Source organism: Bacteroides sp. D1, assembly GCF_000157095.2.
In the GTDB taxonomy this organism is placed as follows: domain Bacteria; phylum Bacteroidota; class Bacteroidia; order Bacteroidales; family Bacteroidaceae; genus Bacteroides; species Bacteroides xylanisolvens.
Genome location: NZ_JH114331.1, coordinates 1 through 42575, shown reverse-complemented (window position 1 = coordinate 42575; position 42575 = coordinate 1). Strand labels below are relative to the sequence as shown.

Here is a 42575-nt window from a genome sequence, read left to right as displayed (position 1 = left end):
CTCTGATAAGATTTTATTTGTAAAGTGGTCGTATTCATCAATGAACAGATAAATCTGTTGATTGGTCTTGACACATTCTTTATATAGATAATCCAGTTGCTCTACGGCTCCCTTTTTCTTATTCATTTCTTCCTTTATCCCTTCGGGAAGATATTGCGCATAGACATCACAGAAAAAGTTGAATTCTGTGTTGCAATGTGCGTCCAATGATTGCCGGTAACTATTTAATTCGGCATTAACTACGGCAAAGTTTAGATAAATGATGAGATATGAATTTCGTTCGGGAGTGGGATGCTTTCCTATGTACAGGTCGCCATACCATTTCTCAAACTTGTCCGCCTCTAATATGTTATAATAATGTCGGAGCATGGAGATCGTTAAGCTCTTTCCGAACCTTCGCGGGCGAATGTAAAAGAAATACTTGTTCGCGTTCTCTATGAGAGGGATATAATGTGTCTTGTCCACGTAATAACAATCGTCTTCGCGGACATCGATAAAGTTCATCATTCCATACGGAATACGTTTGCGCTTTACTGGTTGGTTCATAGCTCTTTCATTTTCTCACAAAAGTAACAATAAAAAATGAATATTGATGGATGGCAGTTATATAAATGATAGAATATCTTTAGTAGTCTCAATGCCATTATTGCTTATAGTGGGAAAGCGGATTTGCTCTTCTTTAGTGTGGAAACCCGTAATATTGAAAAGTGGATAGCTGAAGAAAAATAGATAATACAAAAAAGCGGCTCGTTGCAATGAGTCGCCTTTTATTATAATACATGAAAATATATACGAACTTTAAACTTCTTCGCACACCACCATTTTCATCCCTTGATAAACAACTATAATTTTGTGCAGCGTCGTTGTTCCGATTGCTTTTTGCACCGTTTCACTAGCGGCATAGCGGTTGGCTTGTGTGATAGCCTCTTGCCGGAGTTGCTCTACCTTTTCGTCACTATCCTTTCCTTTGGCATACTTCAGTTCGATAATGTAGGAATGGAGCATATCTTTATAAATATCCAGTAAGGGAAACATGAAAATGTCGGCATATCCTTCCTGATTCTCCTGTTCGGAGATGGGGCGATAGAAACGGTTCTGTGCGGTCATAGCCAACGTAAATCCATGTACGTATGCTTCGCCTTTTTGCTTGTCGCGCTGGGAAGAATATCGGTGCAGACATTCGGCGATATAATCGAAGTAGGCTTTCCAGTCGCCACGATAAGCCATAGCGGATGCCAGTTTCCCTTTTTCCCAGTTGTCAAAGCGGAGGTCCGCTTCGTTGTAGGTATCTAATAAGTAACTGTACAATTGTTCACGCACTACTTGATTGGGAATAGTCAACTTCGTTTCTCCTTCTAAAGTACCGCTGATAGTCAACATTCCGAAATAGAATAATAAGCTGGTAAAGTTATCCGGTTCTGCAACTGTTTCGGCTGGAAAACCTGTTTTCAATTCGCCGGTGACATATCCCTGTTGCACCAACGTCTGAATGGTCGAGGCATCATGAGCAAATTCTTTGTCTTTGCGGATCAACATTCGTAGTTTGTTGTAATCCACGCGGATGTTTTCTTCTACCATATTACGTGGCATATAGCCTCCATTCCGGATGTAATTATCCACAAAGTAGAGTACCATATTGGAGTTGTACATTGTAGTACTGCCATAACTTTGTTCTGCAAAACAGTAGTTGTCATACCAAGGTTTCATAGCTTCTATCAGCTCGTCGGTAGAGTGGTGAAACTGGCAGGTAGTGGCATAATAATCCAGCATTGCGCGTACCTCTTCTTCGTTGAATCCGGTCATTTCATTAAATTCCGGAGAGAGCGAATAATTGGTGCCGATATTGAATCCGCTGGTGAGATCGTCCATCGTGACGGGGCTGACACCAGTCACGAAGCAACGTTTGATAGTGGAGTCCGTGCCTGCTTTCACCGTATCGAAGAAGCTGCGCAGATAACCGGTTCCGTGTGTCTCGCTCTTGTAATCTTCCAGACAGGCAGGTTCTGATAAGATTTTGTTTGTAAAGTGGTCGTATTCATCAATGAACAGATAAATCTGTTGATTGGTCTTCACACATTCTTTATATAGATAATCCAGTTGCTCTACGGCTCCCTTTTTCTTATTCATTTCTTCCTTTATCCCTTCGGGAAGATATTGCGCGTAGACATCGCAGAAAAAGTTGAATTCTGTGTTGCAATGTGCGTCCAATGATTGCCGGTAACTATTTAATTCGGCATTAACTACGGCAAAGTTTAGATAAATGATGAGATATGAATTTCGTTCGGGAGTGGGATGCTTTCCTATGTACAGGTCGCCATACCATTTCTCAAACTTGTCCGCTTCTAATATGTTATAATAATGTCGGAGCATGGAGATCGTTAAGCTCTTTCCGAACCTTCGCGGGCGAATGTAAAAGAAATACTTGTTCGCGTTTTCTATAAGCGGGATATAATGTGTCTTGTCCACGTAATAACAGTCGTCTTCGCGGACATCGATAAAGTTCATCATTCCGTACGGAATACGTTTGCGCTTTACTGGTTGGTTCATAACTCTTTCATTTTCTCACAAAAGTAACAATAAAAAATGAATATTGATGGATGGCAGTTATATAAATGATAGAATATCTTTGGAACTATCCGGGTGGTAATAGCGAGAATACTTGTATCTTTATTGTCGAATAAATTAATAAATTGAGAAATGTTGAAAGTAGTAACATTTATGAAGCAGGTAGCCATGGGGCTACAGGTGGAGGGAAACTTCGGTACTGCGCATGTTTATCGTAGCAGTCTGAATGCCATCATTGCTTATTGTGGGGAAGAAGATTTGCTTTTTAGTGAAGTAACTTCGGAGTGGCTGAAGGGATTCGAAGTTTACCTTCGTAGTCGTGGTTGTAGCTGGAACACCGTTTCCACTTATCTGCGTACGTTTCGTGCGGTTTACAATCGTGCCGTCGATCTTGGGAAAGCTCCTTATGTACCTCATCTGTTCCGTTCTGTTTATACCGGTACTCGTGCCGATCATAAACGTGCGTTGTGTGATGACGATATGAAGAAGGTGTTTGCCAAATTGTCTCGTACATCCGGTGTGCCATTTGCTGTATGTCAGGCGCAAGAGTTGTTCATTCTGATGTTTTCGCTTCGTGGTATGCCGTTTGTCGATCTCGCTTATTTGCGTAAGAGTGATTTGCGTGATAACGTAATAACGTATCGCAGACGTAAGACAGGACGACCATTGTCGGTGACGTTGACTCCCGAAGCGATGATCCTGGTGAAGAAGTATATGAATCGCGATCTCTCTTCTCCTTATTTATTTCCATTGTTGAAAAGCCGTGAAGAAACTAAAGAGGCGTATCGCGAATATCAGTTGGCATTGCGCAGTTTTAACCAGCAGTTGATGTTGTTAGGTGAATTATTGGGATTATCCGATAAATTGAGCTCGTACACCGCCCGCCATACCTGGGCTACGACAGCTTATTATTGTGAAATTCATCCGGGCATTATTTCCGAAGCGATGGGACATTCGTCTATCACTGTGACGGAGACTTATTTGAAACCTTTCCGGAGTAAGAAAATTGATGAAGCAAATAAACAAGTTCTTGACTTCGTGAAACGCTCTGTTGTGGACGTAAATACTTGAAAATTACTCTGTTACTTTGTAGGTAACGGGAATGAATATCGGTGCAAATATGAGCATATTTCTTAAAATAACCAAACGAAATCATACATTTTTTCTAATAAACTACTCAAAATAGGAATTAACCAAATAAAACACGCGGATTCTTTGTATTAGGGCTTTGTTAACTTCTAAATTTTTGCAAAAGATCTCCTTCCCTCTACTGCCTTTCAGAAGCAGGGGTAAAAAAGTTTCATTGCTTATCGTATCATTTTTCAGTATTGACTACTCCCGAAGAGCAGGCACAAAGGTTTCTCCGTTACCTACAAAGTAACGGGTGGCTATTATTGAAACTTAGTGTTTAATAATATATTATTAATGTAATTTTTAAGTAGTTATGAAGAAAAATTTTGTTAGGGTAATGCTTTTCGGGGCATTGGCGCTTACAGTAAGTACAACCGTTACAAGTTGTAAGGACTATGACGATGACATCAAAAATCTGCAAGAGCAGATTGATAAAGTAACGTCCACTAATCCGGTGAGCACAGAGGACATGAAAACGGCCATATCTAGTGCCATTCAAACTTTGCAGACGCAGTTGCAGACAGCTATTGATGGTAAAGCAGATGCTAAAGCAGTACAGGATTTGCTGAAAACAGTAGAAGCATTGCAGACTGCATTGGAAAACAAAGCAGACGCAAGTACTATTAAAACATTGGGCGACCAGATCACCGCTCTTTCAGAACAAGTGAACTCTATCGAGGGAACTTTGAACAAAACGAAGGAAGACCTGGAAGCTAAAGTTGCCGACCTGACAGAGAAGCTGGCTGGTGCTGCATCTAGCGAAGACCTGGAAAAATTAGCTGATGAACTGGCAGAAGCTAAGAATGAATTGAAGGCTGTGAAAGAAATGGCTGATAATAATGCGGCTGCTATCGTTAGTATACAAGCTAATATTTTAGAACTGCAGAAATTGGATGGCAGAATCAGTGCATTGGAAACATTTAATCAAAACGCTGCATCGAAGGATGATTTAGCTGATTACGTAGCCCATTCTGAACTTGCAGGATTGGTTGATGACGAAGTTCTGGAGTTGCTGAAAGATAATGGCTCTATTGCTAAATACGTAAACGATGCTATCGAATCACAGGTATTGGCGGAAGCCTCTGCTATCAACCTTGCTATCAAAGGTGTAGACGGTAGATTAGCAACGTTGAGCACTAACTTTGAAACATATAAACAAGAACAGGCAACTGCTTACCAAACTGTGACTGGTAATATCACTACGCTTACCACATTCAAAACGACTATCGAGACAGCTTTAACTGATGGTGGTTATGAAAATTTTGCGGCAGTATTGACTGAAATTACCACGATTAAAACCAGTTATGGTTATTGTGCTACTAAAGAAGTTTTCGATGGTAAAGTAGAAGCTTATCTTGCTGATTATAAAAAAACGGTAAATGATAAATTCGCTGCATTGGAAAAACGTCTCACGGCACTTGAAAACCAAATTCAGAGCATTGTTTATATTCCTGAATATGAAGATGGACAGGTGAAATTTATGTCTTATTTCTACGATAATAAATTGGTAGCTGAAACAGAACCGATCCGGATGAAATTCCGTATTTCTCCTGCAACGGCCGCTGCCAACTTCGCAGAGAATTATACTCCTTCGTTTGATGGACAGGAAATAAAGACTCGCGCAGCCGAAATTTATCACATCGAAAAGACTGAAGTAGACGAAGCTACAGGTATCGTCACTTTTACTGTTTCTACTTCAACGGACAAGAGTTTCGCTGTTAGTCTGAATCTTATCGCTAAAGATCAAAGCAAGAATCTTACTAACATTAGTTCTAACTATTTCCCGGTAATTTCGGACTATAGAGCAGTTACTGGTGTAGCAGTGAAATCACCAAACGAAGCAGCAAGTTCAATTCTTTATGATAAACCTCTGTCAGTTATAGACTATGCAACAGGAGCTGTTCTTCAGATCACAGGTACCGACAGAGCTGGTAAGAATATTGATAATGAGCCAATGGCAAGTAGTGTGAATACAGAGAAGTTTGTAGTAACCTACAGCGTAGGTGGAACTGATCCGGAGTCCTATACCATTGAAAATGGCGTGTTGAAGTTGACGACATATAATGATGCTTCTTTTAATGGTAAAAAAGTAACTCCCGAGGCTAAAGTGGAAATCATTGGTACTAATTTCAGTAAAGTTACTACTTTTACTGAAGTTACAGCTAAAGCAGCATCGGCAGATCCAGAGGTGCCTTCAACTATTGCAGCAATTGAGTTTGACGGAACAAAAGAACAGGTAGCTGATGTAACAGTTACTTATGGTACTATTGGTGGTAGCACTGATATTGGTATTCTACAGGCTGCTTATGAAAAATTGCCACAAGAAAACTTTACTTTCAAACCATCTGCTACAGGCGGAGTGACTTTGAGATTTAAAGCTAATACCACAAAGAATGAATTGGAAATCGTAGTTCCGAAAGGTACAGAAGCTGGTACTTATGTACCGGAAGTGAAAGTGAAAGTTTCTGATGTGCAGAACTTTACATTGAAACCGTCAATCGAAGTTAAAGTAACAGCCGCTACCTATACATTGGTATATGATGGCAATCTTACTAGTGGAACTATGGCGTTGAAGCCTAATCTTATTCCAATAGCTAAGCCGACATCTTTGAATTTCGCAATGAGTATTCCTACTCTCTTTACTAACTATGAGACCATTGTGGAAAAAGCAGAGGCAGTAGGTGCTACCGTTCAATTCTCTTTGACAGAGGAGATTACCGGAGTTTCAATTGTAAACAATGTATTGACTATTGATAAGACCTATTCTAATCCTGATCCTGCGAAAGATATAGTTGTTGCCGCTAAAGTAATAGCTAAAAACACTGCTGGTGAAGATGTAGAATTAGTTGTTGCTAAGGAAACTACCTTTACTCTTACTGATGTCAGTGGCACATGGGCAGCTCCTGGTAGTACTGAAATAAAAATTGGTAGTGACAATTTGAATAATAGCTTCCCACTTGCGAAAGATTTTAAATGGACAGCTTCTAATAGTAAGGTAATGTGGAAAGATGGTGCAGAAGTAACCGCTGGTACTGACTGGGGAGTAGCTCCATTAGGTATATTCGGATTTGTAGCTCCTACATTTGAATTAGCTGATGCTGACAATGCTAAATATGTAATTCTGAATAAGAATACAGGTGCTTTCTCTCTTTCCGAAGCAGGAAAGGTGTTAAGCGTAAGTAAGGATATTGTTGTTAACATTGTTGCTGAATCACGTTGGGGAACTATCACTGGTTATGATGCTGCTAAGACAGTTACAGTGAAAATCGACTTAAGTAAAGAAGCTGCGAGCATATAATAAACCCTTGTTCACCTACGCGTGAAAAACATTTTACCCCAGAACAAAGCGAAGGACACAGCTTGTGAAAGTCCATCCTTCCTCTTTGTTCTTATTTAGAAAAGGGATGCCTCCCACATTTCCCACAGGTATCCCTTTTTATTTTTACTCTCGGAGCGTCTTTTTGTTGTACTAGAATCAAAGTGCTAGTCCCCCATTTCCCTATAGGTAAAAGAGGCGTTCCCAAGATGCAGAAAACCCGGGCTTGCGAAAGTCCGGGTTTTCTTGATTAATAACCAATAACAATTAACCAATAACAACTAACAATAGAATATGTAAATGAAAAAAGAAACCTATTCTTTATCCCACTCCTTGCTCGCTTCGAAACAGGGACAAGCCTTGATCCACTCTTCCGGTTCAATCTCACCGTCTCCGTCAAGATCAGGACTAAGATCACGATGCCCGCAGACACGGCATCCCGGAAAATCCTTTAATAAAGTCAGGATAAGAACCCGTAGCGAGTGTTTCTGCCAACAAGTGCGCGTGTCTTTCGGCTGTCCCATGCAGTCCAGTCCGCCTTCGTAGCAGATACCGATACTTTCCCGGTTGAAACCACGGCTATGCGCACCGATCCGTTCTAACGGGCGGGTAGACTTAATATCCCCGTTCTTACGAATATAAAAATGATAACCCACACCATTGAAGCCGCGGCGACGATGGCAAACATCCAAATCATGTTCGGTGAAAGATTTATCCTCGCGGGTAGCGGAGCAATGAACGACAATCAGATTAATAGTTCTCATGCGTTAGGCAGGTATTAAAGAAGTGGATGATGATGCGGATTCGGAACCATTGTTGCGCTGAATACACTCTTTATTGACACACTGTAAAGTGACAGCTTCCGAAAGTTTGCCTTTTAATGAAAAAATCTCCGAGTGCATTTCCTTCACACGGTCGCTCAAATCGAAATAATCCTTTAGCACCTTTTCGAGCTGCTTCATAAGGAAGCCATACTGCTCTTTCACTAGTTCGCTGAACTCTTTGACGTCCTGCATCATTTGCTGACGTTTTTTGCGACCTCCGAAAAAAGGGAGGATGGCTGTAATGATATCAATGATTTTGTCTAACATCTTTCTTGAATTAAAGATTAAAAATTAAAGATTGAGAATTAAAAAATAAGAGAAACTAAAAATAGGAAAACTAAAAAACACGAGAATGAAAAAATGGAGAAATAAAGAAAATGAGAAAATGCGGGAAAGAGAAAAACAGAAAAACAGCAACCACATGGCAAGGAACCATACATGGATCAGTTCCTGAAACCATGTGATACTGTTTTTTCTAAGGATGAAGTTTCATTCTGCCAAAGAAGATAGAGCGGGCAGCCTATTTACGCTGCCGGGTCCGGTGCTTCTCCACCGCCCGGTTTATTGCCCCCCGAACCGCTGCCGGAATCATCGTCCGAACCACCGTTTCCGGAATCGCTTCCATCGCCCTTTCCGCCCAGGACGAAGTCCACGTTGTTTTCGCTTCGTGTACTCGTATGGCTCGAATTCATCAGCTTCAACGCTTTGTCGGCAACAAAGCGGACATTGACACGGCGGATGCTGCGCACCGTACAATCTTTCATACTCTCCGTACCGTCACTAGTCAGCGTGATGTGGAACGTACCCAATCCGTCAATTTTCACCTTATCGCCCTGGGTGAGCGACAGACGCAACTGTTCTACAAATGCCTCAATGGTGTGTTTCACATCTCCGGCAGTCAGTGACGATTTACTTTCGATGGCGGTAGCCATCGTATCAACGTCCATCACTCTTACATTGCCCGATTTCTGACGTATGTAATACAGTAACGGAGCATCCTCCTGATTTACATACTTTCTGCGCTGATAGCGTTCTACTAATACATCCATAAATTTGAAAAGTTAAGGTTTAAGTGAATAATTATATGTTTTCTTTTTGATACTACAAATATACAAAATCAGAGAGGAGAAGTCAAGTAAATATGGTTTTATTTTCTCTGATAATATAAAAAGTTTTGCACCGGATATGTATCAATACTATTTTGATAAATTGTCTTGATTATTTGTACAATAGATTGTTTTATTTAGCATGTTTTTCCAAATATTCCAATGGCGGAACATAGTCATATATTTTTGTCATCGACGGATTATGTCCGAAATATACATTCCCAGTCTCTCCATTACGCTGCTTGGCAACGATAACCACCCCCAGTCCTTCTGTCGGGTAACCGCTTTCCCGGTCGGTGACGATGCGTTGCATCGCTGGTCGGTAAAGCAACATCACGACGTCTGCATCCTGTTCGATAGCTCCGCTCTCGCGCAGGTGTGCCAGTTCCGGACGTCCTCCGGGGCGATTCTCCGACTCGCGGTTCAGCTGACTAAGCAGTATGACGGGAATATGCAGCTCCTTGGCCAGCAACTTGGCTTTCCGGGTGGCTTGTGCCACTTCCTGTTCGCGGTTGCGGTTGGCCTGCTTGGTAGCCATGTCGCAGAGTTGCAGGTAGTCGATAATAATTGCGTCACACTGATTGCGGCTCTTCAGTAGCCGGGCACTTGAGCGAATGTGGTCCATGCTGACAGAAGTGCTGTCGTCCACGTAGATGGGGAGTCCCGATAGTTCTGAAGCTGCGGTGTGGGCATTTTCCATCTCTTGCAGGGTAGGTATTCCGTTCCTCCACCGGTAAGGATTAATGTTGCTTGCTGCTGCCAGCCATCGGTCGGCAAGGCGTTCCCCTTGCATCTCAAGGCTGTAGACGGCCACCGCATTGCCCGCCATTGCCGCGCTGCGTGCCAGGTGTAGGGCAAAAGCCGTTTTACCTACAGAAGGCCGGGCGGCAATCACTATTAGATCACTATCCTGCAAACCGCCCGTTTTCTGGTCGAGTTCGGTCAGTCCGGTGGGGATGCCGGTGACGCCGTTCACGCTTTTGGCAATACGCAATTCAGCTTCTTTCAGCGTGTCGGTCATTAGGGTGTCCATGCAGCGTATGTGGTCGTGGTGTCCGGATTCGCCTTCGAGACGGTCGAGCAGGTTGTGCGCGTCGATGAGGGTGTCGTCGATGTCGATTGTTTCATCCATGGCGCAGGTGAGGAGTTTGTTGAAGCCGACTACGGCTTCGCGTGCCAGATATTTCTGGTGGACGATTTGCGCGTGATACTCGATGTGGGCGGAGGAAGCTACCCGGCTGCTTAGTTGTACGATGGTATACGGCCCGCCTATCTTTTCGAGCACTCCGCGACGGGTGAGCTCTTCTTTGACGGTGAGAATATCTATCTTTTTGTTTGCCTGATACATGGCTATCAAGGCGGCGAAGAGCAGCTGATGATGATCGTCGTAGAACATTTCGGGACGTAGCTTGTCGGCTACGAGTGGCAGGGCCTCCTGTTCTATCAGGCAGGCTCCAATGATGGCTTCTTCGAGTTCGCTGGCGTGTGGTTGCATTTCTTTTCGATGTTTTTTTAGTCTATATATTCGTTTAAGAAAGCCTTGTCTTTCAGGTAGGTGGCGGCAAGGGGGATGAAACGTGTGTCGTTGGTGTGGTAGTAGACTTCCTCGATGTGGTCGATGGCTGTCTGTTGTTCCTCTTTGGTGAGCTTGTCCCATTCGCGGCGGGCACGGGCGACGTACTGTTTGGGTTTTTGCATCGTTTCATGATATTTATCCCAGAAAACGTCGAACACTTCGGATTTTTCTTTCTTTTTTTCTTCGCGGGCTTCCGGAGAGATGCAGCCGGTCCAGAAATCATAGTTGTTGATATGAATGTGGAAGATTCCTTTCTGGTGCGGGATGATCTTGATAATGCCCTCTTCCTGGATTTTTTGAAAGAAGCGGAGGGTTTTGGATCGGCTCCATTGGAAGAGTCGGCTCCAGTGTTGCTGGCTGATGACGGATTCTCCGCGTTGGCATACGATGTCGATCTGCTGAATCTTGTACGTGGTTTCCGAGTAGTTGGCGTGTATCAGGACTTGGAGGAGCGCTTCCAGTTCTCCCGGCGCTTTGTCGTTTATCTGACGTTTTAACAGTGCTTTGGGAATCAGGATGTAGCCTTCGTGCAGGAGGTTGTTTGGAAGTTGTTTCATTGAGGCGTATTTTTATTTACTTGTTGTTGATTGCGGGTTATCCCCATTGTGCATACATTGTCGGATGCGGCTGCGAAGGTAGTGCATGAATGGCTGTTCGTGCAAATCTTTTTTGGCTGGAATGGGGGTGTTTTGAACGGTATGGTGGTATTTGGGCTGTATTGGGGGCTGTAGGACGGAAATAATGTTGTTCTGTGTGACACCGCGCGGGTGTAAAAGATGAGATTGGGGGGGATGAATAGAAAAACAGAGGTTCTGTTGGGATGAAACAGAGCCTCTGTTTATTAGAAATAGAACCTCTGTTTGCCGTAAATAGAGGCTCTATTCGGGGATATGCGGTTTTCTTTTTAGTATTTTTTTTGACAAAAAATCGAACAGCCAAACGAACACCCCCTGAAGGTGGCTCAACTGCTTGTCTGTCATGCGTTTGCAACGCTCGAAAAAAAGTAGGCGAACCACCAACCGAACATATATAAATACTAAAATATAATAATCTATATAATATAGTTCGTTCAACACGTTTTTTCTGTGTTTTCGGAGGTGTCAGGATGCAGTAAATCTTTACTTATGGGTGATGCGCTAACGTAGGATTATTTTTTCCGGTCCCCAGGTCATGAAAAGGATCTGCTGTTGCTTCGGACTTAGACGCGTTGTTTCGTGTACGTAATGTGCGGCTTTTAATTCGTCGAAGAGCTGTTTGTCGAGTTCTATTTCGTTTCTCATTCTTTTGCTGGCTGTGTCAGCGTTAGAATATTCGGGAAAATACTCCTGCGCTACGGCAGAGAAGGTTTTAAAACCATTGATAACCCATTCTCGTTCTTCCATTTCTTCTTCGTTTTCCTTTGAAGTCTTCATTTGTGTAAAATTAAATTTTTTATTAATGCAACACTTCTTGTGTTGACTTTGCAAAGTTAATGAAAATATATTTGTTGTGATAAAATAATCGATTTATTTTATTATCTTATTTGATCTATGTAATAAAATATTGTATCTGGTAAACTCCTTTTTTAAGCGTAGCTTTTTGTATCATAAAATTTGACTTGTTTTGTATTGATATATTTGCTAAACTTTTTTTCTTCTATACGCATCTCAAATTAAATCGTATATTTGCGAAAAGAATCAAGATTGGGAATTATGAACGAAAACGTCTTAGCTAAACTGAAGATACTTGCGGAATCTGCCAAGTACGATGTTTCTTGTTCTTCCAGTGGTACGGTGCGCTCCAATAAGCCGGGCACGCTGGGAAACACTGTCGGAGGATGGGGGATTTGCCACAGCTTTGCCGAGGACGGGCGGTGTATCTCGCTATTGAAAATCATGCTTACCAATTATTGTATCTACGACTGTGCCTACTGTATCAACCGGCGTAGCAACGATCTTCCCCGCGCCACATTTTCCGTTTCGGAATTGGTGGAACTGACGATGGAATTCTATCGTCGTAACTACATTGAAGGGTTGTTTCTTAGTTCCGGAGTGGTCCGCAATCCGGACTATACGATGGAGAGACTGGTGCGTGTAGCCAAAGATTTGCGGCAAGTGTACCGGTTTAACGGTTATATTCATCTCAAGAGTATTCCCGGTGCCAGTCGTGAATTGGTGAATGAGGCCGGGCTGTATGCCGACCGTTTGAGTGTCAACGTCGAAATTCCCAAAGAAGAAAACCTGAAACTCCTTGCACCGGAGAAAGATCATAAAAGTGTATTTGCTCCGATGAAATACATTCAGCAAGGTGTGTTGGAGAGTAAGGAAGAGCGGCAGAAGTTCCGCCATGCACCCCGTTTCGCGCCTGCGGGACAAAGTACCCAGGTGATTGTAGGCGCTACCTCCGAGTCGGATAAAGATATTCTTTTCCTTTCGTCGGCTCTTTACGGACGGCCGACCATGAAGCGTGTCTACTATTCGGGCTACGTTTCTGTGAATACATACGATAAACGTCTTCCGGCATTGAAGCAACCACCCTTGGTACGTGAAAACCGGCTCTATCAAGCTGACTGGTTATTGCGCTTTTACCAATTCAAGGTGGACGAAATTGTGGATGATGCCTATCCGGATCTCGACCTCGAGATAGACCCGAAACTCTCGTGGGCTTTGCGCCATCCCGAACAGTTTCCTGTCGACATCAACAAAGCGGACTACGAAATGTTGCTCCGTGTGCCGGGAGTGGGAGTGAAGTCGGCGAAGTTGATTGTCGCCTCCCGCCGTTTTTCGCGACTGGGTTTTTATGAACTGAAGAAGATAGGAGTGGTGATGAAGAAGGCGCAATATTTCATCACCTGCAAAGAACTGCCTCTCCAAATGCTGACTGTGAACGAACTTTCGCCGCAACGGGTACGTAGCTTATTGCTCCCGAAACCAAAAAAGAAAGTGGATGAACGACAATTACGATTTGATTTCTGATTTATGAATTCTGATTAAACGAATTACTAAGTATGTTAATTAGCTTATATAATAATTTAGGTACGGATTACACGGATTACACGGTTTTTAGTGTTGTCATTGCTGCAAAGAATCCGCATTAATCCCTGTAATCCGTGCCTAAAAATAAATCATAACCCGGAAATCATAAATCATAAATCAGAAATCTTGAAAGTTTTCGTTTACGATAAAAGCTTTGATGGTCTGCTGACTGCTGTGTTCGACGCCTATTTTCGCAAGACCTTTCCCGATGATTTGTTGTCGGAAGGAGATGCTTTGCCCTTATTTTATGATGAGTTGCATACTGTAGTCACTGATGAAGAAAAGGCAGGGCGTGTGTGGCGGGGATTGCAGAAGAAAGTCTCTGTATCTGCTTTGGGCTGCCTCACACAAAGTTGGCTGTCGGAGCTTCCGGAGGTAGGGATGCTCATTTTTCGTTATATCCGTAAAGCGATCGACGCACCCCGTTCCATCGAAACCAATTTTGGCGATCCGGACATTTTGCGATTGGCGCAAATATGGAAGAAAGTGGATGGCGAACGTGTGCATCTGATGCAGTTTGTCCGTTTTCAGAAAGCTGCGGATGGTACATTCTTTGCGGCTTTCGAACCGCAGTATAATGCGCTTCCTCTTACCGTTCACCATTTCAAAGACCGTTTTGCCGATCAGAAGTGGATTATCTACGACATGAAACGCCGTTATGGTTTTTATTATGACTTGCAGGAGGTGACAACCATCTCGTTTGATGATGACAGCCGTGAATCCCATCTGATTACGGGGATGCTGGATGAAAGTCTGATGGACAAGGATGAGAAACTTTTCCAACAACTCTGGAAAACTTATTTCAAGGCCATTTGTATCAAAGAACGTATGAACCCGAGAAAGCACAGGCAGGATATGCCTGTACGTTATTGGAAGTATCTGACGGAAAAGCAGAAATAGCAGAGTCTACCATAAGGCAACTTTCCCCAGGTTACCGATTTCTAATTTGGCGCTTATTCCCATTGCCTTAAAAACTTTTGACAGGGTAGAGAGAGTGAGATTTTTCCCGTTCTCTATCCGTGATATTTGTGCTCTTTGTACTCCTATTAAATTTCCTAACTCTTCTTGAGTGAGATTCTTGGATTGTCTGGCTTTTCTGATAGCTTCGCCAATAAGAAAAGACTGCAAATCTCCTTCAAACTTATCACGTGCAAGGGTTCCTTTTTTCCCTATATGCTTATCTGTTATTTCCTCTTCCGTATAGAATTTCATTTTTTCCATATCTTTATTTTTTTAGAATTAAAATATATCTTTCTTATCTCTTCTGCCTTTGTTATCTCTTTGGGAGGTGTTTTTTGGGTTTTCTTTATAAAACCATGAGTAGCTATTACTAAGATATCTACTTCATCTACTTTGTCCCAAAAAGCTAATAGTCTGTATTGGGTTTTATCCTACAAAGATAATAAAAATAGTTCCATATATGGAAACAACTATGCTTTTTATACATTATTTCTTCAATTATTCAATCCGCTGCACTGTTACCTCCGGAAACTCCTGTATCAATGAAAGCAAATGTCCTTCATCGTTATTTCGTTTCGACTTGATGACCATGCTCACCTGATAAAACTCTGCTTCGCCCTTATGCAACGTTTCCATCTCATAAGAGACTATCAGGTAGTCTTTAGAGTTGAATCTGTCCGCTATCTGTTTCAGAGTGTCTTTGTTGGAAGTAGAGAAAGAAACCATCGAGCTTTTCATTCCGATGCTTTTAAACAGGTAACTAAGTAATTCCAGTCCGATGAGGGTCAATACCATGGCAGCGATTCCGATGGTGTACATTCCTGCGCCTACTGCCAGTCCGATACCGGCAGTTGCCCAGATTCCTGCGGCGGTAGTCAGTCCGCGTACAATCTGCTTTTGGAAGATGATGGTTCCCGCACCGATAAATCCGATGCCACTGACGACTTGTGCCGCCACACGACTGGGGTCGAGCGTGACACTGCTTTCTTTTATAATCTCCTGAAATCCGTATTGGGAAACAATCATAATCAGGGCACTGCCTAGCGATACGAGGAAATGAGTACGGTATCCGGCTTCTTTGGCACGGTATTCACGATCTAGTCCGATGATCGCCCCCAGTATGCCGGCGACCAATAAACGAATGACGAAATCTATGTTCAACATCATGTGTTCAATCTCCTTTCTGTTTTTTTATTGTTTGTGGAAAAATACTTGGAACTATAAATATACAATTATTTCTCTTTTATGGATCAATCATTTAGTAATATTTGAACGTATTCGATCTATTTTATCGTATATTCGCAGACTCAAATGAATGTTTAATCCTGTGATTGAGTGAATAATGAAGAAAAGATTTTTTTATATAATCAGCTTTCTGCTGATCTTTTGCATCGAGGTATTGATAGCTTTATATGTGCGTGACAATTTCATACGTCCTTATGTCGGAGATATGCTGGTGGTAGTGCTGGTGTATAGTTTTGTGAGGATATTTCTCCCGACAGGAATTCCGCGGATGCCGTTTTATGTCTTTCTTTTTGCCTGTTTTGTGGAAGTGCTACAATACTTCCAGTTGGTGGAAACATTGGGGATCACGAACCGTGTAGCCAGAATCATTCTGGGCTCTACGTTCGATTGGGCGGACATAGCTTGTTATGCGGTGGGCTGTGTGTTTATTGTTTTATTCGAGCGTTTCTTTCAGCATAAGTCGTAAAATTTATTTCTTTTCCAAGTCTGTTTCGGACGGATTCAGATGATGTCCGCAATATTTGCAAAATTCGGCATTGTCTTCGTGTCCGGAGCGATGGCAGTTGGGACATTCTTTGTCTCTTCTGCGTTTGTAGTCTTTCATCATGGAGGCAGATACGATCCCTGTCGGTACGGCAATAATTGTGTAACCGATTAGCATGACACAGGCGGAAAGGAACTTCCCGAAACCGGTGACGGGGGTGATGTCTCCATAGCCTACGGTAGTCATGGTGACGATAGCCCAGTAAATGCTGTTCGGGATGTTGTTGAACTGGGAGTTGGGTTGTGTTCCTTCAATCATATACATCAGCGTACCGATGGAAGTCACCAGGATAACGACAAATAAGAAGAATACCGCAATCTTCTTGCTGCTTTCGCGTAAGGCGGTGAGCAGTCGTTCGCCCTCATTCAGAAAGTTGAAGAGCTTGAAGACACGGAATACCCGTATCAGGCGGAAAGCACGGATGATGAGCAGATAGCGTGCACCGGGGAAGAGCAGGCCGATGTAGAGCGGAAGGGTGGCTAGCAAGTCTACGATTCCGAAGAAGCTGAATATGTATTTCCGGGGACGGGGCGAGCAGTAGATTCTCGTCAGGTACTCGAAAGTGAAGAAAGCGGTGAAAAGGTACTCCATAATGACGAACGGAGTCGTCAGAAAGCTGGGAAGTCCTTTCAGACTTTCGATGATGACAAGCAGTACGCTGACTAGAATACAGCCGATCAGAATCACGTCGAACAGTTTCCCGGCGGGAGTGTCCGATTCGAAGATGATGACGTACAACTTTCGTTTCAGTTTTTCGTCATGTAAAAAACGATGGATTCTTTCTTTCAGTTTCATACTAACAGTTCATACTAAATGCTATTTGGACGTTCCTCCGGCATCTTCTTGTAGAAAGAGGTTGTTTGGCTGTGAATGGGCAGTGCAAACTCCGTTTTCCGCTATGAGAAGAGGTTGGGGGGAGAGGATTTTCAGTCAATGACCCATTGTTTATTATAAGCCTCTGTTTTTTTCGGATCGTAATACATACCTTCTTGTGTGGGAATATAGAGGGTGTATGTCTTTCCGGTCTTGTTCCTTAATGAGGTGTCGCGCAGCCAGGGGTTGGTATCACGGAGTTGTGCGTATGTGATACCTTGTGATTTGGCATAATCATTCAAATCATTGATGCTAGTGGAGACGGTCACCTTTTTGTAGGGAATGGGCGGATACAGATGTTCCCGCTTCAACAGAAACCCGTAACGTTGCGGGTTGTTGAATATCTCTTTGGCTGCCAATATGCGGAACATATAGCGGGAAGTTTCTTCTACCAGCCATAAGTCCATGGCATGACTTGCCAGTTGTTTGTCGAGTTGGGAGGAGATACGTCCCTGCCCGGCATTGTAGGCGGCGGAGACAGCCATCCAGTCTCCATATTTGGCATACGCTTGTTTGAAATATTTGCAGGCGGCTACGGTTGCTTTTTCAATGTGGTAGCGTTCGTCTACGTTGTCGTTCACTTCCAGTCCGAATTCCCGTCCGGTGGCGGGCATAAACTGCCACAGCCCTGCTGCTCCTGCCGGAGAGCGGGCGATGTTGTTCAGGTTACTTTCGATTACCATCAGGTATTTGAAGTCGTCGGGGATGCCGTTGGCTTTCAGTATCGGTTCTATGATGGGGAAGTATCGGTTGGCACGTTTTATCAGTAGCATGGTGGTGGAATGCATATAGGTGAAAGCCATCATCTCACGATCCATCCGTTCGCGGCGGTCATAGCGGCGGAGGTCAATGGTTTCTCCGTCAAAAGTAACCTGGGCGGGAACGGTGGGCGAGGTGACGCAATAAGGAACTTCCGATTTGGCAGAATGTTGTTCGGTCACCTGGCTGCTGCCTGTCAATACAGGAATGGATGCGCCGATGCAAAATACTAATATGAGCGTAAGAATATAGTTGATTTTAGTTTGTTTCTTCATTTATTTATTTCATTATTTCAGTTAATACCATTCAGTTTCTTGTTCAGACTTTGTCGGACTGTTCACATACTTGCCATTCTCTCCAAACAGATCGCTTTCTGTATTCCGTCCGCCCTGTTTGTAGATGCCGTTCATCGTCTCCTTTATTTGATAGAACAAATTTTCTCTCTCTTTGTCAGTCTGTTCAGAGATTTTTTTCTTTCAGTATTAAAGTCTGCCTTGCAAAGATAGCCCCATTTTGTTTTTTTCAAAGAACTTTTCTTGCATTTTATACGTTTTTCTAATAGAGTTAAAATAAATAATGAATCAAGATGAATATAGCAATGACCGGAGCTACCGGATATATAGGTAAACATCTTTCCAATTATCTCACAGAAAAGGGCGGACACCGGATTATTCCCTTGGGAAGATCGATGTTCCGCGAAGGTATGTCCGGACATTTGATTCAGACATTGACGCATTGCGACGTAATCATCAACCTGGCTGGCGCACCCATCAATAAGCGTTGGACACCGGAGTACAAACAGGAATTGTTCAACAGCCGCATTGTGGTGACGCACCGTATTATCCGTGCGTTAAATGCCGTCAAGACAAAACCGAAACTGATGATTTCAGCTTCCGCCGTGGGCTATTATCCTCCGGAAGTGGAAGCGGACGAATATACCCGTACCCGCGGCGACGGTTTTCTTTCCGATCTCTGCTATGCATGGGAGAAAGAAGCCAAACACTGTCCCCAACCTACCCGGCTCGTCATTACACGCTTTGGCGTAGTGCTTTCTCCGGATGGGGGAGCGATGCAGCAGATGCTTCGTCCTTTGCAAGCCACGAAGGTAGCTACCGCCATCGGTCCCGGCACCCAGTCTTTCCCGTGGATAGCCATGCACGACCTTTGCCGTGCCATGGAGTTTTTTATCGCCCACGAAGAAACGCGGGGTGTGTATAATCTGGTGGCTCCGCAACAGATTTCGCAATATTCTTTTACCCGTGAGATGGGGAGGGCTTATCAGGCATGGACAACGATTATTGCTCCGCAGCGGGCTTTCCGTATATTTTACGGTGAAGCGGCCTCTTTCCTTACAGCCGGTCAGAAAGTCCGCCCGACACGTCTGACGGAAGCCGGGTTCCGTTTTTCCATCCCTACTGTCGAACGTCTTTTTAAAGGTACGGATCACACTACGGTCTCCTCTCTCGACCTGAACCGATATATGGGACTTTGGTACGAAATAGCCCGCTACGAGAACCGTTTTGAACACGGACTGGTAGATGTCACGGCCACTTACACGCTTCGTCCCGACGGTACGATTCGTGTGGAGAACCGGGGGTGCAAGCGCAATTCTCCTTATGATATCTGCAAGACTGCCAACGGACACGCCAAGATACCCGATCCCGCGCAACCGGGTAAACTGAAAGTCTCTTTCTTCCTTAATTTCTACTCTGATTATTACATATTGGAGCTGGATGAAGAGAATTACAACTATGCCCTTGTAGGCAGCAGCACCGATAAATATCTCTGGATACTAAGCCGCGCGCCGCAACTGCCCGAGGAAATCAAAAAGAAACTCGTCACCGCTGCCGAACGCCGCGGTTACGATACCAACCGGTTGCAATGGATAGAACAATTTTGATTATAAATATGCTTTCATAATTAGTTTATATAATAAATCTAGGCACGAATTACGCTGATGAACACTGTTGCTTTATCCATGCGTCATTTTGAAAAAAACGTAAAATCCGTGCCTGATAATAGATAATTATTAGGCAAGAGTACTTAAAATAATAATGAACTTTAGAACAATATAGATTATGGATTACGAAATTATTCATCAGCCCGAACAGCATTTGTTTAAGACAGAAGTAGACGGTCGTACCGCCTTTGTACAATATCGCCTCTTAGGTGATTCTCTCGACATCATTCATACCATCGTGCCCCGCCCGATAGAAGGTCGCGGAATAGCCGCTGCATTGGTGAAAGCTGCGTACGACTATGCAATAGCCAACGGAATGAAACCGAAAGCCACCTGTTCTTATGCGGTAAAATGGCTGGAACGCCATCCGGAACTGAATGGCAATAGTGATTGATTTCAGTGAAAAAGCTTTAGAATGTAAAAATGTGTCGAGATATGGTTTTAGGTTATTTTCGACACATTTCTATATTCATGATTGATTATTTCCATCTCTTCAACTGTGGGAAGAACTCTTTCATCGTTTTACGTGCTTCTTCCACCGTGTATTTCACTTCCGAGTCTTTATTAAACTCATCGAGGTAATTCAGGTTGAGTTCGATCATTTCGTCCATCGTACACTCTTTCGTGAAATGTCCGTCCGCATAGCAATAGTGGCAATAATCCTGATTCTTGCTACCGTCTGCTTCTTTTCCAAAAGTTGAGTCGTCTATCGGCATACCGCAACTCTGACAAATTTTTTGTTCCATCTTTTTTTGTTAGATTATAAGTTTATGTTACAGGACAAATATAGGTAGAATTATTGGAATAGGAGTTATCTGATCTTGCTAATTACCTGTTCATTTCCCGGCTTGTTCACTTTTGGGGTTAATTTGTTTTCACCGGCAGACGTTTCCACATCCAGCGGGGAGTCATTTTCCAGAAAAACACCAGAATCCGGTAACGCCAGTCGATTACTGCTACCCGTTGTTTGCGCTTCAGCGACCAAGAGATATGACGGCCCACTTCGGCGGCATCCATCAGCAGTGGATAATGCTTTCCGTCATTCAGTAAATCGGTGGCTACAAATCCGGGACGAATATCGGTAAAACGGATATGTAGCTTTTGCAGGTATGACAGTTGTTCAAGCGCATCTATATAAGTGTTTTGAAAACGTTTGGTGGCGGAATAGGCAGGAGCAACTCCGAGCCCTTTCGTTCCGGCAATGGAACTGATAACGGCCAGATGTCCGCCTCCGTTTTTCTTGAAGTACGTGAAAGCGGTATCTACCATTCGGATAAAGCCTGCTACATTGGTGTGTGCTGTGTTCAATTCTACTTCCATGTTCAGGTCCATATTCTGGAAACCGATGCCGGAACTAAGAAGAAACAAATCCATGCCGCCTAGTTTGTCGATGAGCAGATTCAGCTTTTCGCTTGCATCCTCTTGGGTTACGTCTAATGCTTGGATTTGAATTTGATCCGGTGCTGCCCGTTGCAGGTTTTCGAGAGAAGATTACCGTCTGCCGGCTACTCCTATTTTCCAGCCTTCCAGTAACAGGCATTTTGCAACTTCTTGTCCGATACCGGAGGTGGCCCCTATGATAATGGCTTTTTTCATTACTGATTTTTTTTAGTAAGTTATAGGTTCAATAAATGTCGTATGGTTTGCCAGGGTGCATAGAACAACATTCTCGGTCCGGAAAAACGCATTACCTGTCGCATTCGTTCGCGCAGGACAGGCTTGTAACAATGTACTGTGCACTCTTTGCATGCACCCTTTTTCTCTCCAAACGGACAACGGTCGAGACGGGCATGCGCATAGCGAAGCAGCTCTTTACAGTCGGTACAAAGAATCTTGTTTTTTTCTTTTTTCCGACAATAGAGGCGGATCATTAACTCTACTGTTTTCTTTTCGTGTGCGATGCGTGATACCTTCATCTCTTTCTTCTTTACACTTTGGATTGACAAAGATAGCGAAGATTATGCAGAATCACAGGCGTATTTTGTTAAAATGTATCTTTCTGGTGGGTATTTTCTTTTCTGATGGTAAATCATGAACAGGCTTTTTGAAACATCTTCTGAAGAGCTTGTGGATGACGGAAACAATCTGTATCTTTGCGGCATGAAAAAGTTATTATGTCCGCAATGCAAGATTGCAGCCATGTATGTGAAGAACGAGCAGGGTGAAAGGCTACTGGTTTATGTGCTCGAAAATGGTGAAGTCGTTCCCAAATATCCGGAAGATTCGATGGAAGGGTTCGACTTGACAGAGGTTTTCTGCCTGGGTTGTTCGTGGCATGGTTCGCCTAAACGACTTGTTAAGTGATTAACTGTTTAGTGTTTAATCACAATTTTTTGATTTATGTCAACTAAAAGAGGGACGGGAAACAAGGATTAATTCGTTGAATATTCCGTATCTTTGCGCCCAATTTTAGAACATAGACGTATGGCAACTTCTAAAGAAATGACGGCAGGGCCGGCATTACCTCTCATTTTAAAGTTTACACTGCCGCTTTTACTCGGCAATCTGTTGCAACAAACGTATTCGCTTGTTGATGCTGCAATTGTAGGAAAGTTCTTGGGAATAAACGCGTTAGCTTCTGTTGGAGCCAGCACGTCAGTGGTATTTCTCATTCTCGGGTTCTGCAATGGATGTTGCGGAGGGTTCGGAATACCCGTTGCGCAGAAGTTTGGGGCGCGGGATTACAGTACGATGCGCAGTTATGTGGCTGTCAGTCTGAAACTGGCTGCGGGAATGTCGGTGGTAATTGCACTTCTCACCTGTATTTTATGTGAGGATATTCTTCGGATCATGCGTACACCGGAGAATATTTTTGAAGGGGCTTATGCTTATCTGCTTGTCACTTTCATCGGTGTGCCGTGTACGTTTTTCTATAATCTTCTTTCGAGCATTATCCGTGCGTTGGGAGACAGTAAGACGCCTTTCTGGTTTCTGCTGTTTGCTGCTGTTCTGAATATCATTCTCGACTTGTTCTGTATTCTGGTACTTGACTGGGGAGTGGCGGGAGCTGCTATTGCTACTGTCTTTTCGCAAGGATTGTCGGCTGTTCTCTGCTACATTTATATGTACCGGAAGTTTGAAATATTGCAAGGTACTCCGAAAGAACGCCGGTTCCAGTCGAAACTGGCTAAGACGCTGCTCTACATCGGTGTGCCTATGGGATTGCAGTTTTCTATCACGGCTATCGGCAGCATCATGCTTCAGAGTGCGAATAATGCCTTGGGAACGGCGTGTGTGGCAGCCTTTACGTCTGCTATGCGCATCAAGATGTTCTTTATCTGTACGTTCGAGAGTTTGGGCATTGCGATGGCTACATATAGCGGACAGAATTACGGAGCGGGTAAACCGGAACGTATTTGGTTGGGAATCAAGGCTAGTGCTCTGATGATGATTATTTATGCGGCTTTCACGTTCCTTCTTCTGATGGTAGGGGCTAAATATTTCGCGTTGATCTTCGTAGACCCGTCGGAAACGGAAATTCTGCTGGATACGGAGTTGTTCCTGCATGTCTCCTGTATGTTCTTCCCGATGCTTGGTTTGTTGTGCATCTTGCGTTATACCATTCAGGGAGTGGGCTTTACCAATCTTGCCATGTTCTCCGGAGTGGCGGAGATGATTGCTCGTATTCTTGTCAGTCTCTATGCCGTACCGGTATTCGGTTTTATTGCTGTCTGCTACGGTGATCCGATGGCTTGGATAGCGGCAGACTTATTCCTCGTGCCGGCCTTTATCTACGTTTATCGCAGGTTGAAGAAGCAGGTATTTACGAATAGTCAGGTTACGCAAACGGTGGCATGATTGCCGGTTGGTGGTTTGCGTAACCCGACTTGCTGTTTGCATAACCCGGTTGGTGGCTTGCGTAACCTGGTTTGCTTTGATTTTATTTCGGATATTTTAATCTTGTACAGGGTATAGCGGGTTTCCGCTTTCGTCTACCTCTGTCCATTCTTTCACACTGACATTGGCGAATGAGATGGAGTTTTCATTGATAACTGCCCGGAAAAGGTATGAATTTCCGGCTGACAGGAGGTTGTTGGGTGGAGTGAGCGGAGCGGTGTAGGTGCGTGAAAAGCTTTCTCCGTTTACCATCAGCTCCAGTGTCAAAGTCATGGGAGAGGAGCTCTTTACGGGTAACATGATATATTGTACGGTGAAGTCGTTGATTCCCATATCGGCTGCTTTGTCATAGCTGACTTCCGAAGTGATGATACCTGTTGACAAATCCATGATTGCGCCCGGTTTCGGTGGGGTGATGGTAGCGGAAAGTATCTTGTTTAAAGTGATATTTTCTCCTCCGGCGATCGCTACAACTACTTGCGTGGCTGCGTGTTGGTAGGTTATGGGGATATTTATCTGTGAACTGGCGATGTCCTGATGAACTGCGTGCCACCAAAGATAATCTACTCCGTTGGATAAAGGTTCGGATAGTCCGTTGGTGAAAGTAGGCGCCGGGCTGGTGGAATTGCATGATACGGCATAAAAGCTATAGATAGCATTGCTCAAATACATTTTATATCCTAGATTTCCTGTCAGTACACCGGGGGAGGAGGTGACATAGTTGCCTTGAGCAACGGGAGCGTCTGTGATATTGTTCGATGTGTTGGCTGTATAGGCACACAACCAGCTTTGAAGTCCTTTTCCCATGGGGGACATGGCTCGTGTGATGTTTCGTCCTTCTACGGAAGCACTGAAAGTAATCAGTGCATTCTCTTTGCCCGGGTTGCCGTTGTTGTCATCATTGCCGGAGCCGGATGAACCTCCGTTGTTTTCTTCGTCAGGATAGTTGATGTAGATATTGTTTTTGGAGCAGGCTCCCAGTAGCAGCATTGCTAAAGCAGATACAGCTAAATACTTTGTAATGCGGAATTTGATGTCCATAGTCAGGTTCTTTTTGAAAATTAGTAATTACCCCTATATACATTTCAAAAAGAATTTGGTTCATGGCTTAATCATATTTTTATGGAAATCGGCCTCTTTCTGTATGCAGAGAATGTCTCCGTATATGGGATGGCGGAACTCTATATATTCGGCATGGAGGTATAGTCTGTCTGCTTTCTTTCCGTAGAGTTCGTCTCCAAGTATGGGGCATCCCAAGCCTTCCGGATGGGCGGCGTGTACTCGTAACTGATGTGTGCGTCCGGTCAATGGATAGAAGATAATCCGGGTGTATTTTCTTGACTCATTGATACTCCTTTCTGATTCATCAATCCTGTTTGATTCGTTAAAAGTGTTTTCAGATTCACTGGTAATTCTTTCAGACTCACTGATGATCTGATATTCTGTAATCGCTTCTTTCCCGTGTTCTCTACTGACCATTTGCCGAGGACGGTCGAGAGGATTCAGACAAAGAGGGAGTTCGATTCTTCCTGTATTTCCTGTTCTTTCTGCTTTTGCTGTTTTTTTCGTTGATACAGTTTCCTTTGCTAGTAATATAGCTTTCTCTGCTATTGGCTTTGTCTCCTTCTCTGTTTTTATTATCGCCCCATCCAGCACAGCCACATAGCGTTTCTTGATACTTCTGTTTGCAAATTGTGCCTGTAAATCCTGATGTACCTCTTTTGTTTTGGCAACGAGTAATAATCCTGAAGTAGCCATATCGAGCCGGTGTACAATCATAGGACCGGTAGCTTCGGGATATTTCTTCTTCAAACGATGATAGACTGAATCTCTGTCCTCTGCTTTTCCCGGAACGGACAACATCCCTGCCGGTTTATTGACTACCAGTAACCATTCATCCTCAAACACGATTTCCAGTTCTTCCTCTTCATGAACAGGGTTCAGCAGAGGATTCTCGTCTACCTCCAATCCTTGCAACATGTGTTGCAGAATCGGTTCGCACTTTCCTTTGCAGGAAGGATAATAATATCCGTGATGCCGGATTTCGTTTTTAGGAGAGTCGCCCCACCAGAATTCAGCCATAGCCAATGGCTTTAATTGATGAAGATACGCATATTGCAATAACTTAGGCAAAGCACATTCACCCGCACCGGCAGGAGGAACTTTCTGAACCGTTTGCTCAAAAATAGTATATAAGTCTTTCACCTCTCCTTGGGCATTTAGCATCCGGAACTGCTCGAATAATTTTCTTTGTAAAGCTGCCGAACGTTCTTTTCGTTCGGTTTTCAGTCGTTCTATTTCAATATCGAAGTGCCTGACTTCCGTTTCGAGCTCTTCCAATCGTTTCTTCCATTCCTTTTCCAGTCGTTTGTATTCCGCTTTTTGGTATTGGCTTTCCCGAATCAGGGAGGCTTGTTCTTCTTCGGAAAGCTCCGGAGATGACTGGCGGCGAATCTCTCTCGCCTCCTTTGCCATTTTAAGCTCCGCTTTTGCTTGATTCAAAACAGCTTTAGCCTGTTCCGTTTCTATCTTCCATTTCTCTTTTGAATCGAGATAAGAACTACTGTTTTCCAATTCACGAATACGGATATTAATGGCAGAAATCTGTTCTTCTTCGATTTTGAAGAATCCCTCTGGTTGTAATAGGTCATAAACAGGAGGAACGAAATAAGGATGCAGATTCTTTCCGCCCAGATTGCCGGAGAAAGCTGCAAGATAACCAATCTGATTTTCTTCGTTGTTTGTTATTCCGTTGTCCGTTTGCACAATCAACACTCCAAACATCTTTCCGGAAGCCAATTCCTCTTGCCATTCTTTCCGGCTTGCAATATATTCTTTCACTTCTTCCGCAGCCAACACACACAATGGATGAGGTGTATAATGGAAAGGATAAGTGAATTTCTCCGGCAACGCAAGGTGAGAAACGGGTTTCTTGAAAAAATGTATCATCGGTTTATATATATGAATGAATGTGATTACCTTTGCAAAAGTAACGTAAATCCGCGAATTTTATTCTATATTTGTTTGAGAGTTTGAGTGAGATAACGTGGACGTTTGAATGAAATTGTATGGATAGGATAGAAGAAAAACCAAAATTTGCCTTTCTTGGCAACAGTCACATGGCTTTTTGGGCACTGGATATCTATTTCCCACAATGGGAATGTCTGAACTATGGTGCTCCCGGTGAAGGGCTGGCCTATGTGGAGTCTTTTGCGGTAGACACTTCCGGTTGCCAGGTCGTTGTTCAATTCGGAACCAATGATATTTATCAGTTGAACGATGAAAATATAGATGAATATGTAGAGCGTTATGTAAAAGCGGTTCTTGCCGTCCCTTCACTGAAAACATATCTTTTCTGTATTTTTCCGCGTAATGATTATGATGATTACAGTACGGCTGTGAATAAATTTATCCAGATCCTTAACCGGAAGATACACGAAAAATTGCAGGGAACAGATATTGTCTATCTGGACGTATTCAATCGTTTATTGCAGGATGGCAGGCTGAATCCGGAGTTGACTCTCGACGATTTACATTTGAATGGTAAGGGGTATAGTATTCTGACAGAAGCACTGAAACAGGCTTCCGGTTTGTAAAACATACCTAAATACTTCATTCCTTGCTTTTATTTATAAATTTGGTGGCATATCAGTTTATTTTTCCTATTTTTGTCCCCAATTTAATAGTAAATAACCCCCATAAAAACGATAAGACTTATGGAAAAAGTAATTATCAATTCGTACGAAGAATTCGAAAAACTAGTAGGTCAACAGATAGGTGTTTCCGATTATGTGGAACTCTCGCAGGAACGTATTAATCTTTTTGCTGATGCAACGCTGGATCATCAATGGATTCATGTAGATACGGAACGTGCGAAAGTAGACAGCCCTTATCATAGCACGATTGCTCATGGCTACCTGACATTGTCTATGCTTCCTTATCTGTGGAATCAGATTATCCAGGTAAATAACCTGAAAATGATGATTAACTACGGTATGGACAAAATGAAATTCGGTCAGGCTGTATTGTCAGGACAGAGCATCCGTCTGGTGACTACTTTGCACTCGCTGACTAATCTGCGTGGTGTGGCAAAAGCGGAAATCAAGTTTGCTATCGAAATAAAAGACCAACCGAAAAAAGCACTTGAAGGAATTGCTGTGTTCCTTTATTATTTCAATTAATGGCAAGCTGTTAAAGAAACAGATTTTATCCCCGGAAATGATCGAAATACGTCTCAAAAGTTAGATACAAAAACTTTTGGGATGTGCTTCAGATGGATCGTTTCCGGGGATAATTTTATCCTTTTACTCCCATAAATCTGAACGGCTGTGCCGGTTTAAACTCTTTCGTTGCATTTCCATGATAAGTTTCATCGTTGGCGATAGATAATTTGAGTACCGGAGCTCCTTCCGACAAGTCTGTTTCCCGTAAGTTTACCCAGAATGTATTAGGTGTCAGACTTGATTCGAAGAAGTAGAGCAAATTCTTACTATCCGATACCGTTCTCCATTGTGTGGTGGAAATTTCCGGAAATTCGGGAGTGGATATGCCATAAGGAACAGAAGTATTACGGATAACGCTGAATACGCTTGCTATGGCTATTCTCACATCATCTGTTTGGGGCAGGGCATTGATATAAAAACTGGCTCTTGCAAAACGGTCGGACGGACGGTTGGTTCCGGGCAGGAAGCTCAATCCTCCTATTGATTTCCAGTATTCGTTTAGTGCCAGTTGCTTGTTGTAGGTAGGGGAGTTGGTCATTACTTTGTACTCCTTGCTGTGGTAAACAGTCAACTTTCCACCCGTATATTCGAATATCGCACAATCGCCCGTTGCGTCGGAAATAGATAAATGCAAGGTTGCCAGGCGGGAACCATCCGGCATCAGGTCCGATACCACTTGGAAAGTATTTTCATCAATGAAAGCGACGGCCTCGTCTACGGTGGCGAAGTTATCCAGCATATATTGCACCCATGCAGTAATGGCAAGTCCCGGTTTACTTTGATCTCTGACCGGGTATTCCGTTTCGGGTAACCATAACAGATTGGCAACTAATCCTTTTTCATTCATCCCGTCTGTACTGGCAATCTCGAAAGCCGAAGTCACCACGCTGCCATACTTGGACGTCCATTTCAGGGAGTTGGCTCCCGTTTCTCCATTTCTTTCTATACCTTTGGGAAATACCCAAAGATTGCTGTGCATTTCTGTTTTCCAGTCCATAGACCGGCCGGTTGCCACCATTCCATTTTTTCCCGAATAAACGACTCTTGTACACATAATTTTAATTTCTAGTTAAAGGTTTATTATAAGCTGCTTTCACAAGGTATTCAACCGATGCGGATTCCTCTCGCAAAAGCATATTCTCAAAACAATAACGTTTCATTTATGTTTTAGATACATATCAGATATTAATAAAGTATCAAAAAACAGGTATTATGTCATTAAGTAATCTTCTCATCATATTTTCGTCATCGTTTATGGCGCTGTTTCCGGTGATAAATCCTTTGGGGAATGGTTTTGTCGTCAATGGATTCTTTACAGACCTCGATCCTCAACAACGGAAAGCAGCCATTCAGAAGCTGACGCTCAATTTTATAATGATCGGTGTAGGGACATTGGTGATAGGACATCTGTTTCTATTGATTTTCGGTTTGGCTATTCCTGTTATTCAGTTAGGAGGTGGAATATTGATTTGTAAGACGGCAATGGAGCTGTTGGGCGATTCAGGTTCGTCTGATAAAGAAGAAGCCAGTAAGAATGTAGACGGTTTCAGATGGAAAAACATCGAGCAGAAGATATTTTATCCCATCACGTTTCCTATCAGTATCGGACCGGGCAGTATATCGGTTATCTTTACTTTGATGGCGTCTGCCAGTGTTAAAGGCAAATTGTTGCAAACTGGGATTAATTATTTGGTCATTGCGCTTGTCATTATTTGTATGGCGGCCATCTTTTATGTATTCCTTTCACAAGGACAGAGGTTTATTCAGAGGTTGGGACCGGTGGGAAATCAAATTATTAATAAGCTCGTAGCCTTTTTTACTTTCTGTATCGGTATTCAGATTTCGGTGACGGGTATATCCCAGATATTCCATCTGAATATACTCTAATTGAACGGTGAGATAAAAGCGATAGAAATTATCTGTTTTTCTTTGTTTTCATGGCTTTCAGGGTGTTTTTTCGTACGGAACGGATAGCGGGAACCAGTAAGTCGGGCTCCATGATTTCCAGTATTGTGCGTAGTTCCTGTTGTAGTTCCGGGATGGAGCGTGTCAGTTGATAAGCCAGTTTCATGCAGAGCGATTGCACGCCCGGTGGTTCCTCGCGGGATATCATGCGTTCCATGCAGAAATCGAGGAAATCCACTCGTGGCGGATCGGCGGCAGGTTGCTGGCATATCAGGTTCAGGATCATTCTCCGTTTTCCCGAGTGTGGGCAGGTCATGGCAGCGTCGATCAATTCTTCTTGTTTCCGGCTCAACCATGCTACATCTGCCTTTGAGAAATGAGTACATACCCACAATGCCTGATAGGAGACGATAGCGTCTTCATCGAATATCAGTTGGTAGATTTCTTCTCTAAGCCGTTCATCATCCTGTATAAAGTGGAGTACCTCTCTGATATCTTCAATGTGTACTCGTTCGGATAATCTTGCACGTAGGTTCATGTAGCTTTCGTTTGGGGGAAATTAATCTCTATTAGCGGAATCAGCTTCCGGCAGTTGCAAATGGAGAATAGGGAAAGGTTTGCCCATGCTGTCCGTTTCATCTCTGCCGATGATTTGGAATCCCAAATGGAGATAGAACTGGAGTGCTTTTTCATTCTGCTCGTTTACGTCCACCTTATCCATATGTTTTTTGTCTCTTGCATATTCCATTAATCGTTTGCCATATCCTTTTCCCTGTTCGTCGGGGTGTACGAATAACATTTCGATCAGTTCGTCGCTCAATCCCATGAAGGCGGCCATCTTTCCGTTGGCATTCCGGATAACAAAAAGTTCAACAGCGGGTAGATAATGCTTCCGTACCAGTGGTTTATAGAACTGGATATGTTCTTCCGTCAGGAAATTATGCGTGTGGCGAACGGACATTTCCCATACATGGAGGATTTCATCATAGTCTTCCGGAGTAGGTTGGGAGATGCCGGGCAGGTAGTAGCACTGGTGGTCGTAGATGTTTCCGTTGTAAGTCAGTTCTGCCTGATGAAGTGTACCTTCATAGATGAAACCGTTCTTTTTCAGTACTTTCTGCGAACGTTTATTGTGCGGATAACAGGTCGCTGTGATGAGGCTAAGCCGCAATTCTTCAAAGCCATAGTTGAGGACACCCTGCACTGCTTCGGTCATGTACCCTTTGCCCCAATGAGATTCGTCGAGCCAGTAACCCAACATTCTCACTTGCGGATTTTCGCGTTTAGGATCGGGGATAATTCCTACCGAACCGATTAGCTGTTTTGTATCTTTTAGTATCACTGCCCATATTCCCTCTTGGTTGATAAATGTGGAATGAAGTATCCGGCGGGATTCATCCAACGTACGATGGGGTGGCCATCCGGCATTGTTTCCCAAATTCGGGTTCTGGCAACAAGCAAAGAACGCTTCAGCATCTCTTTCTTCGAAAGGGCGGAGAAATAAACGTTCTGTATGGAGCGTCACGGGGGGAATATTTTCTATGTCAGTTTCCTGTCTTGCTTTGTTTTTCGATTCGTTTGCAGTTTTCCGATATACGCACTCAATCCGGTTTCCGTCAGGATCGAGGACTACACTTTCAAAGTATCCGTCTCCCGAAGTACGCGGTTCGCCGGCGATGGTATATCCTTCCGAACGCATTTGTTCGGTGAAGCGTAATACTTCTTCCTGGCTGGGGAAGGTGAAAGCAAAGTGTGTCAGTCCAACCCTGTTTTCTTCAATGGGAGTGTTCTGTACATCTGTACGGCTCATCAGTTCCAAGTCTGTTCCCTCTCCAAAGGAGATAAAATAGGACTCGAATCCTTTCTTGGGATTGATATATTTTTCGTTGCTTTTTCCTCCGAAGAAGCGGACATAGAACTCTTTTAGTTCTTCCAGACGAAAAGTCCAGATAGCGATATGATGTAGTTTCATATAAATGAATTTTCTAATTTCTATTACTTTGTTTCAATCTTCATTCGTACCGAATGTACTTTGTCTCCATCTTAATGCTGCACTACATATTCGTAAACGATACGGGAAATATCAGCGATAATTTTACTGTTCGCTTGATTATTTTCTTCAGAATCCTTCACGAAGACAGCTATACTATAAGTACGTCCACCGGGCAAAAGAACGAAACCGATGTCATTACAACCGATTTGTTGTCCTTTCGCATTAAGATCTCCCGTTCCGGTTTTATGACCTACGGTTACTTTTTTGTCGAGCAACGGAGCAACCAGACGGTCTTGTCCGGTTTGACATTCTATCATTGTTTGAAATATGAAGTCTTTGTACACTTTGGGAAACAATGGCTTCTTACGGAATATTTCCACTAATTCGGCTGCGGCTAACGGAGTAGTCCAATTTTCATAACATAGGTTCAAGTCTTCGTGCATGGCAGTTTCCGTACCGGCAATGGCACATTCCCGAATTCCCAGTGAATGGATATACTTGTTTACGGCATTCGGACCTCCCTGATAATCAAAAAGAATATCGCAGGCATTGTTGTCACTCTGTTGGAGTGTATATTTTAGCAGGTCGGCAATACTCATTTCAATTCCGCCCTGCGGATATTTATCTCGTAGCGGACTGTAAGTATCCGGCTTTAAATCCGATTTTTTAATGGGTAACCGGGTTTCCAGCGATTGCCTCTGTTTTCCCATATAATCGGCCAATGCTAATGCTTGATGAAACTTGAATACGCTCATCAGTGGATAGTGAATATCATTATTGACAGTTACCGTATCTTTCCCATCAATGATGACGGCTATTCCTATTTCGGCCTTCTTTCCCTTGATGGCTTCTTTCAACTGTGTCTCAAGTTGAGTTTGTCGAGCAAACAGGAGGGTGGGGACCAAACAAAGAAATACTATGAATGAACGCATAATCAATTTCTCTTTTAACGGGTTACTAATTCTCTATTGAAATCATATTTTCTATTGAAGTCACAAAGGTATAAATAGTAATTGCCTTTGCAAATTCTTACTTGAAATTTATAGTTGTATAATGAATATGTAGAGTTAGTTTCTTAATTTTTGTAGTAATAAAAATATTGATACAGAAATTAGGTTTACTATTTCATTTATGTTATTTTTGTGATATCTTATTACTGAAATATATACTATGTAAATATTTGGAAGTAGTAAACACCATTAAAAAACAAAACTAATATGAGCACTTTTCGTTCTATAGAAGAACTTGTCAAAAGTCTGGACAGGGAGAAAGAACTTCTGAAAGAAATGTTTGCCAAACGGAAGTCTCTTTCGTTCCGCTACGATTATGCGCTTGAAATGACAGAGTACAAAGAAGAGCGTATCCGTTATCTGATTGACTATGGGGTTATCCGGGATACTGGTGACTTTCTGGAAATGGAAGATATCTATCTGAAATTCTTTGAAGATGTGCTCGAAGTAAATGAAGAAATCAATGTTTCTTTCGTGCAGGATTACCTGACGCGACTGAATGAAAATATTGACTATTATCTGAAAGAGAATAACGAGCAACGTAAATACAACTACCAGCGTGAAGTGAAACGCTGTCTAAAAAACATCGCTCTGACTACAGTCCGCAATGTGATGGACTTGAAAAGGAACATGGATAATACTTATAAGAACGAACCGAATTATAAGATAAAGAAAACCAAACTCGTCCGGCTTGATGAGAAACGGAACAATATTGCTCTGCTGATCCGTAAAAGTGAGGAATTGATAGACTACGGACAGCCTATTTTCTTCCGAGTGGCGATGGACGTACAGATGCGGAATGTAGTAAGTGATGTAAAACTTCAGCTAAATGACTCGTACCATAACCTGATTGAAATCCAGAAACAAATCATCCATTATCTGAATCTGATAGATTATCAGAACCGCATCTTTGAGAAAGTAAAGAAGTTGAAGTACCTGAAAGACCAGTTCTTGTTGGAAGAACATACAAGTATCCGTTCTGTTGCCGCACAAAAAAATCCTGTCTGGATGGAGCCGCAGGTCGGTTATCGCATCAAGCTTTCCATTGATAATCTACGGACTTCCGATGAGGCTTTTCAGATTTTGAAGAAACTTGTCGCGCGGCAGAGAAATTCTCCGAAAGGAATGAAACAACTGGCAGATGCCATTCCGGAAGGATACCTGGATGGGCAGTCGCAAATGATAGATACCGTAAACTTGCAGGAAGTGCATAATTCATTTATGGCGTCCAGCACCCACCTGTTCTCTTTTGTGATGAACTATCGCTACCGGAAAGAGGTGACACGTGGAGAGAAATTAATCTTTTTCTGCCAACTGGCATCACAGTATGCCGACGAACTTCGCTTTACGGATACTTATGAAATCTCCGATGAAGTGGAATACCCTTTAATATATGCCAAATGATGTATGCTGAATGCTAAAAACAGATGACCATGAAATACACTGAAGAAATATTTAATATACTTAGCAAAGGGGGATTCATTTCTTCCAATAGTGTCTCTACCCAAGTGAAACGCTTGTATGATGCCATTGAGGAAGATTTGCCCGATTATTATGATTACTATAAAGGTATCGGTTTCTATTTGGAAGGCGGTGACGGTTATTACTACTTTACTCGCAAGGAATCGAAAGTCGATTTGGAACGTAAACTGGAAGCAATTCAGAAGTGGATTGATTACTTGAGTTTCCTGAAAACCTATCATTCGGCATTCGGCCCGGGCTTTCTGTTTCGTGCTGCTGATATTGAGATTCAGATAGGATGCGATATCGAACTGAAAGAAAAGGCAACTAAACTGTTTTCGGATAAGAAGAAATATGATGAAGTAGTCGGCAAACTGCTGAAAGAACTGGAGAGTATAGGACTGATAGAGAAAGAAAACGAACTTGACGGGACGTATAAAGTATTGTCGGCTTTCCATTATATGGAGGACTTGGTTGATTGTATCACAATTTCAGAGGAGGTGCAAGATGAGATACCTGAATAAGATTATTTTTCTGAACAGTGCCCATATTCCGTATGCGGAAGTGAAGTTGGATGGGAACGTACATTTTATAGGTACGCAAGGTGTCGGTAAGAGTACGCTGCTCCGTGCCATCCTATTCTTTTATAATGCTGACAAACTAAGACTAGGCATTCCGAAGGAGAAGAAAAGCTTCGATGCTTTTTACTTTCCATACGCCAATTCTTACATTATCTATGAAGTGATGCGGGAGAATGGGGCGTATTGTGTGGTAGCTGCCAAATCCCAGGGACGGGTGTTTTTCCGTTTTATTGATGCGCCATTCCAACAGGACTGGTTCATTGACGAACACAATGTGGTACATTCCGAGTGGGGACGCATCCGCGAACATATCGGTTCGAAGATTCAGATTACTGCACAAGTGACTAGCTATGAAATGTATCGGGACATTATTTTCGGTAATAACCGCAAGCATGAAATGATACCTTACCGCAAGTTTGCCATTGTGGAAAGTGCAAAATATCAGAATATTCCCCGTACGATACAGAACGTCTTTTTAAATTCCAAACTGGATGCTGATTTTATAAAAGATACCATTATCCGTTCGATGAGTGATGAGGATATCTCTGTCGATTTGGACTTCTATCGTAGCCAGATAAAGGAATTCGAGCAGGAATACAGGGACGTGATGCTTTGGTTTACAAAGAACAAGAATGGAGAAGTGCCTGTCCGGAAGATGGCGGAGAAAGTAATGAACGCCTATCGTGACTTGATTTATACTCAAAAGCAGATTGGTGAAGGGCGTGCGGAGCTTAACTTTGCGGAGAAACAGGCTTTGCATGAGATTCCGTTAGTGAAGGAAGAACAGGCTAAAGCGGAGACGGAACGTGAACGGTTGCTGCGGCTTATGGGTGAACTGCAACAAAAGTACACCAATGAGCGTGATGGCTTGATTAGGGATATAGGTATAATAAACGATTTGCTCAAAAAGATACGTGAGAAACGTCTGCATTACGAGCAGATGCAGATTGAAGAAATCATCAAACGGGTATCTTGCGAAGAATTACTGATTCAGGAACTTGAACAAGTCCGGAATATGAAATCGGAACTGACAAGGGCTTATGAGGACGTATTGAGTAAGTACCGATTGCTGTTTGAGAAACTGGAAGCTGATTTCCGTACTTTTGAGAATAGCCAGCAAGCACGGATAAATGCTCGGAATGCGGAGATTGCCGGCAAGCAGGAAGAATTGATGCAACAACTTCGTGTGGAAGAAGAGAAAGTAAGGGCAACGCAAGAAGAGAAAGTGCAGACTGTGGATAATCGTATCCGGCAGTTGCGCGATGAACAGGCACAGTGTAACCTGAAACTTCAAAAGGTGAAATACGAACATCCCCATCAAAAGGAAATGTCCGATTGTGAAGACGGCATCAACGAACTGCGCAAAAAGGACAAGGAACTGGAACATAGCATCCGTCAGCAACAAGGAGAAATAAAGCAGTTGAGGCAGGAGTGTGAATGGAAAGTGAAAGAGTTGAAATGGGAATTTCAGGCAAAGATGGAGACCGTTCGTAAAGAACGGAGCGCGATTGAAGAACAGTTACAAACATTGGATGCCTTGATTGAGAAACGAAAAGGTTCTTTGTGTGAATGGCTGGAGAAGAACAAACCGGATTGGCAGGAGACGATAGGCAAGGTGGCGGATGAGGAACTGGTGTTGTACAACAATGAACTGCAACCTCAATTAGTGAATAAGGAAGCTACTTTGTTCGGCGTTTCACTCAATCTGACAGCAATCGAGCGTTCTGTCCGCACTCCCGAGGAAATGAAGCAGGAGCGCGACAGGCAACAAGCAGCCCGGCAACTCTGTACCGACCGTCTCACCCGACTGACGGAAGAAGAGGGGGAAGCTGTTTCTTCTTTGGAGAAGAAGTATTCGAAGCAAATACATAGTATTTTGGAAGAACAACATCTGATGGAAGCCGAGCGAATGCAGATTCCTGCAAAATTGAAGAATTTGCAGGCTGATTACGCCTCATGGAAGACGAAAGAGGAGGAATGGAAAAGAGCTTGTGTCGAAGAATTACAGGCGCAACTGAATGATATCGGTCATCGTCTTTATGTGGCGGAAGGCGAGAAGGAGAAGCATTTGGCGGAACGGGAAAAACTGTTGAAAGCTTGCCGGAAAGTGTATAATGACAGCAGGACGGAACTCCGGAAGGAACTGGAGGAGTTTGTTGCCGGCATTCAGCAAGAGATAGAGCGGATGAAACAGCAAACTGCGGAGCGGAAAAAGGAATTGAAGCAGGCGCAGGAGAATGAATTGAATGGAAAGGGTGCTGATACGGTCACTATCCGCAAGTATGATGACAGGCTTGCCGAAATAAATAAAGAATTAGATTATATAGGTAAATCCCGCCCGCAAGTTCTTTATTATGAAAGAGACAAGGAGGAACTGTTTGATAAAGAACCTGCTACGCGAAGCCGGAAGAAAGAACAGGATGCGAAGCTAGTTGCATTGGACGAACGTTTCGCTCTGAAAAAGGAGAAGTTGCAGGTTCAGAAAAAAGGGGCGGACGAGCACCTCGACCGGATTAACAAGGAATTGCACTTATTGGAGGATGGATTGAATAAAGTGGATATGTTCCGGAAAGATGAAACTTTCTGTCCGCCTTCTGTGACAGAAATAGGAGAGAAGCCTACCCGGAAAAATTGCGATGTTATTGTGGAAGAGTTGAAGTCGCTCATCGTATCCACTATCAGAAAAACAGAAGAATTCAAGAAAGCGGTGACGCAGTTCAATGGAAACTTCTCGTCAAAAAACACGTTTCATTTCCGTACGGAACTGGTTGGAGAACAGGATTACTATGATTTCGCTTCCAATCTGTGCGAGTTTGTGGATAATGATAAGATTTCCGATTATCAGAAACATATCAGTGAACGGTATACGGATATAATCCGCCGGATTTCGCAGGAAGTGGGAGGACTGACCCGTAATGAAAGCGAGATACACAGAACAATAAAGGATATCAACGACGATTTTGTCAAGCGGAATTTTGCCGGAGTAATAAAGGAAATAGCTCTTCGCCCGCTTCAGAGCAGCGATAAACTGATGCAGTTATTGCTGGAGATTAAACGGTTTAGCGATGAGAACCAATATAATATGGGAAAGGTTGACTTGTTCTCGCAGGATTCCCGTGAAGATGTCAATGCGGTGGCTGTCCGGCATTTGTTGTCGTTTATGAAATTCCTGCTCGACGATCCGGGACGCAGGCGGTTGGCGCTTGCCGATACATTCAAACTGGAGTTCCGCGTGAAAGAGAATGATAATGACACGGGATGGGTGGAGAAGATTGCCAATGTAGGTTCCGACGGTACGGACATTCTGGTGAAAGCCATGGTCAATATCATGCTGATTAATGTATTCAAAGAAAAGGCGTCACGTAAGTTTGGTGACTTTAAAATCCATTGTATGATGGATGAAATAGGCAAGTTACACCCCAACAATGTGAAAGGTATTTTGGACTTTGCCAATTGCCGGAATATTTTGTTGGTAAACAGTTCTCCCACTACTTACAATGTGGAAGACTATCGTTATACCTATTTATTGAGTAAAGACGGGCGGTCAAATACCCAGGTTGTCCCATTGTTAACCTATAATAAGATAGAAAAATGAGTGGCAGTTTATTTACATTGGCAATGGCGAGGCTGGTTCTGAAAATGCTGGGCGGTGAGCTCATACCTTACACAAAGTTTGATGGACTGATAGCAAATAGATTAATGGATGAGGGAATCATCACTATTGTTCCCCGAGGGAGTAAGCGTAGTTTTCGTATGATTGACCCGGAAGGATGCCGTATCTACATCTCCCAGAATTATACTTCCGGCATGGAGCTGGAAGATTGGATTGAGATGAAGAACTGTCCGGATGAAGTGTCACGTTCGGAGCAAGTGGCGAAGGCGGGGGACTCTAAATTGAGATATACCCGTACGTTCAAAGGTTTTCTCCTTAATTGTTATACGCCTATAGAAGCTACGTTTCATGGCGAACCATGTGTGCTTTCTCCTTTGCAAGGCACTTCTATTTTCATGCAGGATTACGAATATTTCCGTATTCCTGAAGATGTTGTAGTAGTGGGTATAGAGAATGGAGAGAATTTTCAGCATATCCGTGCCCAAAAGTACTTGTTTGAAGGAATGAAAGTTCTTTTCGTGTCCCGTTATCCGCAATCGAAGGATTTGTGTAACTGGCTAAAGATAATTCCCAATCGCTATATTCATTTCGGAGACATAGATTTGGCTGGCATTTCTATCTTTTTAAATGAATTCTATGTCAAATTGGGCAACCGTGCGGAATTTTTCATTCCTGCGGATGTGAAGAAACGCCTCAAGGACGGAAACCGGCAGCTTTATGATAATCAGTATTTGCGTTATAGGGCTATGTTGGTTTCTGACGAACGTTTAAGACCATTGGTGGCAATGATTCATAAATATGGGAAAGCGTATGAACAAGAAGGATATATAAAGTATTAAATTAGTCATATGATTACGCTGGATAATTTTGAGAACTTTGTCCCCTATAAGATATTGATGCGCGGGGAAGAGTATTATGATACAGATGCCGTTTCCGAACTGGAAGAAACCTCACCCGGTGAATGGACTGCAACCGTAGAGGGAACGGATGATTATAATGTAGAAATATCTATGAACGGAAAGGAAGTAGAATCCTGGTACTGTGATTGTCCGTATGATGGAGAAATCTGCAAGCATGTCGTGGCAGCACTTCTGGCAATTCGTGATAATAATAAACGAGTAAGTCGTAGTGCATTTTCAAAAATGAGAATAGTTACAAAGGAAGAAGAGGTTGTACAGCCCGATGTGGACATCAAACAATTGCTGTCATTCATTAGTCCGCAAGAAATTTCTACATTTATCAGTGAATATGCCTCAACGAATCCGGAATTTAAGGCGGCGCTTTTGAAGCGTTTTATATTCAAGGAATCGTCTTCGACATCAAAGGGAAAAGATTATAGAACGGAAATCCAAAAGATTTTTAATAGTTTCGGTGACAGTAAAAAGTCTCGTTATCATAATCGTTATAATGATTACAGTCGTGATTGGGAAACTGTTTTCAATCGAATGGATGTTTTTCTGAAGAAAGCGGACTTCTTTTTGAGTCTGGGAGATATGGATAGTACTATTGCCATAGCTCTTCAAACACTTCGTTCTATCGGTGAGAATTATGAGGATGAATTACTATATATTGACGATGATGATGACTTTGGCACTTCCCTTTATTGTGAGCATGCAGGAGGTTTACTCATGAAAGTGGTTGGACATCCTAAAACAACTCAGAAACAAAAGACGGATATTCTACAGGAATTACGTCAGATTGCTGAAATATCTACTTATCGAAACTACGGAATCTATGATATAGATGAACTTATGATGCAAATCAATCTTTCGATTCAGCCGACAGAAAAAGCCTTGGAATTGATTGATGGACTTCTTGAAACAAGAAAGGACACTCATGATTTATATCAGTTAGTTCTTCGCAAAGTCAACTTGTTATTGGAGCAGAATGAAGAGCAAAAAGCGAATGAAACGATCCGCCAATATCTTTATCTGACTGAAATACGGGAGATGGAGGTTGAAAAATTGATTGTCCGTTGCCAATACGATGAAGCCATCCGTTTGCTGGATGAAGGAATAGAGATTGCGAAAGAAGATATATATTCCGGTACCGATAGTAAATGGTTGGAAATAAAATTGAAGATTTGCGAGACGACCAACCGGACTTCCGAAGTAGTTGATACATGTCGTCTATTGTTTGTGACAGGCAGGGATAAACTGACATATTACAATAAACTCAAAACTCTGATTCCGAAAGAACAATGGAAGAATTTTCTGGATGCGATGATGAAGGAAACAGAATTTAGTAACTATTTTTCTTTCGGTGGAAGTGCTGAAGCTGATATCTATGTGAAAGAACAGGATAATGAGCGTCTGTTCACCTTGTTGTCATCAACTAGATATGATCAACTGGAAGCATTGATGCGGTATGCTCATTATTTGAAGGATACTCATTCGGAACAGCTGATTGCTATGTATACTTCTTCGTTGAATGACTATGCCGAACGGAAAATGGGACGGAGGAATTATGAATTTATCGCACAAGTGTTACCGTGCATACATAAACTAAAGGGAGGACAGACTGCGGTGAAAAACATAGTAGCGGAATTTCGGATAAAATATAAACGTCGTCCGGCAATGATGGAAGTGTTGAAGGATTTTTGAAAAGATTTTATTATAAGTTTTTTCCATCTCTGTAGTTTAGGGATGATAAAGTTCGTACCTTTGTAAAGGTACAAATAAGAATGATAATGAAGAAGTCTATAAAACGTTTACCCAAACGTACACAGGAAGAATTGACAGTCTTGCTGGATTTAGTGTGTAAAAACATCGAGAATTGTCAGATGGTTATCCTGTTCGGGAGTTATGCAAGGGGAAACTATGTTTTATGGGACACTAATATAGAATTTGGTGTTCATACTTCCTATCAAAGCGATTATGATATTCTTCTTGTTGTGACCGGGCAGACTAAATATGTGGAAAGAAAATTGAACCGTATTACGAATAAATATCATGACTTGTTTGCAGACCGTCGTCATGCTTTTCCACAATTTGTTGTAGAACATATTAATACAGTAAACCGTAATTTGGAAATCAGCCAATATTTCTTTACAGATATAGTAAAGGAAGGAATTATGCTTTACAATAGTGGTAAATGTGAATTGGCAAAACCGCGAAAGTTGAGTTTTAGAGAGATTCGGGATATTGCGCAGAGTGAATTTGATAGGTTGTATCCTTATGCGTGTGACTTTTTGGGTGTTGTGAAGGAATATTTCATGCCTAAAGAACAATATAACTTATCAGCTTTCATGCTTCATCGGACTTGTGAAAAATTATACTATACTATCCTGATGGTTTTTACGAATTATCTTCCAAAAACTCATAAAATTAAAGAGCTTAGTGGGATGGTAAAACGTTTCTCACAGGAATTGACCACAGTCTTTCCTCAAAATACGGATGAAGAGAAAGAATGTTTTGATTTATTATGCCGTTCGTATATCGAGGCTCGTTATAACAAAGATTTCAGTATCTCACAAGAACAACTGGAATACCTTATTGCCCGCATAGATATTCTGAAAGATATTACTGAACGCTTATGTAAAGAGAAGATTGTGGAATATGATACAATGCCTGAATAATTGTTCCCTGTGAAATAAGTCGGTGTCGCATTTATAACTTGAACTTAGGTTCAGCTCTCTATGAAATGAAAAACAAAATATATCTGTCATCTGTCACAGATTATAATCTAACTTGCAGAGTATAAGTACTTAATGCTGTGACAGCACAAGGTGACAGCAGTGTGATAGCAATAATGCTGTCACCTAAAAAAACAAATACAAAATAAAAACGCTGTTCGAAAATGAATAGTATTAGGTAAGCACTCATTGTATGGCTCTTGTTTATCCTATCAGTCAGCTTTACCTTTGCACAGAACTTAAAATTTTATTCTTATGGACTCTACTGATTGTTTTTTAGAGATTCTTTCTGCTTATCAGTCATCCGACAGTGGTTGCCAAGTCTCTCTTTTGGAGTATTGCCATCGTTTTGGCGTTGATTATTATAAATTCCTTGGCTGGTATCGTCATTACAAGTGTCAATTAACTAACCCCACTTCCCCTTCCGGTATGCAGCTGACTCCTA

General features: G+C 42.7%; 38 protein-coding genes and 3 pseudogenes. 19 read left to right on the top strand and 22 right to left on the bottom strand.

Annotation, left to right across the window (positions count from 1 at the left end):
- A partial coding sequence (locus tag BSAG_RS25405) for an AAA family ATPase (RefSeq protein ID WP_008997294.1) occupies positions 1 to 546 on the bottom strand: 546 nt, incomplete at its 3' end.
- Between the two features lie 252 nt (positions 547 to 798).
- Positions 799 to 2547 carry an ATP-binding protein gene (locus BSAG_RS21205; RefSeq protein WP_008997293.1) on the bottom strand — a complete coding sequence of 583 codons (1749 nt, stop codon included), beginning with the start codon at positions 2545 to 2547 and terminating at the stop codon, positions 799 to 801.
- A 150-nt stretch (positions 2548 to 2697) separates the two neighbouring features.
- Between BSAG_RS21205 and BSAG_RS21210 the strand changes: the two genes are divergently transcribed.
- Both BSAG_RS21210 and BSAG_RS21215 read left to right on the top strand, forming a co-directional pair.
- Positions 2698 to 3636: a tyrosine-type recombinase/integrase gene (locus BSAG_RS21210; protein ID WP_004314753.1), complete on the top strand. Its 939-nt coding sequence runs from the start codon at positions 2698 to 2700 to the stop codon at positions 3634 to 3636.
- A gap of 397 nt (positions 3637 to 4033) precedes the next feature.
- Positions 4034 to 6994: a hypothetical protein gene (locus BSAG_RS21215; RefSeq protein ID WP_004314754.1), complete on the top strand. Its 2961-nt coding sequence runs from the start codon at positions 4034 to 4036 to the stop codon at positions 6992 to 6994.
- 332 nt (positions 6995 to 7326) lie between these two features.
- Here BSAG_RS21215 and BSAG_RS21220 read toward each other — a convergent pair whose 3' ends face one another.
- The 6 genes from BSAG_RS21220 to BSAG_RS21245 form a co-directional block, all read right to left on the bottom strand.
- Complete coding sequence (locus tag BSAG_RS21220; protein WP_004314755.1) at positions 7327 to 7776, bottom strand: N-acetylmuramoyl-L-alanine amidase; 450 nt, start codon at positions 7774 to 7776, stop codon at positions 7327 to 7329.
- Positions 7777 to 7779: 3 nt separating this feature from the next.
- Entirely contained in the window at positions 7780 to 8103 is a 324-nt protein-coding gene (locus BSAG_RS21225; RefSeq protein ID WP_004314756.1) for a hypothetical protein, read from the bottom strand.
- A gap of 257 nt (positions 8104 to 8360) precedes the next feature.
- Positions 8361 to 8885 (bottom strand): HU family DNA-binding protein, encoded by a 525-nt coding sequence (locus tag BSAG_RS21230; RefSeq protein ID WP_004314757.1) that lies wholly within the window; start codon positions 8883 to 8885, stop codon positions 8361 to 8363.
- A gap of 190 nt (positions 8886 to 9075) precedes the next feature.
- Positions 9076 to 10437 (bottom strand): replicative DNA helicase, encoded by a 1362-nt coding sequence (gene dnaB / locus BSAG_RS21235; protein ID WP_004314758.1) that lies wholly within the window; start codon positions 10435 to 10437, stop codon positions 9076 to 9078.
- Positions 10438 to 10454: 17 nt separating this feature from the next.
- The gene (locus tag BSAG_RS21240) at positions 10455 to 11075 is read right to left on the bottom strand and encodes a hypothetical protein (RefSeq protein ID WP_008016337.1); all 621 of its coding nucleotides are present in this window, start codon (positions 11073 to 11075) and stop codon (positions 10455 to 10457) included.
- 579 nt (positions 11076 to 11654) lie between these two features.
- Positions 11655 to 11930: a DUF4248 domain-containing protein gene (locus BSAG_RS21245; RefSeq protein WP_004314761.1), complete on the bottom strand. Its 276-nt coding sequence runs from the start codon at positions 11928 to 11930 to the stop codon at positions 11655 to 11657.
- Between the two features lie 279 nt (positions 11931 to 12209).
- Here BSAG_RS21245 and BSAG_RS21250 point away from each other — a divergent pair, with 279 nt between their 5' ends.
- A complete protein-coding gene (locus tag BSAG_RS21250; protein WP_004314762.1) occupies positions 12210 to 13472 on the top strand; it encodes a putative DNA modification/repair radical SAM protein in 1263 nt (420 codons plus the stop codon).
- A gap of 186 nt (positions 13473 to 13658) precedes the next feature.
- Positions 13659 to 14432 (top strand): TIGR03915 family putative DNA repair protein, encoded by a 774-nt coding sequence (locus BSAG_RS21255; RefSeq protein ID WP_008016343.1) that lies wholly within the window; start codon positions 13659 to 13661, stop codon positions 14430 to 14432.
- A 6-nt stretch (positions 14433 to 14438) separates the two neighbouring features.
- On the opposite strand, the gene BSAG_RS21260 is transcribed toward BSAG_RS21255, so the two are convergent.
- The 3 genes and pseudogenes from BSAG_RS21260 to BSAG_RS21265 all read right to left on the bottom strand — a co-directional run bounded on the left by BSAG_RS21260 (position 14439) and on the right by BSAG_RS21265 (position 15659).
- The gene (locus tag BSAG_RS21260) at positions 14439 to 14753 is read right to left on the bottom strand and encodes a helix-turn-helix domain-containing protein (RefSeq protein ID WP_004314764.1); all 315 of its coding nucleotides are present in this window, start codon (positions 14751 to 14753) and stop codon (positions 14439 to 14441) included.
- Positions 14741 to 14920: pseudogene (locus BSAG_RS23750) on the bottom strand (type II toxin-antitoxin system RelE/ParE family toxin); the annotation flags it as partial. The gene BSAG_RS21260 and the pseudogene BSAG_RS23750, both read right to left, overlap by 13 nt.
- Positions 14921 to 14990: 70 nt before the next feature.
- Complete coding sequence (locus BSAG_RS21265) at positions 14991 to 15659, bottom strand: MgtC/SapB family protein (protein ID WP_004314765.1); 669 nt, start codon at positions 15657 to 15659, stop codon at positions 14991 to 14993.
- 175 nt (positions 15660 to 15834) lie between these two features.
- Between BSAG_RS21265 and BSAG_RS21270 the strand changes: the two genes are divergently transcribed.
- Positions 15835 to 16203, top strand: a complete 369-nt coding sequence (locus tag BSAG_RS21270) for a DUF2809 domain-containing protein (protein WP_004314766.1) — start codon at positions 15835 to 15837, stop codon at positions 16201 to 16203.
- A gap of 3 nt (positions 16204 to 16206) precedes the next feature.
- On the opposite strand, the gene BSAG_RS21275 is transcribed toward BSAG_RS21270, so the two are convergent.
- Both BSAG_RS21275 and BSAG_RS21280 read right to left on the bottom strand, forming a co-directional pair.
- The gene (locus BSAG_RS21275; protein WP_004314767.1) at positions 16207 to 17076 is read right to left on the bottom strand and encodes an ion transporter; all 870 of its coding nucleotides are present in this window, start codon (positions 17074 to 17076) and stop codon (positions 16207 to 16209) included.
- 131 nt (positions 17077 to 17207) lie between these two features.
- Positions 17208 to 18188, bottom strand: a complete 981-nt coding sequence (locus tag BSAG_RS21280; RefSeq protein WP_004314768.1) for a lytic transglycosylase domain-containing protein — start codon at positions 18186 to 18188, stop codon at positions 17208 to 17210.
- Positions 18189 to 18499: 311 nt separating this feature from the next.
- Between BSAG_RS21280 and BSAG_RS21285 the strand changes: the two genes are divergently transcribed.
- Positions 18500 to 19813: a TIGR01777 family oxidoreductase gene (locus BSAG_RS21285; RefSeq protein ID WP_004314770.1), complete on the top strand. Its 1314-nt coding sequence runs from the start codon at positions 18500 to 18502 to the stop codon at positions 19811 to 19813.
- A 178-nt stretch (positions 19814 to 19991) separates the two neighbouring features.
- Positions 19992 to 20267 carry a GNAT family N-acetyltransferase gene (locus BSAG_RS21290; protein WP_004314771.1) on the top strand — a complete coding sequence of 92 codons (276 nt, stop codon included), beginning with the start codon at positions 19992 to 19994 and terminating at the stop codon, positions 20265 to 20267.
- Between the two features lie 85 nt (positions 20268 to 20352).
- On the opposite strand, the gene BSAG_RS21295 is transcribed toward BSAG_RS21290, so the two are convergent.
- From BSAG_RS21295 to BSAG_RS21300, 3 genes and pseudogenes are all read right to left on the bottom strand, one after another.
- Positions 20353 to 20619: a zinc ribbon domain-containing protein gene (locus BSAG_RS21295; RefSeq protein ID WP_004314772.1), complete on the bottom strand. Its 267-nt coding sequence runs from the start codon at positions 20617 to 20619 to the stop codon at positions 20353 to 20355.
- Between the two features lie 118 nt (positions 20620 to 20737).
- Positions 20738 to 21469, bottom strand: a pseudogene (locus BSAG_RS0222475) (SDR family NAD(P)-dependent oxidoreductase).
- A 20-nt stretch (positions 21470 to 21489) separates the two neighbouring features.
- Entirely contained in the window at positions 21490 to 21789 is a 300-nt protein-coding gene (locus BSAG_RS21300) for a nitrous oxide-stimulated promoter family protein (protein ID WP_004314774.1), read from the bottom strand.
- A 184-nt stretch (positions 21790 to 21973) separates the two neighbouring features.
- Here BSAG_RS21300 and BSAG_RS21305 point away from each other — a divergent pair, with 184 nt between their 5' ends.
- Together BSAG_RS21305 and BSAG_RS21310 are read left to right on the top strand one after the other, a co-directional pair.
- Complete coding sequence (locus tag BSAG_RS21305) at positions 21974 to 22177, top strand: hypothetical protein (RefSeq protein ID WP_008771178.1); 204 nt, start codon at positions 21974 to 21976, stop codon at positions 22175 to 22177.
- A gap of 120 nt (positions 22178 to 22297) precedes the next feature.
- Complete coding sequence (locus BSAG_RS21310; protein ID WP_004314776.1) at positions 22298 to 23671, top strand: MATE family efflux transporter; 1374 nt, start codon at positions 22298 to 22300, stop codon at positions 23669 to 23671.
- 96 nt (positions 23672 to 23767) lie between these two features.
- Here BSAG_RS21310 and BSAG_RS21315 read toward each other — a convergent pair whose 3' ends face one another.
- A complete protein-coding gene (locus BSAG_RS21315; protein ID WP_004314777.1) occupies positions 23768 to 24751 on the bottom strand; it encodes a fimbrillin family protein in 984 nt (327 codons plus the stop codon).
- Positions 24752 to 24811: 60 nt separating this feature from the next.
- On the bottom strand, positions 24812 to 26659 hold the full coding sequence (locus BSAG_RS21320) for an RluA family pseudouridine synthase (protein WP_008771179.1): 1848 nt from the start codon (positions 26657 to 26659) through the stop codon (positions 24812 to 24814).
- Positions 26660 to 26778: 119 nt separating this feature from the next.
- On the opposite strand from BSAG_RS21320, the gene BSAG_RS21325 reads away from it, so the two are divergent.
- Together BSAG_RS21325 and BSAG_RS21330 are read left to right on the top strand one after the other, a co-directional pair.
- Positions 26779 to 27306, top strand: coding sequence for an SGNH/GDSL hydrolase family protein (locus BSAG_RS21325; protein WP_008771180.1), 528 nt, complete (start codon positions 26779 to 26781; stop codon positions 27304 to 27306).
- 120 nt (positions 27307 to 27426) lie between these two features.
- Entirely contained in the window at positions 27427 to 27891 is a 465-nt protein-coding gene (locus tag BSAG_RS21330) for a MaoC family dehydratase (protein ID WP_004308264.1), read from the top strand.
- 115 nt (positions 27892 to 28006) lie between these two features.
- Here BSAG_RS21330 and BSAG_RS21335 read toward each other — a convergent pair whose 3' ends face one another.
- The gene (locus BSAG_RS21335; protein ID WP_008771181.1) at positions 28007 to 28987 is read right to left on the bottom strand and encodes a linear amide C-N hydrolase; all 981 of its coding nucleotides are present in this window, start codon (positions 28985 to 28987) and stop codon (positions 28007 to 28009) included.
- A gap of 158 nt (positions 28988 to 29145) precedes the next feature.
- On the opposite strand from BSAG_RS21335, the gene BSAG_RS21340 reads away from it, so the two are divergent.
- The gene (locus BSAG_RS21340) at positions 29146 to 29820 is read left to right on the top strand and encodes a MarC family protein (protein ID WP_004304823.1); all 675 of its coding nucleotides are present in this window, start codon (positions 29146 to 29148) and stop codon (positions 29818 to 29820) included.
- Between the two features lie 28 nt (positions 29821 to 29848).
- Here BSAG_RS21340 and BSAG_RS21345 read toward each other — a convergent pair whose 3' ends face one another.
- The 3 genes from BSAG_RS21345 to bla form a co-directional block, all read right to left on the bottom strand.
- Positions 29849 to 30376, bottom strand: a complete 528-nt coding sequence (locus BSAG_RS21345; protein WP_008771182.1) for a hypothetical protein — start codon at positions 30374 to 30376, stop codon at positions 29849 to 29851.
- A 21-nt stretch (positions 30377 to 30397) separates the two neighbouring features.
- Positions 30398 to 31810 (bottom strand): GNAT family N-acetyltransferase, encoded by a 1413-nt coding sequence (locus tag BSAG_RS21350; protein WP_008771183.1) that lies wholly within the window; start codon positions 31808 to 31810, stop codon positions 30398 to 30400.
- 71 nt (positions 31811 to 31881) lie between these two features.
- Positions 31882 to 32763, bottom strand: a complete 882-nt coding sequence (gene bla, locus BSAG_RS21355; RefSeq protein WP_008997291.1) for a class A beta-lactamase, subclass A2 — start codon at positions 32761 to 32763, stop codon at positions 31882 to 31884.
- A gap of 285 nt (positions 32764 to 33048) precedes the next feature.
- On the opposite strand from bla, the gene BSAG_RS21360 reads away from it, so the two are divergent.
- From BSAG_RS21360 to BSAG_RS23745, 7 genes and pseudogenes are all read left to right on the top strand, one after another.
- On the top strand, positions 33049 to 34245 hold the full coding sequence (locus BSAG_RS21360; RefSeq protein ID WP_004314780.1) for a hypothetical protein: 1197 nt from the start codon (positions 33049 to 33051) through the stop codon (positions 34243 to 34245).
- Between the two features lie 29 nt (positions 34246 to 34274).
- Positions 34275 to 34826 carry a condensin complex protein MksE gene (locus BSAG_RS21365; RefSeq protein ID WP_004308256.1) on the top strand — a complete coding sequence of 184 codons (552 nt, stop codon included), beginning with the start codon at positions 34275 to 34277 and terminating at the stop codon, positions 34824 to 34826.
- Entirely contained in the window at positions 34810 to 38478 is a 3669-nt protein-coding gene (locus BSAG_RS21370) for an ATP-binding protein (protein ID WP_008771185.1), read from the top strand. Before BSAG_RS21365 ends, BSAG_RS21370 begins: the two co-directional genes overlap by 17 nt.
- Entirely contained in the window at positions 38475 to 39335 is an 861-nt protein-coding gene (locus tag BSAG_RS21375; RefSeq protein WP_004314783.1) for a hypothetical protein, read from the top strand. The genes BSAG_RS21370 and BSAG_RS21375 overlap by 4 nt, the downstream gene beginning before the upstream one ends.
- Positions 39336 to 39344: 9 nt before the next feature.
- On the top strand, positions 39345 to 41099 hold the full coding sequence (locus tag BSAG_RS21380; RefSeq protein WP_004314784.1) for an SWIM zinc finger domain-containing protein: 1755 nt from the start codon (positions 39345 to 39347) through the stop codon (positions 41097 to 41099).
- A gap of 86 nt (positions 41100 to 41185) precedes the next feature.
- Entirely contained in the window at positions 41186 to 42073 is an 888-nt protein-coding gene (locus tag BSAG_RS21385) for a HEPN domain-containing protein (RefSeq protein WP_004314785.1), read from the top strand.
- Positions 42074 to 42385: 312 nt separating this feature from the next.
- Positions 42386 to 42575, top strand: a pseudogene (locus BSAG_RS23745) (hypothetical protein); the annotation flags it as partial.

Bases quoted from the DNA above. Each gene is read 5' to 3' on its own strand.
- BSAG_RS21205 (WP_008997293.1), bottom strand. From the start codon at position 2,547: ATGAACCAACCAGTAAAGCGCAAACGTATTCCGTACGGAATGATGAAC.
- BSAG_RS21210 (WP_004314753.1), top strand. From the start codon at position 2,698: ATGTTGAAAGTAGTAACATTTATGAAGCAGGTAGCCATGGGGCTACAG.
- BSAG_RS21215 (WP_004314754.1), top strand. From the start codon at position 4,034: ATGCTTTTCGGGGCATTGGCGCTTACAGTAAGTACAACCGTTACAAGT.
- BSAG_RS21220 (WP_004314755.1), bottom strand. From the start codon at position 7,776: ATGAGAACTATTAATCTGATTGTCGTTCATTGCTCCGCTACCCGCGAG.
- BSAG_RS21225 (WP_004314756.1), bottom strand. From the start codon at position 8,103: ATGTTAGACAAAATCATTGATATCATTACAGCCATCCTCCCTTTTTTC.
- BSAG_RS21230 (WP_004314757.1), bottom strand. From the start codon at position 8,885: ATGGATGTATTAGTAGAACGCTATCAGCGCAGAAAGTATGTAAATCAG.
- dnaB (WP_004314758.1), bottom strand. From the start codon at position 10,437: ATGCAACCACACGCCAGCGAACTCGAAGAAGCCATCATTGGAGCCTGC.
- BSAG_RS21240 (WP_008016337.1), bottom strand. From the start codon at position 11,075: ATGAAACAACTTCCAAACAACCTCCTGCACGAAGGCTACATCCTGATT.
- BSAG_RS21245 (WP_004314761.1), bottom strand. From the start codon at position 11,930: ATGAAGACTTCAAAGGAAAACGAAGAAGAAATGGAAGAACGAGAATGG.
- BSAG_RS21250 (WP_004314762.1), top strand. From the start codon at position 12,210: ATGAACGAAAACGTCTTAGCTAAACTGAAGATACTTGCGGAATCTGCC.
- BSAG_RS21260 (WP_004314764.1), bottom strand. From the start codon at position 14,753: ATGGAAAAAATGAAATTCTATACGGAAGAGGAAATAACAGATAAGCAT.
- BSAG_RS21265 (WP_004314765.1), bottom strand. From the start codon at position 15,659: ATGATGTTGAACATAGATTTCGTCATTCGTTTATTGGTCGCCGGCATA.
- BSAG_RS21270 (WP_004314766.1), top strand. From the start codon at position 15,835: ATGAAGAAAAGATTTTTTTATATAATCAGCTTTCTGCTGATCTTTTGC.
- BSAG_RS21275 (WP_004314767.1), bottom strand. From the start codon at position 17,076: ATGAAACTGAAAGAAAGAATCCATCGTTTTTTACATGACGAAAAACTG.
- BSAG_RS21280 (WP_004314768.1), bottom strand. From the start codon at position 18,188: ATGAAGAAACAAACTAAAATCAACTATATTCTTACGCTCATATTAGTA.
- BSAG_RS21285 (WP_004314770.1), top strand. From the start codon at position 18,500: ATGAATATAGCAATGACCGGAGCTACCGGATATATAGGTAAACATCTT.
- BSAG_RS21290 (WP_004314771.1), top strand. From the start codon at position 19,992: ATGGATTACGAAATTATTCATCAGCCCGAACAGCATTTGTTTAAGACA.
- BSAG_RS21295 (WP_004314772.1), bottom strand. From the start codon at position 20,619: ATGGAACAAAAAATTTGTCAGAGTTGCGGTATGCCGATAGACGACTCA.
- BSAG_RS21300 (WP_004314774.1), bottom strand. From the start codon at position 21,789: ATGAAGGTATCACGCATCGCACACGAAAAGAAAACAGTAGAGTTAATG.
- BSAG_RS21305 (WP_008771178.1), top strand. From the start codon at position 21,974: ATGAAAAAGTTATTATGTCCGCAATGCAAGATTGCAGCCATGTATGTG.
- BSAG_RS21310 (WP_004314776.1), top strand. From the start codon at position 22,298: ATGGCAACTTCTAAAGAAATGACGGCAGGGCCGGCATTACCTCTCATT.
- BSAG_RS21315 (WP_004314777.1), bottom strand. From the start codon at position 24,751: ATGGACATCAAATTCCGCATTACAAAGTATTTAGCTGTATCTGCTTTA.
- BSAG_RS21320 (WP_008771179.1), bottom strand. From the start codon at position 26,659: ATGATACATTTTTTCAAGAAACCCGTTTCTCACCTTGCGTTGCCGGAG.
- BSAG_RS21325 (WP_008771180.1), top strand. From the start codon at position 26,779: ATGGATAGGATAGAAGAAAAACCAAAATTTGCCTTTCTTGGCAACAGT.
- BSAG_RS21330 (WP_004308264.1), top strand. From the start codon at position 27,427: ATGGAAAAAGTAATTATCAATTCGTACGAAGAATTCGAAAAACTAGTA.
- BSAG_RS21335 (WP_008771181.1), bottom strand. From the start codon at position 28,987: ATGTGTACAAGAGTCGTTTATTCGGGAAAAAATGGAATGGTGGCAACC.
- BSAG_RS21340 (WP_004304823.1), top strand. From the start codon at position 29,146: ATGTCATTAAGTAATCTTCTCATCATATTTTCGTCATCGTTTATGGCG.
- BSAG_RS21345 (WP_008771182.1), bottom strand. From the start codon at position 30,376: ATGAACCTACGTGCAAGATTATCCGAACGAGTACACATTGAAGATATC.
- BSAG_RS21350 (WP_008771183.1), bottom strand. From the start codon at position 31,810: ATGAAACTACATCATATCGCTATCTGGACTTTTCGTCTGGAAGAACTA.
- bla (WP_008997291.1), bottom strand. From the start codon at position 32,763: ATGCGTTCATTCATAGTATTTCTTTGTTTGGTCCCCACCCTCCTGTTT.
- BSAG_RS21360 (WP_004314780.1), top strand. From the start codon at position 33,049: ATGAGCACTTTTCGTTCTATAGAAGAACTTGTCAAAAGTCTGGACAGG.
- BSAG_RS21365 (WP_004308256.1), top strand. From the start codon at position 34,275: ATGAAATACACTGAAGAAATATTTAATATACTTAGCAAAGGGGGATTC.
- BSAG_RS21370 (WP_008771185.1), top strand. From the start codon at position 34,810: ATGAGATACCTGAATAAGATTATTTTTCTGAACAGTGCCCATATTCCG.
- BSAG_RS21375 (WP_004314783.1), top strand. From the start codon at position 38,475: ATGAGTGGCAGTTTATTTACATTGGCAATGGCGAGGCTGGTTCTGAAA.
- BSAG_RS21380 (WP_004314784.1), top strand. From the start codon at position 39,345: ATGATTACGCTGGATAATTTTGAGAACTTTGTCCCCTATAAGATATTG.
- BSAG_RS21385 (WP_004314785.1), top strand. From the start codon at position 41,186: ATGAAGAAGTCTATAAAACGTTTACCCAAACGTACACAGGAAGAATTG.